This window comes from Pseudomonas putida S13.1.2 (assembly GCF_000498395.2).
GTDB lineage: Bacteria > Pseudomonadota > Gammaproteobacteria > Pseudomonadales > Pseudomonadaceae > Aquipseudomonas > Aquipseudomonas putida_Q.
Genome location: NZ_CP010979.1, coordinates 4,458,076 through 4,514,685 on the forward strand (window position 1 = coordinate 4,458,076; position 56,610 = coordinate 4,514,685).

Annotated in this window: 57 protein-coding genes, 7 tRNA genes and 3 rRNA genes (2 of these 67 cut by a window edge); 3 read left to right on the plus strand and 64 right to left on the minus strand. The window is 58.6% G+C overall.

Annotated features, from left to right (window positions below):
* A protein-coding gene (locus tag N805_RS19720; protein ID WP_026034498.1) for an asparaginase crosses the window boundary here: on the plus strand, window positions 1–241 show its 3' portion. The gene continues 749 nt to the left of window position 1, outside the view; only the last 241 of its 990 coding nucleotides appear in the window; its start codon lies beyond the left edge, outside the window; its stop codon occupies window positions 239–241.
* Between the two features lie 106 nt (window positions 242–347).
* Here N805_RS19720 and N805_RS19725 read toward each other — a convergent pair.
* The 7 genes from N805_RS19725 to fdnG all read right to left on the minus strand — a co-directional run bounded on the left by N805_RS19725 (window position 348) and on the right by fdnG (window position 9,551).
* A tRNA-Sec gene (locus N805_RS19725) sits at window positions 348–443 on the minus strand.
* Between the two features lie 6 nt (window positions 444–449).
* Window positions 450–2,372 (minus strand): selenocysteine-specific translation elongation factor, encoded by a 1,923-nt coding sequence (gene selB / locus N805_RS19730; RefSeq protein WP_026034497.1) that lies wholly within the window; start codon window positions 2,370–2,372, stop codon window positions 450–452.
* A complete protein-coding gene (selA, locus tag N805_RS19735) occupies window positions 2,369–3,796 on the minus strand; it encodes an L-seryl-tRNA(Sec) selenium transferase (protein ID WP_019471901.1) in 1,428 nt (475 codons plus the stop codon). The genes selB and selA overlap by 4 nt, the downstream gene beginning before the upstream one ends.
* A gap of 152 nt (window positions 3,797–3,948) precedes the next feature.
* A complete protein-coding gene (gene fdhE, locus N805_RS19740) occupies window positions 3,949–4,875 on the minus strand; it encodes a formate dehydrogenase accessory protein FdhE (protein ID WP_019471900.1) in 927 nt (308 codons plus the stop codon).
* A 4-nt stretch (window positions 4,876–4,879) separates the two neighbouring features.
* Window positions 4,880–5,536: a formate dehydrogenase subunit gamma gene (locus N805_RS19745; RefSeq protein ID WP_019471899.1), complete on the minus strand. Its 657-nt coding sequence runs from the start codon at window positions 5,534–5,536 to the stop codon at window positions 4,880–4,882.
* The gene (fdxH, locus tag N805_RS19750) at window positions 5,533–6,483 is read right to left on the minus strand and encodes a formate dehydrogenase subunit beta (RefSeq protein ID WP_019471898.1); all 951 of its coding nucleotides are present in this window, start codon (window positions 6,481–6,483) and stop codon (window positions 5,533–5,535) included. The genes N805_RS19745 and fdxH overlap by 4 nt, the downstream gene beginning before the upstream one ends.
* A complete protein-coding gene (fdnG, locus tag N805_RS19755) occupies window positions 6,483–9,551 on the minus strand; it encodes a formate dehydrogenase-N subunit alpha (RefSeq protein ID WP_155412706.1) in 3,069 nt (1,022 codons plus the stop codon). The genes fdxH and fdnG overlap by 1 nt, the downstream gene beginning before the upstream one ends.
* 322 nt (window positions 9,552–9,873) lie before the next feature.
* On the opposite strand from fdnG, the gene N805_RS19765 reads away from it, so the two are divergent.
* Window positions 9,874–10,362: a GlcG/HbpS family heme-binding protein gene (locus N805_RS19765; RefSeq protein ID WP_026034496.1), complete on the plus strand. Its 489-nt coding sequence runs from the start codon at window positions 9,874–9,876 to the stop codon at window positions 10,360–10,362.
* 70 nt (window positions 10,363–10,432) lie between these two features.
* Here N805_RS19765 and N805_RS19770 read toward each other — a convergent pair whose 3' ends face one another.
* Both N805_RS19770 and N805_RS19775 read right to left on the minus strand, forming a co-directional pair.
* Window positions 10,433–10,981, minus strand: a complete 549-nt coding sequence (locus tag N805_RS19770) for a single-stranded DNA-binding protein (RefSeq protein ID WP_016484656.1) — start codon at window positions 10,979–10,981, stop codon at window positions 10,433–10,435.
* Window positions 10,982–10,990: 9 nt separating this feature from the next.
* A complete protein-coding gene (locus N805_RS19775; protein WP_019471894.1) occupies window positions 10,991–12,385 on the minus strand; it encodes an MFS transporter in 1,395 nt (464 codons plus the stop codon).
* 129 nt (window positions 12,386–12,514) lie between these two features.
* On the opposite strand from N805_RS19775, the gene uvrA reads away from it, so the two are divergent.
* Entirely contained in the window at window positions 12,515–15,349 is a 2,835-nt protein-coding gene (gene uvrA, locus N805_RS19780) for an excinuclease ABC subunit UvrA (protein WP_019471893.1), read from the plus strand.
* A gap of 72 nt (window positions 15,350–15,421) precedes the next feature.
* Here uvrA and bfr read toward each other — a convergent pair whose 3' ends face one another.
* The 55 genes from bfr to N805_RS20055 form a co-directional block, all read right to left on the minus strand.
* Window positions 15,422–15,886 (minus strand): bacterioferritin, encoded by a 465-nt coding sequence (bfr, locus tag N805_RS19785; RefSeq protein WP_003257116.1) that lies wholly within the window; start codon window positions 15,884–15,886, stop codon window positions 15,422–15,424.
* A gap of 163 nt (window positions 15,887–16,049) precedes the next feature.
* Complete coding sequence (locus N805_RS19790; RefSeq protein WP_019471892.1) at window positions 16,050–17,489, minus strand: catalase; 1,440 nt, start codon at window positions 17,487–17,489, stop codon at window positions 16,050–16,052.
* Window positions 17,490–17,660: 171 nt separating this feature from the next.
* Window positions 17,661–18,047 carry a 50S ribosomal protein L17 gene (gene rplQ / locus N805_RS19795; protein ID WP_003255451.1) on the minus strand — a complete coding sequence of 129 codons (387 nt, stop codon included), beginning with the start codon at window positions 18,045–18,047 and terminating at the stop codon, window positions 17,661–17,663.
* A 42-nt stretch (window positions 18,048–18,089) separates the two neighbouring features.
* Window positions 18,090–19,091 (minus strand): DNA-directed RNA polymerase subunit alpha, encoded by a 1,002-nt coding sequence (locus N805_RS19800; RefSeq protein WP_003255452.1) that lies wholly within the window; start codon window positions 19,089–19,091, stop codon window positions 18,090–18,092.
* A gap of 22 nt (window positions 19,092–19,113) precedes the next feature.
* On the minus strand, window positions 19,114–19,734 hold the full coding sequence (rpsD, locus tag N805_RS19805; protein ID WP_012270238.1) for a 30S ribosomal protein S4: 621 nt from the start codon (window positions 19,732–19,734) through the stop codon (window positions 19,114–19,116).
* 15 nt (window positions 19,735–19,749) lie between these two features.
* Window positions 19,750–20,139, minus strand: coding sequence for a 30S ribosomal protein S11 (rpsK, locus tag N805_RS19810; protein ID WP_003255454.1), 390 nt, complete (start codon window positions 20,137–20,139; stop codon window positions 19,750–19,752).
* Window positions 20,140–20,157: 18 nt separating this feature from the next.
* Window positions 20,158–20,514, minus strand: coding sequence for a 30S ribosomal protein S13 (gene rpsM / locus N805_RS19815; protein ID WP_003255457.1), 357 nt, complete (start codon window positions 20,512–20,514; stop codon window positions 20,158–20,160).
* Window positions 20,515–20,645: 131 nt separating this feature from the next.
* A complete protein-coding gene (rpmJ, locus tag N805_RS19820) occupies window positions 20,646–20,762 on the minus strand; it encodes a 50S ribosomal protein L36 (protein WP_002555468.1) in 117 nt (38 codons plus the stop codon).
* 28 nt (window positions 20,763–20,790) lie between these two features.
* A complete protein-coding gene (secY, locus tag N805_RS19825; RefSeq protein ID WP_003255459.1) occupies window positions 20,791–22,122 on the minus strand; it encodes a preprotein translocase subunit SecY in 1,332 nt (443 codons plus the stop codon).
* Window positions 22,123–22,557, minus strand: a complete 435-nt coding sequence (gene rplO, locus N805_RS19830) for a 50S ribosomal protein L15 (protein ID WP_003255461.1) — start codon at window positions 22,555–22,557, stop codon at window positions 22,123–22,125.
* 3 nt (window positions 22,558–22,560) lie between these two features.
* The gene (gene rpmD / locus N805_RS19835) at window positions 22,561–22,737 is read right to left on the minus strand and encodes a 50S ribosomal protein L30 (RefSeq protein ID WP_016393393.1); all 177 of its coding nucleotides are present in this window, start codon (window positions 22,735–22,737) and stop codon (window positions 22,561–22,563) included.
* A gap of 2 nt (window positions 22,738–22,739) precedes the next feature.
* Window positions 22,740–23,240 (minus strand): 30S ribosomal protein S5, encoded by a 501-nt coding sequence (gene rpsE, locus N805_RS19840; RefSeq protein WP_003255465.1) that lies wholly within the window; start codon window positions 23,238–23,240, stop codon window positions 22,740–22,742.
* A 3-nt stretch (window positions 23,241–23,243) separates the two neighbouring features.
* Window positions 23,244–23,594, minus strand: a complete 351-nt coding sequence (gene rplR / locus N805_RS19845) for a 50S ribosomal protein L18 (protein ID WP_003255467.1) — start codon at window positions 23,592–23,594, stop codon at window positions 23,244–23,246.
* A 10-nt stretch (window positions 23,595–23,604) separates the two neighbouring features.
* Window positions 23,605–24,138, minus strand: a complete 534-nt coding sequence (gene rplF, locus N805_RS19850) for a 50S ribosomal protein L6 (RefSeq protein WP_003255469.1) — start codon at window positions 24,136–24,138, stop codon at window positions 23,605–23,607.
* A 12-nt stretch (window positions 24,139–24,150) separates the two neighbouring features.
* A complete protein-coding gene (gene rpsH, locus N805_RS19855; protein WP_003255471.1) occupies window positions 24,151–24,543 on the minus strand; it encodes a 30S ribosomal protein S8 in 393 nt (130 codons plus the stop codon).
* 209 nt (window positions 24,544–24,752) lie between these two features.
* Window positions 24,753–25,058 carry a 30S ribosomal protein S14 gene (gene rpsN, locus N805_RS19860; RefSeq protein WP_009681970.1) on the minus strand — a complete coding sequence of 102 codons (306 nt, stop codon included), beginning with the start codon at window positions 25,056–25,058 and terminating at the stop codon, window positions 24,753–24,755.
* Window positions 25,059–25,071: 13 nt separating this feature from the next.
* Window positions 25,072–25,611, minus strand: a complete 540-nt coding sequence (rplE, locus tag N805_RS19865; RefSeq protein WP_003255474.1) for a 50S ribosomal protein L5 — start codon at window positions 25,609–25,611, stop codon at window positions 25,072–25,074.
* A gap of 20 nt (window positions 25,612–25,631) precedes the next feature.
* The gene (rplX, locus tag N805_RS19870) at window positions 25,632–25,946 is read right to left on the minus strand and encodes a 50S ribosomal protein L24 (protein ID WP_003255476.1); all 315 of its coding nucleotides are present in this window, start codon (window positions 25,944–25,946) and stop codon (window positions 25,632–25,634) included.
* 11 nt (window positions 25,947–25,957) lie between these two features.
* Window positions 25,958–26,326 (minus strand): 50S ribosomal protein L14, encoded by a 369-nt coding sequence (gene rplN / locus N805_RS19875; protein WP_002555479.1) that lies wholly within the window; start codon window positions 26,324–26,326, stop codon window positions 25,958–25,960.
* Between the two features lie 23 nt (window positions 26,327–26,349).
* On the minus strand, window positions 26,350–26,616 hold the full coding sequence (gene rpsQ, locus N805_RS19880; protein WP_023534981.1) for a 30S ribosomal protein S17: 267 nt from the start codon (window positions 26,614–26,616) through the stop codon (window positions 26,350–26,352).
* A 2-nt stretch (window positions 26,617–26,618) separates the two neighbouring features.
* Window positions 26,619–26,810 (minus strand): 50S ribosomal protein L29, encoded by a 192-nt coding sequence (gene rpmC, locus N805_RS19885; RefSeq protein WP_002555481.1) that lies wholly within the window; start codon window positions 26,808–26,810, stop codon window positions 26,619–26,621.
* Window positions 26,810–27,223, minus strand: coding sequence for a 50S ribosomal protein L16 (rplP, locus tag N805_RS19890; protein WP_003255479.1), 414 nt, complete (start codon window positions 27,221–27,223; stop codon window positions 26,810–26,812). The genes rpmC and rplP overlap by 1 nt, the downstream gene beginning before the upstream one ends.
* Before the next feature lie 12 nt (window positions 27,224–27,235).
* Window positions 27,236–27,922 carry a 30S ribosomal protein S3 gene (gene rpsC, locus N805_RS19895; protein WP_003255481.1) on the minus strand — a complete coding sequence of 229 codons (687 nt, stop codon included), beginning with the start codon at window positions 27,920–27,922 and terminating at the stop codon, window positions 27,236–27,238.
* Window positions 27,923–27,935: 13 nt separating this feature from the next.
* Entirely contained in the window at window positions 27,936–28,268 is a 333-nt protein-coding gene (gene rplV / locus N805_RS19900; RefSeq protein WP_003103908.1) for a 50S ribosomal protein L22, read from the minus strand.
* A gap of 11 nt (window positions 28,269–28,279) precedes the next feature.
* Complete coding sequence (gene rpsS, locus N805_RS19905; protein ID WP_003255482.1) at window positions 28,280–28,555, minus strand: 30S ribosomal protein S19; 276 nt, start codon at window positions 28,553–28,555, stop codon at window positions 28,280–28,282.
* Window positions 28,556–28,571: 16 nt separating this feature from the next.
* A complete protein-coding gene (gene rplB / locus N805_RS19910; protein WP_008089816.1) occupies window positions 28,572–29,396 on the minus strand; it encodes a 50S ribosomal protein L2 in 825 nt (274 codons plus the stop codon).
* 14 nt (window positions 29,397–29,410) lie between these two features.
* Window positions 29,411–29,710, minus strand: coding sequence for a 50S ribosomal protein L23 (gene rplW / locus N805_RS19915; RefSeq protein WP_003255484.1), 300 nt, complete (start codon window positions 29,708–29,710; stop codon window positions 29,411–29,413).
* Window positions 29,707–30,309, minus strand: a complete 603-nt coding sequence (gene rplD / locus N805_RS19920) for a 50S ribosomal protein L4 (RefSeq protein ID WP_003255485.1) — start codon at window positions 30,307–30,309, stop codon at window positions 29,707–29,709. Before rplD ends, rplW begins: the two co-directional genes overlap by 4 nt.
* A gap of 12 nt (window positions 30,310–30,321) precedes the next feature.
* Window positions 30,322–30,957: a 50S ribosomal protein L3 gene (gene rplC / locus N805_RS19925; protein WP_003257089.1), complete on the minus strand. Its 636-nt coding sequence runs from the start codon at window positions 30,955–30,957 to the stop codon at window positions 30,322–30,324.
* A gap of 80 nt (window positions 30,958–31,037) precedes the next feature.
* Window positions 31,038–31,349 (minus strand): 30S ribosomal protein S10, encoded by a 312-nt coding sequence (gene rpsJ, locus N805_RS19930; RefSeq protein ID WP_003186070.1) that lies wholly within the window; start codon window positions 31,347–31,349, stop codon window positions 31,038–31,040.
* 142 nt (window positions 31,350–31,491) lie between these two features.
* A complete protein-coding gene (tuf, locus tag N805_RS19935; protein WP_028614144.1) occupies window positions 31,492–32,685 on the minus strand; it encodes an elongation factor Tu in 1,194 nt (397 codons plus the stop codon).
* A 27-nt stretch (window positions 32,686–32,712) separates the two neighbouring features.
* Entirely contained in the window at window positions 32,713–34,857 is a 2,145-nt protein-coding gene (gene fusA, locus N805_RS19940) for an elongation factor G (protein WP_019472121.1), read from the minus strand.
* Window positions 34,858–34,887: 30 nt separating this feature from the next.
* On the minus strand, window positions 34,888–35,358 hold the full coding sequence (gene rpsG, locus N805_RS19945) for a 30S ribosomal protein S7 (protein ID WP_003246741.1): 471 nt from the start codon (window positions 35,356–35,358) through the stop codon (window positions 34,888–34,890).
* A gap of 106 nt (window positions 35,359–35,464) precedes the next feature.
* Window positions 35,465–35,836 (minus strand): 30S ribosomal protein S12, encoded by a 372-nt coding sequence (gene rpsL / locus N805_RS19950; protein ID WP_003255492.1) that lies wholly within the window; start codon window positions 35,834–35,836, stop codon window positions 35,465–35,467.
* A 211-nt stretch (window positions 35,837–36,047) separates the two neighbouring features.
* Complete coding sequence (gene rpoC, locus N805_RS19955) at window positions 36,048–40,247, minus strand: DNA-directed RNA polymerase subunit beta' (protein WP_019472122.1); 4,200 nt, start codon at window positions 40,245–40,247, stop codon at window positions 36,048–36,050.
* Between the two features lie 64 nt (window positions 40,248–40,311).
* Window positions 40,312–44,385 (minus strand): DNA-directed RNA polymerase subunit beta, encoded by a 4,074-nt coding sequence (gene rpoB / locus N805_RS19960; protein WP_016484650.1) that lies wholly within the window; start codon window positions 44,383–44,385, stop codon window positions 40,312–40,314.
* Between the two features lie 220 nt (window positions 44,386–44,605).
* A complete protein-coding gene (rplL, locus tag N805_RS19965; protein ID WP_007957596.1) occupies window positions 44,606–44,971 on the minus strand; it encodes a 50S ribosomal protein L7/L12 in 366 nt (121 codons plus the stop codon).
* A 77-nt stretch (window positions 44,972–45,048) separates the two neighbouring features.
* Window positions 45,049–45,549: a 50S ribosomal protein L10 gene (gene rplJ, locus N805_RS19970; RefSeq protein WP_016484649.1), complete on the minus strand. Its 501-nt coding sequence runs from the start codon at window positions 45,547–45,549 to the stop codon at window positions 45,049–45,051.
* Between the two features lie 197 nt (window positions 45,550–45,746).
* Window positions 45,747–46,442 carry a 50S ribosomal protein L1 gene (rplA, locus tag N805_RS19975; RefSeq protein WP_016392127.1) on the minus strand — a complete coding sequence of 232 codons (696 nt, stop codon included), beginning with the start codon at window positions 46,440–46,442 and terminating at the stop codon, window positions 45,747–45,749.
* Complete coding sequence (rplK, locus tag N805_RS19980; RefSeq protein ID WP_003255500.1) at window positions 46,442–46,873, minus strand: 50S ribosomal protein L11; 432 nt, start codon at window positions 46,871–46,873, stop codon at window positions 46,442–46,444. The genes rplA and rplK overlap by 1 nt, the downstream gene beginning before the upstream one ends.
* A 119-nt stretch (window positions 46,874–46,992) precedes the next feature.
* Window positions 46,993–47,526: a transcription termination/antitermination protein NusG gene (gene nusG / locus N805_RS19985; protein WP_003255501.1), complete on the minus strand. Its 534-nt coding sequence runs from the start codon at window positions 47,524–47,526 to the stop codon at window positions 46,993–46,995.
* A 9-nt stretch (window positions 47,527–47,535) separates the two neighbouring features.
* Window positions 47,536–47,904 (minus strand): preprotein translocase subunit SecE, encoded by a 369-nt coding sequence (secE, locus tag N805_RS19990; protein WP_019472123.1) that lies wholly within the window; start codon window positions 47,902–47,904, stop codon window positions 47,536–47,538.
* Window positions 47,905–47,948: 44 nt separating this feature from the next.
* Window positions 47,949–48,024 (minus strand) — tRNA-Trp (locus N805_RS19995).
* 54 nt (window positions 48,025–48,078) lie between these two features.
* Window positions 48,079–49,272, minus strand: coding sequence for an elongation factor Tu (gene tuf / locus N805_RS20000; protein WP_028614144.1), 1,194 nt, complete (start codon window positions 49,270–49,272; stop codon window positions 48,079–48,081).
* Between the two features lie 78 nt (window positions 49,273–49,350).
* Window positions 49,351–49,426 (minus strand) — tRNA-Thr (locus N805_RS20005).
* Window positions 49,427–49,455: 29 nt separating this feature from the next.
* Window positions 49,456–49,529 (minus strand) — tRNA-Gly (locus tag N805_RS20010).
* Between the two features lie 24 nt (window positions 49,530–49,553).
* Window positions 49,554–49,637: transfer RNA gene (locus N805_RS20015), tRNA-Tyr, on the minus strand.
* Between the two features lie 152 nt (window positions 49,638–49,789).
* Complete coding sequence (locus N805_RS20020) at window positions 49,790–50,215, minus strand: hypothetical protein (RefSeq protein WP_019473698.1); 426 nt, start codon at window positions 50,213–50,215, stop codon at window positions 49,790–49,792.
* A 7-nt stretch (window positions 50,216–50,222) separates the two neighbouring features.
* Complete coding sequence (locus tag N805_RS20025; protein WP_019473699.1) at window positions 50,223–50,972, minus strand: pantothenate kinase; 750 nt, start codon at window positions 50,970–50,972, stop codon at window positions 50,223–50,225.
* Complete coding sequence (birA, locus tag N805_RS20030; RefSeq protein WP_019473700.1) at window positions 50,962–51,921, minus strand: bifunctional biotin--[acetyl-CoA-carboxylase] ligase/biotin operon repressor BirA; 960 nt, start codon at window positions 51,919–51,921, stop codon at window positions 50,962–50,964. The genes N805_RS20025 and birA overlap by 11 nt, the downstream gene beginning before the upstream one ends.
* A gap of 270 nt (window positions 51,922–52,191) precedes the next feature.
* Window positions 52,192–52,307: ribosomal RNA gene (gene rrf / locus N805_RS20035) — 5S ribosomal RNA — on the minus strand.
* A gap of 134 nt (window positions 52,308–52,441) precedes the next feature.
* Window positions 52,442–55,334, minus strand: a 23S ribosomal RNA gene (locus N805_RS20040).
* A 244-nt stretch (window positions 55,335–55,578) separates the two neighbouring features.
* Window positions 55,579–55,654: transfer RNA gene (locus N805_RS20045), tRNA-Ala, on the minus strand.
* A 23-nt stretch (window positions 55,655–55,677) separates the two neighbouring features.
* Window positions 55,678–55,754 (minus strand) — tRNA-Ile (locus N805_RS20050).
* 85 nt (window positions 55,755–55,839) lie between these two features.
* A 16S ribosomal RNA gene (locus tag N805_RS20055) occupies window positions 55,840–56,610 on the minus strand; it runs 766 nt beyond the window's last position.
* The 16S, 23S and 5S rRNA genes sit together here with 2 tRNA genes alongside, the layout of an rRNA operon.

A 56,610-nucleotide genomic window follows, 5' to 3' on the forward strand; every position in this document is an offset into this window, starting at 1 on the left:
GCTTAGCGCAGCGCGCCAGCGCGGCGTGATGCTGGCAGCGATCAGCCAGTGCCCTGAGGGTTCGGTGGTGTTCGATACCTATGCGGCGGGTAACCGCTTGCGTGGGGCCGGGCTGGTCAGTGGCGGTGGCATGACCCGTGAGGCGGCGCTGGGCAAGATGGTTGCGCTGCTAGGGGCGGGGCTGGATGTGGATACCGCAGAACAGTGGTTTGCCCTGGATCTGTGTGGGGAGCGGGCTTAGGTTTCACCCTTCAGGGCCTATTCGCGGGTGAACCCGCTCCCACAGGTACCGTGCAAGTCCCAAGGGCTGTGAAGCGCCCCGTAGAGCCCCGACAGGCGAATGAAAATGGCGGAAGGCAGCGGGAGTCGAACCTGCCCGGGAACGGCTGCCGTCCCCAACCGGGTTTGAAGCCCGGCCGCGCCACCGGGCGCGATTGCCTTCCTTGAACTCAGTGCCTGGCCTGTTGCTGGGCCAGGGCGCTGTCGGCGCGGATGTGACGCTGGTCGGCCACCCTGCGGGTCAGGCCGATGCGGTCGAAATATTCCAGAATCTGCACACTGCGCTTGCGACCGATGCCCAACATATCGCGAAACGCGGCCACCTGCACTATCGGCGTTTCGTTGGCCTGCCCCAGCAACAGCTCTGCCATGCGCTGTAGTGTCGCCTCTGGGTAGAACAAGTCACGCACCACCTGGTGCACCACCCCGAGCCGAGCCAGCTTGCGCAGCAGCAGGCGCACGTCGGCTTCGGCGCAGTTTTCCTCATTTGCCAGCGTCCTGACCCAGGGCGGATCGTACTGCCCGTCCAGCAACTTCGGCTGCAAGCGCGCCCACAACGCACTGTCGGCTTCGCTCAACTGCACCTTGTGATCGGGCAGATGCATCCACGGCCCGCTGCTGGCGATGGCGCCGTCGTGGAGCAGTTCGTCCAGCAGGCTGACGAATGCCGGCCGCTCCAGGGGCAAGGCCGCAAAGCGGCGCAGGCGGTCTCGGTCCGGGCCAAGCTGGTCAGGTTCCTGCTCATGGAACCGCGCCAGCTGCTCCAGTACCTGTTGCTTCAGCGCCAGCCACTGGACGTTGGCGAACAGCAGTTGGCCCTGCCGCGTGGCCACCACCAATACCCCCTCCGGCAATTGCCAAGTTGTGCGCGGGCGATTGAACTGCCGCTCGAGCCGCTGGGGATCAATGCCACCGGGCGCGCTGGCGAGCAGTGCTGGCAGGGCCTGCTCCAGGTCCTCGGTATCTCGTAGCACCTGCAACTGCCGCAGGCGCTCATTGCTGCGGCGCTGTCGGCTTGGCGCAAACGGGTCCAGTACCTTGCCGCCCCCCAGGGTGCGCTGGGCACGCTGGTCACGCAGCACCAGGCGATCGCCGTGCACGGCCTGCAACGGTGCATTGAGCAACAGCTGGGCGAACATGCGCTGGCCCGCCGCCAGGGACTCGCCTTCGAGCAAGGCCACGCGGGCCGTTACATCCTGGGTGCCGAGGTGCACGTGTACAGCGCTGAAATGTTCAAACGTGCGGGGCTCGCCTGGCAGCAGGTTCAGCTCGATATCCACCCGCACGCTGGGCGCATGCAGCCACTCGGGCACCAGCCAGTCACCCCGATGCACCTGCTCCAGCCCCAGGCGTTCGGCCGTGATATTCAGCGCCACCCGCTGACCTGCCTCGGCCACCAGCGCGGCCTGGTTCTGCGCATGCAGGCCACGCACCCGCACCGGTTTGCCGGCCTTGCCCAGCAACAAGGTGTCGCCGGCACTGACCCGCCCGGCCAGCGCCGTGCCCGTGACCACCACGCCGGCACCGGTAACCGCGAAAGCGCGGTCGACGGCCAGGCGAAAACCGCCACCATCGCTGCGCTTGCGCACCGCTGCTTCGGCCTCCAGCAAGGCCTGACGCAGCGCAGCCATGCCTTCCCCGCTGATGCTCGACAATGGAAACTGCTGCGCCCCGGCATACGGCCCGGATGCCAGCAGTTCGCTGACTTGCAGCTGAACCTCGGCCACGCGCGCCGGCTCGACCCGGTCGCATTTGCTGATCGCCACCAAAGCCTGAGGAATGCCCAACAGCTCGATGATCGCCAAATGCTCGCGGGTCTGCGGCATGACCCCGTCGTCGGCAGCCACCACCAGCAACACCAGGTCGATACCGTGGGCACCGGCCAGCATGTTGTGGATAAAGCGCTCGTGGCCCGGCACGTCGATGAAGCCAGTCAGCGGTGCACCTTCGGCCAACGCCGCGTAGCGATACCCCAGATCGATGGTCATGCCGCGGGCACGCTCCTCCTGGCGCTGGTCGCCGGCCTGCCCGGTCAGCGCCTGCAGCAGTGCGGTCTTGCCATGGTCGATATGGCCGGCGGTACCGACGATCACTGCACCGGCCCCAGCTGCAGGGCGGGTAACTGCGCCAGCCACTGGGCTTCGTCATCCAGTTGGCGCAGGTCCAGCCACAGGGCGTCGTCATCGATACGGCCGAGCACCGGTACCGGCAGGCCACGCAGTGCCCGCTCCAGCACATGCAGGCTGCGCCCTCGCAACTTCTTCGATACCTGCGGGCGCAGGCACAGGGCGGCACTGGGCAAGCGCGCCACCGGCTGGCTTCCACTGCCGATCATGCCCAGCGCCGGCTCCACGCTGACAGCCCACTGCTCACCGAGCAGAGCCTTGAGCCCAGGCGCCAGGCGCTCGGCCTGGGCCTGTATCTCGGCCTGGCTGCGGGTCAACAGACGCAGGCTGGGCAGGCGCTCGGCCAGGCGGTCCGGGTTACGGTACAGCGCCAACACCGCTTCGAGTGCAGCGAGGGTGATTTTGTCGACGCGCAGCGCACGCTTGAGCGGGTTTTTCTTGATCCTGGCAATCAAGTCCTTGCGACCGACGATGATCCCGGCTTGCGGCCCGCCCAGCAGTTTGTCGCCACTGAAGGTGACGATATCGGCGCCGTCGGCCAACGCCTGGCGCACCGTGGGTTCAGCGGGCAAGCCCCAGCGAGTAAGGTCTAGCAGGCTGCCACTGCCCAGATCTTCGAGCAGCGGCAGCTCATGTTGGTGGGCGATGCGCGCCAGCTCGGCCGTGGGCACGTGGGTGGTAAAGCCCTGGATGCTGTAGTTGCTGCAATGCACGCGCATCAGCAAGCCGGTGCGCGGGCCGATGGCAGCCTCGTAGTCGCGGGCGTGGGTGCGGTTGGTGGTGCCGATCTCGTGCAGCTTCACGCCGGCACGGGCCATGATGTCGGGGATGCGGAATGCGCCGCCGATCTCGATCAGCTCGCCGCGGGAGATGATGCCCTCCTTGCGCGCGCCCAGGCTGTTGAGCGCCAGCAGCACAGCAGCGGCATTGTTGTTGACCACGGTCACGGCTTCGGCACCGGTCAGCTCGCGGATCAGGCCTTCGATCAAGTCATCGCGGTCGCCACGTTTGCCGGTGGCCAGGTCGAATTCCAGGTTGAGCGGATAGCGGGCGGCGATCTGCATGGCCTCGATGGCTTCTTCCGGTAGCAAGGCGCGGCCCAGGTTGGTGTGCAGTACGGTGCCGGTGAGGTTGAACACGCGGCGGACCTGGCTGCGTTGCTGGGTGGCCAGGCGCTCGCCGGTGCGGCCCAAGAGGATTTCGGGGGCCAGTTCGGCGGGGGTGAGTTCACCGTTGCGGGCGGGAGCGCGTAGGTCGTCGAGCAACTGGCGCAGGGTGGCCAGGACCGCGTCGCGGCCGTGGCGGTCGATCAGTGCGAGGCCGGCCGGGTGGCGCAGGAGGGTGTCGATGGAAGGCAGGCGTGAGGTGTCGCTGGCGAGGCTTGAAGGCATGCGGTACTACCTTGGCTAATCCGGTGTCTGTACTGGCCTCTTCGCGGGTGAACCCGCTCCCACAGGTTCCGCGCTGCATTCAAGGCTTGCGCAGTACCTGTGGGAGCGGGTTTACCCGCGAAGCAGGCAACACGGTGTTTCAGTGTAGACACTCAGCCACCACCCGGCGCGAGCATCAGGTTTGGTGCCAGGCGATGGAAGCCCTCCTCGTCCAGGCGCATATCCAGCGCCAGGCTGGCCAGGTCGTCGGCCAGCGCCTCGGCTGCAGCGTCGTTTTCCAGATAATTCTGCTTCAGGTACGTATTGCACCCTGGGCAGCACTCCGCACGCAGCGGCGCTTTGCCTGGCGCATGGCGGTCATCCTCAAGACTGGTGTAGCGCAAGTCCTTGCTCGACTCGCAGTACACGCACTTCACCCGCACCACATGCCATTCACAGGCGCACAGCGAACAGGACAGATAGCGCAGGCCATTGTGCTTGCCGCGGTTACGCACCACCCCGGCCATTGCCGGCGAACCGCACGCCGGGCACTGGGCCAGGCTGCCGGCGGGTTTAAGCTCCGGCGTCGGCAGTGCCAGCAACCAACTGGACCAGGCCGCTTGGAGCGCGGCCCCAAGGAACGGCACCAATGCAGCAGGCACCGCGTCGTATTGACCCGCCAGCAAGGCAATGCCCCAGCCCTTGCGCTGGTCGTCATCGCTGCCGCGCAGCACCTGCAACGCTTCACCCAACGGGCCGCCTGTAGCGCCGCTGAAGTGCTCCAGCAGGGCCTGCAACCAGACAAGCCACGGCCCTTCACGCACCAGGCTGTCGGCCGCCAGCGGCGGCAAGCCATGATTTATGCACAGGCGTTGACGCTCCTCGGCCACCGGCATGCCACCGGGTGGGTTATCCACAAGCTGCTGCTGGATGCGGCATAACCGTGCGATCAGCCGCAGATAGTCGCCAAGGGCATTGCCATCGGCCAGTTGCTCAAGGCGCGCAGCGCGCAGTTCGAACAGATTGGCGGGGGGCAGGTGCAGGAACGGCGGCGCTACCGCCGACGCTTCGATCTGCCCGGGTTCAAGTATCGTGCTCAAGCGCTCATCCTTCTTTTCGTCCGTGATCGCCCGGCGTCTTGTCGCCAGTCACTTCGCGGTACCACAACGCATGGTGCTTGCGCGCCCAGGGGCGGCTGACCCAGCCATGCAGCATGGCGCCGATCGAGCCCTTGATCCAGATACCGGCGTAGATGTGCACGATGATGCTGAGGATCAGCACGAAGCCCGCCAGTGCGTGGGCAAGCGATGCCAGGCGAATCGAGCCTATATCAAAGAAGTGACTGAAATAGGCCCGCCAGATCACCACGCCGCTGATCAACAACACCAGCATGCACAGCAATAGCGTCCAGAACAGCAGTTTCTGCCCGGCGTTGTATTTACCAATGGGGGGCACGCCGTCTTCGCGGTTGACCATCACCCGATCAATGCGACGCAACCACAGGCGGTCGTTGGCGGTGATGAAATTGGCACGCCAGAAGCGGAACACCAGGCCGAGGAAAAACACGAACATCGCCACGCCCATGAACGGGTGCAGGATACGCGTCCACGGCCCGCCGCCGAACAGGTGGCTTAACCAGAACAGCGCCGGGTGAAACAGCGCCAGCCCCGAAAGCCCGGCCATGAAGAACAGGAGGGCGACGATCCAGTGGTTGGTCCGCTCGTTGGCGTTGTAGCGCAGGATGGGTTTGTTGTCGTTCATGGCCGCTGCTCCCCTTGCCCACCGGGCTGCTTCGGATCGTAGACATGCACCGCCGGGTCCACCTGGTGCACGCTGTCATCGGGCGGCGCTGGGTGCTCGTCCTCCTCTACCCGCTGCGGGCCAACCCGCACGTAGTGGAAGAACCCGGCCAGCACCGCCGCGCCCATGGCCAGCAGCGCCAGCGGCTTGGTGAAGCCCTTCCACAGCCCCACCAGCGGGCTGATCACCGGCTGGTCCGGCAGGCCGGCATACAATCTGGGCGTGTCGGCATGGTGCAGCACGTACATCACATGCGTACCGCCGACCCCGTCCGGGTCGTACAGCCCGGCGTTGTCGTAGCCGCGCGACTTGAGGTCGACGATGCGCTCGGCGGCGTGCACCTTCATTTCGTCCTTGCTGCCGAACACGATCGCCCCGGTCGGGCAGGTTTTCACGCAGGCCGGCTCCAGGCCCACGCTCACGCGGTCGGAACACAGGGTGCACTTGTACGCCTTGTGGTCCTTCTGCGAGATGCGCGGGATGTTGAACGGGCAGCCGGTGATGCAGTAGCCGCAACCGATGCAGTGGTCCTGGTTGAAGTCGACGATGCCGTTGGCGTGTTTGATGATCGCCCCCGGGCTCGGGCAGGCCTTCAGGCAACCGGGGTCGGCGCAGTGCATGCATCCATCCTTGCGGATCAGCCACTCCAGGTTGCCATCGTCGCGCTCGTGCTCGGTGAAGCGCATCAGGGTCCAGGTCTCGGCGGTGAGGTCCTGAGGGTTGTCGTAGGTGCCGTGGTTGTGGCCGACCTCGTCACGCAGTTCGTTCCACTCCGAACACGCCACCTGGCACGCCTTGCAGCCGATGCACTTGGTGGTGTCGATCAGCTTGGCGACTTCCTGCTGCTGGCGTACCGAGGGCGGTACGGTGGTGGTGGCCGAGCGGGCAATGATGTCTTGGCTGGCCATCAGAGTTTCTCCACTTTGACGAGGAACGACTTGGACTCCGGCGTCTGCGTGTTGCCGTCACCCAGGAATGGCACCAGGGTGTTGGTCAGGTAGCCATGCCGGGTGGCACCGGTGAAGCCCCAGTGCAGCGGGATGCCGATCTGGTGCACGGTCTGGTTGTTGACCTGCAGCGGGCGAATCCGCTTGGTCACCACCGCCACCGCATCGATATGCCCGCGCTTGCTCGACACCCGCACCCGGTCACCGGCCTTGATGCCTTTCTCATTGGCCAGCACCTCGCCGATCTCGACGAACTGCTCGGGCTGGGCAATGGCGTTGAGCCGGCAATGTTTGCTCCAGAAGTGGAAGTGCTCGGTCAGCCGGTACGTGGTTGCCGCATACGGGAACTCGTCGTGCGTGCCGAGGGTGTCCCACACCGAGTCGAAAATGCGCCCGGCCGGGTTGCTGACCACCTTCTTGTTCTGCGGGTGCAACGGGTTGATGCCGATCGGCGTTTCAAATGGCTCGTAGTGCTCCGGGAACGGGCCTTCGGCCATCTTGTCGATGGCGAAGAAGCGCGCCACGCCTTCGGGGTTCATGATGAACGGGTTCATCCCCGCTTCCGGTGGCGAGTCGACCTTGAAGTCCGGCACGTCGGTGCCGGTCCAGGCCTTGCCGTTCCACCATACCAGGCGCTTTTTCTCCGGGTCCCACGGCTTGCCTTGCGGGTCGCTGGAGGCACGGTTGTAGAGGATGCGGCGGTTGGCCGGCCAGGCCCAGGCCCAGTTCTGCACCTGATGCATGCCGTAGGGGTCGCTGTTGTCACGACGGGCCATCTGGTTGCCCTGCTCGGTCCAGCTGCCGGCGAAGATCCAGCAGCCGGACGCGGTGCTGCCATCGTCCTTCAACTGCCCGAAGCCCGACAGCTGCTGGCCGGCTTTGAGCGTGGCGCCGGTAGCGTCGGTAACGTCGGTGACTGCCCAGCCGTTCATCTCCTTGGCCAGTTCCTCCGGGGATGGCTCTTCGGGAATCTTGTACGGCCAGCTGATGTTCATCATCGCGTCAGGGTAGGCGCCGCCCTCGGCCTGGTAGCGTTGGCGCATGCGCAGGAACAGCTCGCTCATGATTTGCACGTCGGTGCGGGTTTCGCCCGGTCCGTCGGCGCCCTTCCAGTGCCACTGCAGCCAGCGGCTGCTGTTGACCAGCGAGCCATCTTCCTCGGCGAAGCAGGTGGTGGGCAGGCGGATCACTTCGGTCTGGATGCTGGCCGTGTCGACATCGTTGAATGGCCCGGCGTTGCGCCAGAACTCCGAGGTTTCGGTAGCCAGCGGGTCCATGATCACCAGCCACTTGAGCTTGCCCAACGCCGCTGTCACGCGGTTCTTGTCCGGCAACGCAGCGATCGGGTTGAAGCCTTGGCACACGTAGCCGTTGACCTTGCCCTGGCTCATCATCTCGAACATGCGCAGCACGTCATAGGCAGGCACGTCGAGCTTGGGCAGCCAGTCATAACCCCAGTTGTTTTCTGCCGTGGCGTTGGCGCCGTACCAGGCCTTCATCAGGCTGACGTGGAACTTGCCGTAGTTCTGCCAGTACGACAGTTGCCCCGGGCGCAGCGGCTTGGATGCGCGCTTGTCGATGTAGGTGGCGTAGTCCTGCTCGGCATCGCCAGCCAGGGTCAGGTAACCCGGCAGCGAGTTGGACAGCAGGCCGAGGTCGGTCAGGCCCTGGATGTTGGAATGCCCGCGCAGTGCGTTGACCCCGCCACCTGGCATGCCGACGTTGCCCAGCAGCAGCTGGACCATGGCCGCGCTGCGGATGATCTGCGCGCCGATGGAGTGTTGCGTCCAGCCCAGTGCGTAGAGAATCGTCATGGTCTTGCCCGGTGCCGAGCACGTGGCGATCTCTTCCCAGACCTTCATCATGGCATCCTGCGGCATGCCACAGATCATGCTGGCCAGTTCCGGGGTATAGCGGCTGTAATGCTGCTTCATCAGCTGGAACACGCAACGTGGGTGCTGCAGGGTCGGGTCGACCTTGGCAAAACCGTCCTCACCCAGCTCGTAACCCCAGCCGGACTTGTCGGCATACACGCGCTTGGCCTCGTCGTAGCCGCTGAACAGTCCGTCCTCGAAGCCATAGCTCTCTTTGACGATAAACGACACGTCGGTGTAGTTGCGCACGTATTCGTGCTGGATCTTGTCAGTACTCAGCAGGTAATTGATCAGCCCGCCCATGAAGGCGATGTCGGTACCGGTACGGATCGGCGCGTAGTAGTCCGCCACCGAAGCGGTACGGGTAAACCGTGGGTCGACCACAATCAGCCGCGCCTTGTTGTGTGCCTTGGCCTCGGTCACCCATTTGAAGCCGCACGGATGCGCTTCTGCTGCGTTGCCACCCATCACCAGGACCAGATTCGCGTTGGCGATATCGGACCAGTGGTTGGTCATGGCGCCACGGCCGTACGTCGGGGCAAGACTTGCCACCGTCGGGCCGTGTCAGACACGTGCCTGGTTATCGAACCCCAGCATGCCTGTTGCGCGGACGACCTTGTGGGTCAGGTAGCCAGCCTCGCTGGAGGCGGCGGAGGCAGCAAGAAAACCGGTGGTAAGCCAGCGGTTGACGGTTTGCCCCTGGGCGTTCTTCTCGATGAAGTTGGCGTCGCGGTCCTGCTTCATCAGGTCGGCGACGCGGTCGAGCGCCTCGTCCCAGCTCACCCGCACCCACTCCTTGCTGCCCGGCTTGCGTACCTCGGGGTACTGCAGGCGGCTTGGGCTGTGGATAAAGTCCAGCAGGCCGGCGCCTTTCGGGCAGAGTGTGCCGCGGTTGACCGGGTGGTCGGCGTCACCTTCGATATGAATGATGCTCTGTTTGACGTTCTTGCCCGCATCGCCCTGGCTGTACATGATCAGGCCACAGCCGACCGAGCAGTAAGGGCAGGTGTTACGAGCTTCTTTCGTATGCGCCAGCTTGAAGTGACGCACCTGCTCGGCGAATGCCGGCGTCGGGGCCATGCCCAACGCCGCCAGGCTCGAGCCTCCAAGGCCGACGGCGGCGACCTTGAAGAATTGCCGACGGTTGAGGTCCATCGTGCACTCCTGATCAGGTGGTGGACGCGCGGAACATCGCCGGCGCCTCTTGGTAGTCACGGTGGCGGTTTTGACGGCCGCCAACAGATAAGACTAGTCAAGAATCCGAAACGTGCGATGACCTGGGTCAGGGGCGATGCGGGTTGGTGCATGGCTTGTAGTTGCCTGGGTACCTGTAGACCCACTTCATTGCCTGACATGTAACCAAAAGCAAAAAAACCATCTGCCAGGCAGTAGCCCCACGTGAACTTCAGAAACGGACTACATCCAAGGGCGACTGCCGCTTGCTAGCTTCGCGAAAAATCCTAGGGATGGTGCTCACATGAACAAGAACTGCAGCCGCGTCGCACTCTTGATGGTCTCGCTATTACTGGCGGCCCCGTCGCTGGCTGATCCTCCGAAAACCACGCCTACGTCCCCCATCACTTCCGAAGCCGCTCGAACAATGGCCGCCAACGCCGAGCGCGCTGCCCGTGCCCACGGTTATGCCATCGTCATCAGCATCGTCGACAGCCATGGCAACCTGAAGCACTTCCACCGCATGGACGGCACCAGCAGCGGCAGCATCCAGGTCGCGCAACTCAAGGCCTCGACTTCGGCTCGCTTCCCGCTTTCCTCCAGCTCGCTGGCAGACCGTAGCGCCGCACTACCCGCCAATCCCTACGCATCCTTGCCAGGCTTCACCCTGTTGGGCGGCGGTTTGCCGATCATCGACGGCGACGGCCAGCATATCGGTGGCATCGGCATCAGCGGCGCTACGCCGGAACTGGACGCGCAATTCGCCCAGGCGGCGCTGGATGGCGATGCCTGAGTTCACGCATAAAAAAACCCAGGGCAACTGCCCTGGGTTTCTGGTTTTGCGTGACGCCTGACCGCTCGAATCAGAACGGAATATCGTCATCGAAGCTGTCGAAGTCAGCGGCCGGCTGCGGCGCAGGCTGCTGGGGCGCTGGGCGCTGAGGGGCCTGTTGCGGGCGCTGGGCCTGCTGGCGAGGCGGTGCCTGGTTGTACTGTTGTGGCTGGCCACCCTGGTTGTAGTTGCCGCCACCCTGATTGTACGGGTCGCCGCCTTGCTGCTGGCCCTGCGGACGGCCGCCAAGCAGCTGCATGGTGCCGTTGATGTCGACGATGATCTCGGTGGTATAGCGCTTGATGCCGTCTTTTTCCCACTCGCGGGTCTGCAGCTTGCCTTCGATGTAGCACTGCGAACCCTTGCGCAGGTACTCGCCAGCGATTTCGGCAACCTTGCCGAACAGCGACACACGGTGCCACTCGGTACGCTCGACCTTCTGGCCCGACTGCTTGTCGGTCCACTGCTCGCTGGTAGCCAGGCTCAAGTTGGTCACGGCGTTACCGTTGGGCAGGTAGCGGACTTCGGGATCCTGGCCACAGGTGCCGACCAGAATGACTTTGTTAACCCCACGGGCCATAACGTTCTCCTAGGCTTCGCACGCCGAAGAGGCCGGATTCACCAGGCGCTCGAGGGTCGTACGGTCCAAAATTTTCGTATCCAGTTTGATATAGATGGCGGCTTCTTCTTCCACCACAACGGCGTCGGTCACACCCGGCACGGCCATCAGGCGCTCGGTCAGGCCGGCTTCCCGGACTGCCTCTGGCGTCAGCGGCATGCGCAGGCTGGTCACATAGGGCGGCTCGTTCATGCGCAACGCGACGACCAGCCAGATGGCACACAGAACCGCGCAACCGAGGAACACCATGTTCAGCCCGCCGTGCTGGAACAACCAGCCACCGAGGATTCCTCCCAAGGCAGCGCCGAGGAACTGGCTGGTGGAATAAACCCCCATCGCCGTCCCCTTGCCACCGGCAGGCGACACCTTGCTGACCAGCGAAGGCAGCGAAGCCTCCAGCAGGTTGAATGCGGTAAAGAATACCACGGTGCCAATCACCAGTCCGCGCAAACCGTCAGCCCACTCCCAGAAGTATATCTCTGTCAGCAGCAGGACACTGACCGCACCGGCCAACACGCGTTTCATCTTGCGCTTTTTTTCGCCGTAGATGATGAACGGGACCATTGCAAAAAATGAGATGAACAGCGCGGTCAGGTATACCCACCAGTGCTCCTCCTTGGGCAGCCCCCCGCGCTCGACGAAGGCCAGTGGCAATGCGACGAAGCTGGCCATGAGGATGGCGTGCAGCACGAAGATGCCCACGTCCAGGCGCAGAAGGTCCGGGTGGCGCAGGGTCGGGCCGATGGCCTGGCGTGCCACACCGGACTCGCGGTGCTGCAAAATGCTGTGCGTGTTGGGCACTACAAAAGCGACCAACAGGATGCCGACCAGGGCGAGACCGGCTGTGGACAGGAACAATCCTGACAAACCAAAGGCACTTGTCAGCAATGGGCCGACGACCATGGCGACGGCGAACGACAGGCCGATGCTCATGCCGATCATGGCCATGGCCTTGGTCCGGTGCTGCTCGCGGGTGAGGTCGGACAGCAGCGCCATGACTGCGGCAGAAATCGCCCCGGCGCCCTGCAGGATACGCCCGGCGATCACCCCCCAGATGGAATCGGCCTGGGCCGCCAGCACACTGCCCAGGGCAAAGATCACCAGCCCCAGGTAAATCACCGGCCGACGGCCGATGCGGTCGGAAATCATGCCGAACGGGATCTGCAGTACCGCCTGGGTCAGGCCATAGGCACCAATGGCCAGGCCGATCAGCGCTGGCGTGGCGCCGGCCAGGTCCATGCCGTAGGTGGCCAGTACCGGCAAGACCATGAACATGCCCAGCATACGAAAGGCAAAGACCAGGGCAAGGCCGCCAGCGGCGCGGGTTTCGCCGCCACTCATGCGCTCGTTGTGGGTGTCGTGCATGGATTAACCTCGTGTGAACCGGCGGCGATTCTATCAGTCCGACAGCTTGACGGCATCTACGCGACGCTTTGCCGCGTAGTGGCAGGGCGCCGTATACTTCTTTGTTTATGCCCGCCGAGCGAGGCTGCAGTGGACAAGATCCTGATTCGTGGGGCACGTACCCACAACCTGAAGAACATCGACCTGACCCTGCCCCGGGACAAGCTGATCGTGATCACCGGCCTGTCCGGTTCCGGCAAGTCGTCCCTGGCGTTCGACACCCTGTACGCCGAAGGCCAGCGCCGCTACGTGGAATCGCTGTCGGCCTACGCCCGGCAGTTCCTGTCGATGATGGAAAAGCCCGACGTCGACACCATCGAAGGCCTGTCGCCGGCCATTTCCATCGAGCAGAAGTCGACCTCGCACAACCCACGCTCCACGGTTGGCACCATCACCGAAATCTACGACTACCTGCGCCTGCTGTATGCCCGCGTCGGCACGCCTCGTTGCCCGGACCACGATATCCCGCTGGAGGCGCAAACGATCAGCCAGATGGTCGACCTGGTGCTGGAGCGCCCGGAAGGCAGCAAGCTGATGCTGCTGGCACCGGTGGTGCGCGAGCGCAAGGGTGAGCACCTGGCGGTGTTCGACGAGCTGCGCGCCCAGGGCTTCGTCCGCGCCCGGGTAAACGGCAAGCTTTACGAGCTTGATGAACTGCCGAAGCTGGACAAGCAGAAGAAGCACAGCATCGATGTAGTGGTAGACCGTTTCAAGGTCCGCGCCGACCTGCAGCAGCGCCTGGCCGAATCGTTCGAGACCGCACTCAAGCTGGCCGACGGCATCGCGCTGGTAGCGCCGATGGACGACGAAGAAGGCGAAGAGATGATCTTCTCCGCCCGCTTCGCCTGCCCGGTCTGCGGCCATGCCATCAGCGAGCTGGAACCGAAGCTGTTCTCCTTCAACAACCCGGCTGGCGCCTGCCCGACCTGCGATGGCCTGGGGGTCAAGCAGTTCTTCGATACCAAGCGCCTGGTCAATGCCGAACTCACCTTGGCCGAAGGGGCGATCCGCGGCTGGGACCGGCGCAACGTCTACTACTTCCAGATGCTTGGCTCGCTGGCCGCGCATTACGGCTTCAGCCTGGAAGAACCGTTCGGCGAGCTGTCGGCCGAGCACCAGAAGGTCATCCTGCAAGGCAGTGGCAAGCAGACTGTCGACTTCAAGTACCTCAACGACCGTGGCGACATCGTCAAGCGCTCGCACCCGTTCGAAGGCATCGTGCCAAACCTTGAGCGCCGCTACCGCGAGACCGAATCGGCCACTGTGCGTGAAGAGCTGGCGAAGTTCCTCGGCACCCAGCCCTGCCCGGATTGCCGCGGTACCCGCCTGCGCCGCGAGGCGCGGCATGTATGGGTTGGCGAAAAGACCTTGCCGGCGGTGACCAACCTGCCGATCGGTGAGGCCAGCAGCTACTTTGGCGACCTGACCCTGACCGGCCGCCGTGGCGAGATTGCTTCAAAGATTCTCAAGGAAATCTGCGAGCGCCTGCAGTTCCTGGTCAACGTCGGCCTCGACTACCTCACCCTCGACCGCAGCGCCGATACCCTGTCCGGTGGCGAAGCGCAGCGTATCCGTCTGGCCAGCCAGATTGGCGCCGGCCTGGTCGGGGTGATGTACATCCTCGATGAACCGTCCATCGGCCTTCATCAGCGCGACAACGACCGCCTGCTGGCTACCCTCAACCACCTGCGCGACCTGGGCAATACGGTGATCGTGGTGGAGCATGACGAGGACGCCATTCGCCTGGCCGACTACGTGGTCGACATCGGCCCCGGGGCCGGTGTACATGGTGGCCAGATCGTCGCCGAGGGCACACCGCAGCAGGTCATGGACCACCCCGATTCGTTGACCGGCAAGTACCTGTCCGGGCGCAAGAAGATCGTCGTGCCGGCCAAGCGCACGCCCCGCAACAAGAAGCTGCAGCTCAAGCTCAAGGGCGCGCGCGGCAACAACCTGCAGAACGTCGACCTGGAAGTCCCGATCGGCCTGCTGACCTGTGTGACCGGGGTATCCGGTTCGGGCAAGTCGACCCTTATCAACAACACCCTGTTCCCGCTGGCAGCCACCGCCCTCAATGGAGCAAGCACCCTGGAAGCGGCCCCGCACAGCAGCATGGACGGCTTGCAGCATCTGGACAAGGTGGTGGATATCGACCAGAGCCCGATCGGCCGTACCCCGCGCTCGAACCCGGCGACCTACACCGGCATCTTCACGCCGATCCGCGAGCTGTTCTCCGGCGTGCCGGAATCGCGCTCACGCGGCTACGGCCCGGGGCGCTTCTCGTTCAACGTCAAGGGCGGCCGCTGCGAGGCTTGCCAGGGCGACGGTTTGATCAAGGTGGAGATGCACTTCTTGCCAGACATCTACGTCCCGTGCGACGTGTGCAAGAGCAAGCGCTACAACCGCGAAACCCTGGAGATCAAGTACAAGGGCAAGAACATCCACGAGGTGCTGGAAATGACCATCGAGGATGCCCGCGAGTTCTTCGACGCAGTACCGGCGCTGGCGCGCAAGCTGCAAACGCTGATGGATGTGGGCCTGTCGTACATCAAACTGGGCCAGTCGGCCACCACACTGTCTGGCGGTGAGGCGCAGCGGGTGAAGCTGTCGCGCGAGCTGTCCAAGCGCGATACCGGCAAGACCCTGTACATCCTCGATGAACCCACCACCGGCCTGCACTTTGCTGATATCCAGCAGCTGCTGGACGTGTTGCATCGCTTGCGCGACCACGGCAACACCGTGGTGGTGATCGAGCACAACCTGGATGTGATCAAGACCGCTGACTGGCTGGTGGACCTGGGGCCGGAGGGTGGTTCCAAGGGTGGACAGATCATTGCCTGCGGTACGCCGGAAGAGCTGTGTGAGATGAAACAGTCTTACACCGGGCATTACCTGAAGCCGCTGCTGGAGCGGGATCGGGCCTGAGTGTTGCCGCCGCAATGAAAAAGCCCCTGGTACCGTTGGTGCCAGGGGCTTTTTCTTGAGTCTGTGGATAACTTACATCTGCGACTGCAGGTAGTTCTCCAGGCCAATGGCCTTGATCAGCCCTTGCTGCTTCTCCAGCCAGTAGGTGTGATCTTCTTCAGTATCAGCCAATTGCGCACGGAGAATGTCACGGCTGATGTAGTCCTTGTGCAGCTCGCACAGCTCGATGCCTTTGCACAGGGCGCCACGCACCTTGTATTCGAGCTTGAGGTCAGCCTCGATCATTTCCGGCACGGTGCTGCCGACTTCCAGGTCGTCCGCACGCATGTCAGGGGTGCCTTCGAGCATCAGGATGCGACGCATCAGGGCATCAGCGTGCTGCGTCTCTTCTTCCATCTCGTGGTTGATGCGCTCGTAGAGCTTGGACAGGCCCCAGTCTTCGTACATGCGCGAATGAATGAAGTACTGGTCGCGTGCCGCCAGTTCGCCCTTCAGCAGCGTGACGAGGTAGTTGATTACATCTGGGTGGCCTTGCATCGCCCTGGTTCTCCATGTGAAAACGTCTATGCCACATAGTGTGAACCAGCTTTTGCCTGCGGTCACTGAAAAACGCGCAATCAGGAGCAAAAAATCGGTTAAACAGTAGTGATATTCATTGAAAAACCGCCCAAATGAGGGCGGTTCTGCTTATCACTTAGAGTCAGGCCAGATTGATACCCAAGGCCTTGGCAATCCCTTCGCCGTAGGCAGGGTCGGCCTTGAAGAAGTACTGCAACTGGCGCTGGATCACGTCCTGGCTGACACCTGCCATGGTCCCGGCGATGTTGCTGATCAGCAGCGCCTTCTGCGCCTCGCTCATCAGGCGGAACAACGCGCCGGCGTGGCTGAAGTAGTCGGTGTCCTCACGGTGATCGTAACGGTCCGCCGAACCGTTCAGGGTCAGCGCCGGTTCGGCATGGCGTGGTGACTGCTTTGGTGCCTCAGCGTAGCTGTTGGGCTCGTAGTTCGGTGCACTGCCGTAACTGCCAGTGGCCATGGCGCCGTCGCGCTGGTAGCTGTTGACCGCGCAGCGCGGCGCATTCACCGGCAACTGCTGGTGGTTGGTGCCCACACGGTAGCGGTGTGCGTCTGCGTAGGCGAATACACGGCCCTGCAGCATGCGGTCCGGCGAAAGGCCCACCCCTGGCACCATGTTGCTCGGCCCGAACGCAGCCTGCTCGACTTCGGCGAAGTAGTTGAGCGGGTTCCGATTGAGTTCCAGCACGCCCACCTCGATCAGCGGATAGTCCTTCTGCGACCAGGTCTTGGTGACATCGAAGGGGTTCTCGGCGCGGCTGGCAGCCTCGGCTTCGCTCATCACCTGGATGCATACGGTCCAACGCGGGTAGTCACCACGCTCGATAGCCTCGAACAGGTCACGCTGGGCGTAGTCCGGGTCAGTACCCGCCAGGCGTGCAGCATCGGCCGGGGCGAGGTTTTTGATGCCTTGCTGGGTCTTGAAATGCCATTTGACCCAGGTGCGCTCACCCTCAGCGTTGATCAGGCTGTAGGTGTGGCTGCCAAAACCGTGCATATGGCGGTAGCCGTCCGGAATGCCACGGTCCGAGAACAGGATGGTGACCTGGTGCAGCGCCTCGGGAGAGTGCGACCAGAAGTCCCACATCATCTGGGCGTTCTTCAGGTTGGATTGCGGATGGCGCTTCTGGGTGTGGATAAAGTCCGGGAACTTCAGCGGGTCGCGAATGAAGAACACCGGCGTGTTGTTACCCACGATGTCCCAGTTGCCTTCCTCGGTGTAGAACTTGACGGCAAAGCCACGAGGGTCGCGTTCGGTGTCTGCAGAGCCACGTTCGCCACCGACAGTGGAGAAACGCAGAAAGGTTTCGGTTTGCTTGCCGACCTGCTCGAACAGCTTGGCGCTGGTGTATTGGGTGATGTCGCGATTGACGGTAAAGGTGCCATAGGCGCCCGACCCCTTCGCGTGCACACGGCGCTCAGGGATGTTCTCGCGGTTGAAATGGGCGAGCTTCTCGATCAGGTGGAAGTCGTCGAGCAACAGCGGGCCACGCGGGCCGGCGGAACGGGAGTTCTGGTTATCGGCTACTGGCGCACCGCTGGCGGTGGTAAGAATCTTGCTCATGGGCTCTCCTTATCGGTCTTCAAGCGCCGGCTAATCGGCTTGGAGAGAGTATTGACGAGCAAGGTTACAAGGACAAATTCATTACGTGACTTGTATCAATAGAAATTAACAATATGAGCAGACACAAAAAACCGGGCACTAGGCCCGGTTCTTTGTAGCAGACAGAACGTCTTACTCAGCAGCTTCTACAGCACCGCCGACCGGACGATCAACCAGCTCGACGTACGCCATAGGCGCGTTGTCGCCAGCGCGGAAACCGCACTTCAGGATGCGCAGGTAGCCGCCCTGACGGGTGGCGTAACGCTTGCCCAGGTCGTTGAACAGTTTGCCAACAGCGGACTTCGAACGGGTACGGTCGAAGGCCAGACGACGGTTAGCAACGCTGTCTTCCTTGGCCAGGGTGATCAGCGGCTCGGCAACGCGGCGCAGTTCCTTGGCTTTCGGCAGGGTGGTTTTGATCAGCTCGTGCTCGATCAACGACACTGCCATGTTCTGGAACATAGCCTTGCGGTGAGAGCTGGTACGGCTCAGGTGACGTCCACTTTTACGATGACGCATGATTCATTCCTTACCAAACACTACGTTCGGTGATTACGACGATCAGGCGGTCGCCTTGTCGTCTTTCTTAAGACTTGCAGGCGGCCAGTTGTCGAGGCGCATGCCGAGAGACAGACCACGAGAGGCCAGGACGTCCTTGATTTCAGTCAGGGACTTCTTGCCCAGGTTAGGAGTCTTCAACAGCTCTACTTCGGTACGCTGAATCAGGTCGCCGATGTAGTAGATGTTCTCCGCCTTGAGGCAGTTGGCCGAACGTACAGTCAGTTCCAGGTCGTCAACCGGACGCAGCAGGATCGGATCGATCTCGTCTTCCTGCTCGACTACGACAGGCTCACTGTCACCTTTGAGGTCGACGAACGCGGCCAGCTGCTGTTGCAGGATGGTCGCAGCGCGGCGGATAGCCTCTTCAGGATCCAGGGTGCCGTTGGTTTCCAGATCAATGACCAGCTTGTCCAGGTTGGTACGCTGTTCAACACGGGCGTTTTCGACCACATAGGCGATACGACGCACCGGGCTGAACGAAGCGTCCAACTGCAGACGGCCAATGCTACGGCTTTCGTCTTCGTCGGTTTGACGGGAGTCGGCCGGCTCGTAACCGCGACCACGAGCTACAGTGAGCTTCATGTTCAGGGCGCCGTTCGACGCCAGGTTCGCGATTACGTGATCGGGGTTGACGATCTCGACATCGTGATCCAGCTGAATATCGGCAGCGGTAACCACCCCCGAACCCTTTTTCGACAAGGTCAGCGTAACTTCGTCACGACCGTGCAGTTTGATAGCCAGGCCTTTCAGGTTCAACAGGATTTCAATTACGTCTTCCTGTACACCTTCGATCGCGGAGTACTCGTGGAGTACGCCATCGATCTCGGCCTCGACTACTGCACAGCCAGGCATGGAGGACAACAGGATGCGGCGCAGCGCGTTGCCCAGGGTATGGCCGAAACCACGCTCGAGAGGCTCGAGCGTAATCTTGGCGCGGGTCGGACTGACTACCTGCACATCAATGTGGCGGGGAGTCAGGAACTCATTTACCGAAATCTGCATGGATGCACCTATTTTCTAGCCCTTACTTGGAGTAGAGCTCGACAATCAGGTTTTCGTTGATGTCGGCAGACAGGTCGCTGCGAGCAGGAACGTTCTTGAAAACGCCCGACTTTTTAGCAGCATCCACGTCAACCCACTCAACGCGGCCACGCTGGGCGCACAGTTCAAGGGCTTGAACAATGCGCAGCTGGGCCAGCGACTTCTCGCGGACCGCGACCACGTCACCCGGACGAACTTGGTAGGATGGAATGTTTACAGTCTTACCGTTGACGCTGATCGCTTTGTGCGAAACCAGCTGACGGGATTCGGAACGAGTCGAACCGAAGCCCATACGGTAGACGACGTTATCCAGACGGCACTCGAGCAGTTGCAGCAGGTTCTCACCGGTTGCGCCTTTTTTCGAGGCTGCAGCTTGGTAGTAACCGCGGAACTGACGCTCCAGAACACCGTAGATACGACGAACTTTTTGTTTCTCGCGCAGCTGGGTACCGTAGTCGGACTGACGGCCACGGCGCTGGCCGTGGATACCTGGGGCTGCTTCGATGTTGCACTTCGATTCCAGAGCGCGAACGCCGCTCTTCAGGAACAGATCGGTGCCTTCACGACGAGACAGTTTGCATTTTGGACCAATGTAACGTGCCATTCTTCTGTCTCCTGATTACACGCGACGCTTCTTCGGCGGACGGCACCCGTTATGCGGGATTGGCGTCACGTCGGTGATGCTGGCGATCTTGTAGCCGCAGCTGTTCAGTGCACGAACGGCGGATTCACGACCCGGACCTGGACCCTTGACGTTGACGTCGAGGTTCTTCAGGCCGTATTCCAGCGCAGCTTGACCAGCACGTTCAGCAGCAATCTGGGCTGCGAACGGGGTGGATTTGCGCGAACCACGGAAACCCGAACCACCGGAGGTCGCCCAGGACAAAGCATTGCCCTGACGGTCGGTGATGGTCACGATGGTGTTGTTGAAAGAAGCGTGGATGTGGGCGATGCCATCAACCACTGTCTTTTTGACTTTCTTACGAGGACGAGCAGCAGGTTTTGCCATGTCTATATTCCTGGGCGGTTACTTGCGGATCGGCTTACGCGGGCCCTTACGGGTGCGTGCGTTGGTCTTGGTGCGCTGACCGCGAACCGGCAGACCTTTACGATGACGCAGGCCGCGGTAGCAACCCAGGTCCATCAAGCGCTTGATCTTCATGTTGATGTCACGACGCAGGTCACCTTCGGTGGTGAACTTCGCAACTTCGCCACGCAGGGTTTCGATTTGCTCGTCGCTCAGATCCTTGATCTTAGCGGCTGGGTTTACACCAGCGTCTGCACAGATCTTCTGTGCAGTTGTGCGACCGACACCATAGATGTAGGTCAGCGAGATAACAGTATGCTTGTTATCTGGAATGTTGACGCCTGCAATACGGGCCATTCAGTGGGACTCCAATTGACAGCTACCTACGCCCCGGAAGCCAAGAAATAGGGCGCGAGATAATATCGCTGTAGAAACGAATAATCAACCCAGCAGCACACTAGCTGCTGGGTTTGAAGCGCAGATCACACTCAGCCTTGGCGCTGTTTGTGACGCGGTTCCGCGCTGCAGATCACTCGAACGACGCCTTCGCGACGGATGATCTTGCAGTTACGGCACAGCTTTTTCACCGATGCACGAACTTTCATTACCGACTCCTCGAACCTTAGGGGCGTATCAGCGCAGCAAACCGCTGCCACCGTAGCCTTTCAGGTTGGCTTTCTTCATCAGGGATTCGTACTGGTGCGAAACGAGGTGCGATTGTACTTGGGACATGAAGTCCATCACAACCACTACCACAATCAGCAACGAGGTCCCGCCAAGGTAGAACGGCACATTTGCTGCCACCACCAGGAACTGGGGCAGAAGGCAGACGGCCATCATGTAAAGAGCACCGAACATGGTCAAACGGGTCAGAACGCCATCAATGTAGCGTGCCGACTGCTCACCAGGACGGATACCCGGAATAAAGGCACCGGACTTCTTCAGGTTTTCCGCTACGTCTTTCGGGTTGAACATCAACGCTGTGTAGAAGAAGCAGAAGAAAATGATCCCTGCACTAAACAGCAAAATGTTCAACGGCTGACCAGGAGCGATCGACTGCGAGATGTCCTGCAGCCAGCCCATACCTTCGGACTGACCGAACCAGGCACCCAGCGAAGCCGGGAACAGCAAAATGCTGCTTGCGAAAATGGCCGGGATAACCCCCGCCATGTTCACTTTCAACGGCAAGTGGCTGGTCTGCGCAGCAAAAACCTTACGGCCCTGCTGACGCTTGGCGTAGTGAACGGCGATACGACGCTGACCACGCTCAATGAACACCACAAAACCGATAATCGCTACTGCCAGCAAACCGATAGCGACCAGGGCGAAAATGTTGATATCGCCTGTACGCGCAGACTCGAAAGACTGCCCGATTGCTCTCGGAAGACCGGCAACGATACCTGCGAAGATCAACATCGAGATACCGTTGCCCACACCGCGCTCGGTGATCTGCTCGCCCAGCCACATCATGAACATCGCGCCTGCCACGAACGTGGAGACGGCAACGACATGGAAGCCCAGGCCCGCAGAAAACGCCACGCCCTGGTTGGCCAGGCCAATGGACATGCCAATGGCTTGAACCAGTGCCAGGATAACGGTGCCGTAGCGGGTGTACTGGCTGATCTTGCGACGGCCAGCTTCACCTTCCTTCTTCAACTGCTCCAGTTGCGGGCTGACCGCCGTCATCAGCTGCATGATGATCGATGCCGAAATGTACGGCATGATCCCCAGTGCAAAGATGCTCATGCGCTCAAGCGCGCCACCGGAAAACATGTTGAACAAGCTAAGAATGGTCCCCTCATTCTGCCGAAACAGATCCGCCAGACGGTCCGGATTGATGCCTGGAACCGGGATATGTGCACCTATCCGATAGACGATGATCGCCATGAACAGAAAGCGCAGACGAGCCCAGAGTTCCGACATCCCGCCCTTACCGAGCGAAGAGAGAGCACCTTGCTTAGCCATTTATTCCTCGAATTTGCCGCCAGCTGCTTCGATAGCCGCACGCGCACCCTTGGTGGCTGCGATGCCCTTGATGGTGACTGCGCGAGTAACTTCGCCAGACAGCATGATTTTCACACGCTGAATGTGCTGGTTGATCACGTTGGCATCCTTCAAGGATTGCACGGAGATCACGTCGCCTTCCACTTTGGCCAGCTCGGACAGACGCACTTCGGCGCGATCCATGGCTTTCAGGGAAACGAAGCCGAATTTCGGCAGACGACGGTGCAGCGGCTGTTGACCGCCTTCGAAGCCCGGAGCGATCGAACCACCCGAACGGGAGGTCTGACCTTTGTGGCCACGGCCGCCGGTTTTACCCAGACCGCTACCGATACCACGACCCGGACGATGCTTCTCGCGACGGGAACCCGGCGCTGGACTCAGATCATTGAGTTTCATCGATTAACCCTCGACGCGCAGCATGTAGTAAGCCTTGTTGATCATCCCGCGATTCTCGGGAGTATCCTGGACTTCTACAGTGTGACCGATGCGACGCAGACCCAGGCCCTTAACACACAGTTTGTGGTTAGGCAGACGGCCCGAGACGCTCTTGATCAGCGTTACTTTTACGGTTGCCATGATCAGAAGATCTCCTCGACGCTCTTGCCGCGCTTGGCAGCAATGGATTCAGGAGATTGCATGGCTTTCAGACCCTTGAAAGTGGCGTAAACCACGTTCACTGGGTTGGTCGAACCGTAGCACTTGGCCAGAACGTTCTGAACACCAGCAACTTCCAGGACAGCACGCATTGCGCCACCGGCGATGATACCGGTACCTTCCGAGGCAGGCTGCATGTAAACCTTCGAGGCGCCGTGGGCAGCCTTGGTGGCGTACTGCAGGGTGGTGCCCTTCAGGTCAACCTGGATCATGTTGCGGCGAGCAGCTTCCATGGCTTTCTGAATCGCAGCAGGTACTTCGCGCGATTTGCCACGGCCGAAGCCGACACGACCTTTACCATCACCTACCACGGTCAACGCGGTGAAGGTGAAGATACGGCCGCCTTTTACGGTCTTGGCAACGCGGTTAACTTGAACCAGCTTCTCGATGTAGCCTTCGTCGCGCTTTTGATCGTTATTTGCCATAACTTAGAACTCCAGCCCGCCTTCACGAGCAGCATCAGCCAGCGCTTTGACGCGGCCATGGTACTTGAAGCCGGAACGGTCAAAGGCAACTTGAGATACACCGGCGGCTTTCGCACGCTCAGCTACCAGCTTGCCAACCTTAGTGGCCGCGTCGATGTTGCCAGTGGCGCCATCACGCAGGTCTTTGTCCAAGGTCGAGGCGCTTGCCAGAACCTTGCTGCCGTCGGCCGAAATGACCTGGGCGTAGATGTGCTGCGAGGAGCGGAACACGCACAGGCGCACGACTTCGAGTTCGTGCATCTTGAGACGTGCTTTGCGAGCGCGACGCAGTCGAATAACTTTTTTGTCGGTCATTTACTAGGCCCTACTTCTTCTTGGCTTCTTTACGACGGACTACTTCGTCCGCGTAACGCACACCTTTGCCTTTGTAAGGCTCTGGCGGACGGAAGTCGCGGATTTCAGCGGCCACCTGACCTACCAGCTGCTTGTCGATACCCTTGATCAGGATGTCGGTCTGGCTAGGCGTTTCAGCGGTGATACCGGCTGGCAGTTCGTAGTCCACTGGGTGCGAGAAGCCCAGGGCCAGGTTCAGGACGGTGCCTTTAGCCTGTGCCTTGTAACCAACACCGACCAGCTGGAGCTTACGCTCGAAGCCTTGGCTTACGCCCTGGACCATGTTGTTAACCAGAGCGCGGGTGGTACCGGCCATGGCACGAGCTTGCTGGTCACCATTGCGAGCGACGAAACGCAGCTCACCAGACTCTTCGGTAACTTCAACAGACGAGTGAACGTTCAGTTCGAGAGTGCCCTTGGCACCCTTCACCGAAAGCTGCTGACCTGCGAATTTGACTTCGACACCGGACGGCAGCTTAACGGGGTTCTTAGCGACGCGAGACATGTCTATCCCCCCTTAGAACACTGTGCACAGAACTTCGCCGCCGACACCGGCAGCGCGCGCAGCGCGATCAGTCATCACACCTTTGTTGGTGGAGACAATAGACACGCCCAGACCGCCACGTACTTTCGGCAGATCGGTGACGGCCTTGTACTGGCGCAGGCCTGGACGGCTGGAGCGCTTCAGTTCCTCGATGACCGGACGGCCTTCGAAGTACTTCAGTTCGATCGACAGGGAAGGCTTGGCTTCACCAGTTACCTGGTAGCCAGCGATGTAACCTTCGTCCTTCAGAACTTTGGCAACCGCGACCTTCAGGGTAGAAGAAGGCATGCTTACGACGGACTTTTCAGCCATCTGGGCATTACGGATGCGAGTTAGCATGTCCGCTAACGGGTCCTGCATACTCATGGGCTAGATGCTCCTGATACAAGAATTATTAGCCTTGCGGCTATGACAACCACCTGAGCGGATTGGGCAAAAAACCCAGGCTCGGGTGAGCCGGTCATTCTAGACACAAGGCAGAAACGAAACAAGCCCCATATAGGGGCTTGTTTCTTGGCGAGGTCACCGGCGGTCGGAAGATTGCCCCCCTTCCACCGGGATCACACCGACAGCGATTACCAGGAGGCCTTGACCAGACCTGGTACGTCGCCGCGCATTGCAGCTTGACGCAGCATGTTACGGCCCAGGCCGAACTTACGGTATACACCGTGAGGACGACCGGTCAGGCGGCAACGGTTGCGCAGGCGCGAGGCGCTAGCGTCGCGTGGCTGCTTCTGCAGAGCGACAACGGCAGCGAAACGCTCTTCTGGAGAGGCGTTAACGTTGACGATGGTCGCTTTCAGCTCAGCACGCTTCTTAGCGAACTTGGCTACCGTCAGCTGACGCTTCAGCTCACGGTTTTTCATGCTCTTCTTGGCCATTTTCCTACTCCAATCAGTTGCGGAACGGGAACTTGAAAGCACGCAGCAGAGCGCGGCCTTCGTCGTCCGAACGAGCAGTGGTGGTCAGGGTGATGTCCAAACCGCGCAGAGCATCGATCTTGTCGTAATCGATTTCCGGGAAGATGATCTGCTCTTTCACGCCCATGCTGTAGTTGCCACGGCCATCGAAGGACTTGGCATTCAGGCCGCGGAAGTCGCGAACCCGAGGCAGGGAGATCGCCAGCAGGCGGTCCAGGAATTCGTACATCTTGTCGCTACGCAGGGTCACCTTGACACCGATCGGCCATCCTTCGCGGACTTTGAAGCCAGCGATGGATTTACGAGCGAAAGTCACGACCGGCTTTTGACCGGTGATCTTTTCCAGGTCAGCTACTGCGTGCTCGATGACTTTCTTGTCGCCGATCGCTTCGCCCAGACCCATGTTCAGGGTGATTTTGGTAACGCGCGGAACTTCCATCACGTTCGACAGCTTAAGTTCTTCCTTAAGCTTAGGAGCGATTTCGTTCCGGTAAATCTCTTTCAGTCGTGCCATGGTCTTCTACCTAGCAGTGTTCAAGCATCAACCGCTTTTTGGGTCGACTTGAAGACACGAATTTTCTTACCGTCTTCTACTTTGAAACCAACGCGGTCAGCCTTGTTGGTTTCACCGTTGAAGATGGCAACGTTGGAAGCGTGCAGAGGCGCTTCTTTCTCGACGATACCGCCCTGAACGCCCGCCATCGGGTTAGGCTTGGTATGACGCTTGACCAGGTTCACGCCACCGATGACCAGACGGTCATCAGCCAGAACCTTCAGCACCTTACCGCGCTTACCTTTGTCTTTGCCGGCGATCACGATGATCTCGTCGTCACGACGAATCTTTTGCATGTCGGATCTCCTTACAGCACTTCAGGGGCGAGCGAGACGATCTTCATGAACTTCTCAGTACGAAGTTCACGGGTCACTGGCCCGAAGATGCGAGTGCCGATCGGCTCTTGCTTGTTGTTCAGCAGAACAGCAGCGTTGCCGTCGAAACGAATGATGGAACCGTCAGCGCGACGAACACCGTGACGGGTGCGCACGACAACAGCGGTCATCACTTGGCCTTTTTTGACCTTACCGCGCGGAATTGCTTCCTTGACAGTAACCTTGATGATGTCACCGATGCCGGCGTAACGACGGTGCGAGCCGCCGAGCACCTTGATGCACATGACGCGACGAGCGCCGCTGTTATCGGCCACATCGAGCATGGATTGAGTCTGAATCATAAAATTTCTCCGACCCCTAGCCCTTAGACTTCAACAGCGCGTTCGAGGACTTCAACCAGTGCCCAGGACTTGGTCTTGGCCAGCGGACGGGTTTCGGTAATCGAAACCTTGTCGCCGATCTTGCACTGGTTGGTTTCGTCGTGCGCGTGCAGCTTAGTCGAACGCTTAACGTATTTACCGTAGATCGGGTGCTTTACGCGACGCTCGATCAGAACGGTGATGGTCTTGTCCATTTTGTCGCTGACGACACGGCCAGTCAGCGTACGGACGGTTTTTTCAGCTTCAGCCATGATCACTTACCTGCCTGCTGGTTGAGCACAGTTTTCACGCGAGCGATGTCACGCTTAACTTGCGAGAGCAGGTGCGACTGCCCCAACTGGCCAGTTGCTTTCTGCATGCGCAGATTGAACTGGTCGCGCAGCAAGCCGAGCAGTTGCTCGTTCAGCTGCTGTGCCGATTTTTCACGAAGTTCATTCGCTTTCATCACATCACCGTCCGCTTAACAAAGGAGGTGGCGAGAGGCAGCTTTGCAGCAGCCAGGGCGAAAGCTTCGCGCGCCAGCTCTTCAGAAACACCCTCGATCTCGTACAGGACTTTGCCTGGCTGGATCTGGGCAACCCAGTACTCCACGGAGCCCTTACCTTTACCCATACGAACCTCGAGAGGTTTCTTGGAGATCGGCTTGTCCGGGAACACACGGATCCAGATCTTGCCGCCACGCTTAACGTGACGGGTCAGCGCACGACGTGCGGACTCGATCTGGCGAGCGGTGAGGCGACCGCGAGCAACAGCTTTCAGGGCGAATTCGCCGAAGCTGACTTTGCTACCGCGCAGCGCCAGACCACGGTTGTGGCCGGTCATCTGCTTGCGGAATTTTGTACGCTTTGGTTGCAACATTTGGCGTACCCCTTACTTAGCAGCTTTTTTACGAGGCGCTGGTGCTTGTGGTTTCAGTTCTTCTTGGCGACCACCAATAACTTCGCCTTTGAAGATCCAAACCTTCACACCGATCACACCGTAAGTGGTGTGAGCTTCGTAGGTGTTGTAGTCGATATCGGCACGCAGGGTGTGCAGAGGCACACGACCTTCGCGATACCACTCGGTACGAGCAATCTCGGCACCGCCGAGACGACCGCTCACCTGGATCTTGATGCCCTTGGCACCAATACGCATGGCGTTCTGTACGGCGCGCTTCATGGCGCGACGGAACATTACGCGGCGTTCCAGCTGCTGAGCTACGCTCTGCGCAACCAGCATAGCGTCGAGTTCCGGCTTGCGGATCTCTTCGATGTTGATGTGCACAGGCACACCCATCTGCTTGGTCAGGTCCTGACGCAGCTTCTCAACATCTTCACCTTTCTTGCCGATAACGATACCGGGACGAGCAGTGTGGATGGTGATGCGTGCAGTTTGAGCCGGACGATGAATATCGATACGGCTTACGGACGCGCTTTTTAGTTTGTCTTGGAGGTACTCACGCGTTTTCAGATCCTTCAAGAGGTAATCTGCGTAAGTAGCACCGTCTGCGTACCAGACGGAGGTGTGCTCCTTGACGATTCCCAGGCGAATGCCAGTGGGATGTACTTTCTGACCCATCTGATCGACTCCGTTACTTGTCCGCAACCTTGACAGTGATATGGCAAGACCGCTTGACGATGCGATCAGCACGGCCTTTGGCACGTGGCATGATACGCTTCAGCGAACGCCCTTCGTTGACGAAGACGGTGGAGACCTTCAGGTCATCAACGTCTGCGCCTTCGTTGTGTTCGGCGTTGGCTACGGCCGACTCGAGGACTTTCTTCATGATTTCAGCGGCTTTTTTGCTGCTGAAGGCCAACAGGTTGAGCGCTTCGCCCACCTTCTTCCCGCGGATCTGGTCGGCGACCAAGCGGGCTTTCTGGGCGGAGATGCGAGCGCCCGACAACTTAGCGGCTACTTCCATTTCCTTACCCCTTAACGCTTGGCTTTCTTGTCAGCCACGTGCCCGCGATAGGTGCGGGTACCGGCGAACTCGCCCAGTTTGTGGCCGACCATGTCTTCGTTCACGAGAACTGGAACATGCTGGCGACCGTTGTGAACCGCGATGGTCAGACCGACCATTTGTGGCAGGATCATCGAGCGACGCGACCAGGTTTTAACTGGCTTGCGATCGTTCTTCTCCACCGCCACTTCGACCTTCTTCAACAGGTGAAGATCGATAAAAGGACCTTTTTTCAGAGAACGTGGCACTGTCGTATCCCTCTAGTTACTTGCGACGACGGACGATCATGTTGTCGGTACGCTTATTACCACGGGTTTTAGCACCCTTGGTTGGGAAGCCCCATGGCGATACCGGATGACGACCACCGGAGGTACGACCTTCACCACCACCATGTGGGTGGTCAACCGGGTTCATGGCAACGCCACGAACGGTTGGGCGAACGCCGCGCCAGCGTTTGGCACCCGCTTTACCCAGCGAACGCAGGCTGTGCTCGGAGTTCGAGACTTCGCCCAGGGTCGCACGGCACTCAGCCAGTACTTTACGCATTTCACCGGAACGCAGACGCAGAGTCACGTATACGCCGTCACGAGCGATCAGCTGAGCCGAAGCACCAGCGGAACGAGCGATCTGAGCACCTTTACCCGGCTTCAGTTCAACACCGTGAATGGTGCTACCTACTGGGATGTTGCGCAGTTGCAGGGAGTTACCGGCCTTGATTGGGGCCAGTGCACCTGCGATCAGCTGGTCGCCAGCGCTCACGCCTTTAGGGGCAATGATGTAGCGACGCTCGCCGTCTGCGTAGCACAGCAGGGCGATGTGAGCAGTACGGTTTGGATCGTATTCGATACGCTCGACAGTGGCTGGAATGCCATCTTTGTCGTTGCGACGGAAGTCGACCAGACGGTAATGCTGCTTATGACCACCACCAACGTGACGAGTGGTAATGCGGCCATTGTTGTTACGACCACCAGACTTCGATTTCTTCTCGAGCAGCGGTGCGTGAGGAGCGCCTTTGTGCAGCTCCTTGTTGACCACCTTGACCACGAAACGGCGGCCAGGGGAAGTCGGTTTGCATTTAACGATTGCCATGATGCACCCCTTCCTTACTCAGCACTGCTGCTGAAATCGAGATCTTGGCCTGGCTGAAGGGAGACAATCGCCTTCTTCCAGTCATTACGCTTGCCCAGACCACGTGCGGTACGCTTGGTTTTACCCAGAACGTTAACAGTCGACACGTTTTCAACTTTTACGTTGAACAGGCCTTCGACAGCTTTCTTGATTTCCAGCTTGGTTGCATCGGTAGCAACCTTGAATACGAACTGGCCTTTTTTCTCAGCCAGAACGGTAGCCTTCTCGGAAACGTGCGGGCCAAGGAGGACTTTAAATACGCGTTCCTGGTTCATCCCAGCAGCTCCTCGAATTTCTTCACGGCCGAGACAGTGATCAACACTTTCTCGTATGCGATCAGACTGACCGGGTCGGAACCTTGTACGTCACGTACATCGACGTGCGGCAGGTTGCGAGCAGCCAGGTACAGGTTCTGATCAACAGCGTCGGAAACGATCAGTACGTCGCTCAGACCCATGCCGTTCAGCTTGTTCAGCAGATCTTTGGTTTTCGGTGCTTCAACAGCGAAGTCCTGAACCACGACCAGACGGTCGCTACGCACCAGCTCAGCGAGGATGGAGCGCAGAGCTGCGCGGTACATCTTCTTGTTGAGCTTCTGCGAGTGATCTTGAGGGCGAGCTGCGAAGGTTACACCACCGCCACGCCAGATCGGACCACGAGTGGTACCAGCACGAGCACGGCCAGTACCCTTCTGACGCCATGGGCGCTTACCGCCACCAGCCACGTCGGAACGGGTCTTTTGCTGCTTGGTGCCCTGACGGCCGCCGGCCATGTAGGCCACGACTGCTTGGTGTACCAGCGTCTCGTTGAATTCGCCACCGAAAGTCAGTTCGGAAACTTCGATCGCCTGAGCGTCATTTACATTGAGTTGCATGTCAGTTTCCCCTTAACCGCGAGCCTTGACAGCTGGACGTACAACCACGTCGCCGCCAGTAGCGCCAGGAACGGCACCCTTGACGAGCAGCAGGTTGCGTTCAGCGTCTACGCGAACTACTTCCAGGGACTGAACAGTCACGCGCTCGGCGCCCATGTGACCGGACATTTTCTTGCCCTTGAACACACGACCAGGAGTCTGGCACTGGCCGATGGAACCAGGCACACGGTGCGACACGGAGTTACCGTGGGTGTTGTCCTGACCACGGAAGTTCCAGCGCTTGATGGTACCGGCGAAGCCTTTACCTTTGGACTGACCAGTAACGTCTACCAGCTGGCCTGCAGTGAAGAGTTCAGCTTTGATCAGATCGCCAGCCTGGAAATCGCCTTCTTCAAGACGGAACTCCCAAACACCGCGACCAGCGGCAACGTTAGCCTTGGCGAAGTGGCCTGCCTGAGCGGCAGTCACACGCGAAGCACGACGCTCGCCGACAGTGACTTGCACTGCACGGTAGCCATCGGTTTCCTCAGTTTTGAACTGGGTGACGCGATTCGGTTCGATCTCAATGACCGTGACCGGAATGGAGACACCTTCTTCGGTGAAAATGCGGGTCATACCGCATTTGCGACCGATTACACCAATAGTCATGTTGTAAACCTCATGAGTGTACGGGGCTTTCACCCGCTATGGCCGCCCATTTCAGAGCGTTACACGACTAGACCGAAGTCTTAGCCGAGGCTGATCTGAACTTCCACACCTGCCGCCAGATCAAGCTTCATCAGCGCGTCAACGGTTTTATCCGTTGGCTGGACGATGTCCAGAACACGCTTATGAGTGCGAATCTCGTACTGGTCACGCGCGTCTTTGTTGACGTGCGGGGAGACCAGAACGGTGAAACGCTCTTTGCGGGTAGGCAGTGGAATCGGACCACGCACTTGTGCACCAGTACGTTTCGCGGTTTCCACGATTTCCTGGGTGGATTGGTCGATCAGGCGATGGTCGAAAGCCTTCAACCTGATACGGATTTGCTGATTTTGCATTGGATTTCAGACTCCAGGCTGTTCCCAACGGACGCACTACGCCCGCTAAAAGGAGGCGTGATTCTATAGACGCCCCAATTTAGTGTCAACCCAATAAAAAAAGCCCCCGCTGAGCGGAGGCCTTTTTCAATCGGTCGAGTGATTACTCGATGATTTTGGCTACGACGCCGGCGCCGACGGTACGACCGCCTTCACGGATAGCGAAGCGCAGACCGTCTTCCATTGCGATGGTCTTGATCAGGGTAACAGTCATCTGAATGTTGTCACCTGGCATTACCATTTCAACGCCTTCCGGCAGTTCGCAGTTACCGGTCACGTCAGTGGTACGGAAGTAGAACTGAGGACGGTAGCCTTTGAAGAACGGAGTGTGACGGCCGCCTTCTTCCTTCGACAGGACGTAGACTTCTGCGGTGAACTTGGTGTGCGGCTTGACCGAACCTGGCTTGACCAGAACCTGGCCACGCTCAACGTCGTCACGCTTGGTACCACGCAGCAGAACGCCGCAGTTCTCGCCAGCACGACCTTCGTCCAGCAGCTTGCGGAACATCTCAACACCGGTGCAGGTGGTGGTGGTGGTGTCACGCAGACCAACGATTTCCAGCGGATCCTGAACGCGGACGATACCACGCTCGATACGACCGGTAACAACGGTACCACGACCCGAGATCGAGAATACGTCTTCGATTGGCATCAGGAACGGCTTGTCGATAGCGCGCTCTGGCTCTGGGATGTAGCTGTCCAGAGTTTCAACCAGCTTCTTGACGGCAGTGGTGCCCATCTCGTTGTCGTCTTTGCCTTCCAGCGCCATACGAGCCGAACCGATGATGATCGGGGTGTCGTCGCCTGGGAAGTCATAGGTGGACAGCAGGTCGCGAACTTCCATCTCGACCAGTTCCAGCAGCTCAGCGTCGTCTACCAGGTCAGCCTTGTTCAGGAAGACCACGATGTACGGAACGCCAACCTGACGGGACAGCAGGATGTGCTCACGGGTTTGTGGCATCGGACCATCGGCGGCCGAGCAAACCAGGATCGCGCCGTCCATCTGGGCAGCACCGGTGATCATGTTCTTCACGTAGTCAGCGTGACCTGGGCAGTCGACGTGAGCGTAGTGACGAATGTTCGAGTTGTACTCGACGTGAGCGGTGTTGATGGTGATACCGCGCGCTTTTTCTTCCGGAGCCGAGTCGATCTTGTCGAACTCAACGACTGCCGAACCGAAAACTTCGGAGCAGACGCGAGTCAGAGCTGCGGTCAGAGTGGTCTTACCGTGGTCAACGTGGCCGATAGTGCCGACGTTAACGTGGGGAAGGGAACGATCAAATTTTTCTTTAGCCACGACAGTGAACCTCTTGCCTAAAGGGGATTAGCCTTGTTTTTTAACGAGTGCTTCGACGATGTTCGACGGAGCTTCGGCGTATTTGGAGAATTCCATGGAGTAGCTTGCGCGACCCTGAGACATGGAACGAACGTCGGTTGCGTAACCGAACATCTCTCCGAGCGGTACTTCAGCGCGGACGACACGGCCAGAGACCGACTCATCCATACCCTGGACCAGACCACGACGACGGTTCAGGTCACCCATCACGTCACCCAGGTAGTCTTCCGGGGTTACAACTTCAACCTTCATGATCGGCTCGAGAACCACGCCACCGCCCTTCTGGGCCAGTTGCTTGGTCGCCATCGAAGCGGCGATTTTGAACGCCATTTCGTTGGAGTCGACGTCGTGATACGAACCATCGAATACCGCAGCCTTCAGGCCGATCAGAGGATAGCCGGCAACAACGCCGTTCTTCATCTGCTCTTCGATACCCTTCTGGATCGGGGCGATGAATTCCTTAGGAATCACACCACCAACGACTTCGTTGGAGAACACCAGACCTTCGGTGATGTTGCCTTTTTCGTCCTGATCTGGCTCCGAGAAACGGATCCAGCAGTGACCGAACTGACCACGACCGCCCGACTGACGAACGAACTTGCCTTCGATCTCGACGTTGGACTTGGTGATCTTCTCGCGGTACGAAACCTGCGGCTTGCCGATGTTGGCCTCGACGTTGAACTCGCGCTTCATGCGGTCAACGAGGATGTCCAGGTGCAGCTCACCCATGCCCGAGATGATGGTCTGGCCAGTCTCTTCGTCGGTCTTGACGCGGAACGACGGGTCTTCCTGGGCCAGCTTGCCCAGTGCGATGCCCATCTTCTCCTGGTCAGCCTTGGTTTTCGGCTCTACGGAGAGCGAAATGACCGGCTCGGGGAAGTCCATACGCTCAAGGATGATTGGCTTGTCGGCGTTGCACAGGGTTTCGCCCGTGGTCACGTCCTTCATGCCGATCAGTGCAGCGATGTCGCCAGCGCGCACTTCCTTGATTTCTTCACGCTGGTTGGCGTGCATCTGCACCATACGACCAACGCGCTCTTTCTTGCCCTTGACCGAGTTGATGACGGAGTCACCGGAGGTCAGAACGCCCGAGTAGACGCGAACGAAGGTCAGAGTGCCTACGAACGGGTCAGTCGCGATCTTGAACGCCAGAGCCGAGAACGGCTCGTCGTCGTCAGCGTGACGCACGTCTTTACGAACAGCCGGATCTTCTTTGTCCAGCTCTTTGTCGTCCGGGTTGATACCCTGGATTGCAGGGATCTCGGTCGGAGCAGGCAGGTAGTCGATGACGGCGTCGAGAACCAGGGGAACGCCCTTGTTCTTGAACGACGAACCGCAGACAGCCGGTACGATTTCGCTGGCCAGGGTGCGCGCGCGCAGACCGGCTTTGATCTCTTCGACGGTCAGCTCTTCGCCTTCCAGGTACTTGTTCATCAGCTCTTCGCTGGACTCGGCAGCCGCTTCAACCATGTTGGAGCGCCACTCTTCAGCCAGCTCCAGCATATCGGCAGGAATTTCTTCCTCGCGATAAGTGGTGCCTTTGTCGTCGTCGTTCCAGTAGATAGCCTTCATCTTGATCAGGTCGACCTGACCCTGGAAGTTATCTTCCGAACCGATGGCCAGCTGAACAGGAACCGGGGTGTGACCCAGACGGTTCTTGATCTGACCTACGACGCGCAGGAAGTTTGCACCGGCACGGTCCATCTTGTTCACGTAGACAACACGTGGAACGCCGTACTTGTTGGCCTGACGCCATACGGTTTCGGACTGAGGCTCAACGCCGGAGGTACCGCAGAACACAACGACCGCGCCGTCGAGTACACGCAGCGAACGCTCTACTTCAATGGTGAAGTCAACGTGGCCGGGGGTATCGATAACGTTTACACGGTAGTTGTCATACTGACCAACAGAACCTTTCCAGAAGGTGGTAACGGCAGCGGAGGTAATGGTGATACCCCGCTCCTGCTCCTGCACCATCCAGTCGGTGGTCGCGGCGCCATCATGCACCTCGCCCATCTTGTGGCTCAGACCTGTGTAGAACAGGATCCGCTCGGTAGTGGTGGTCTTGCCCGCGTCAACGTGGGCACAGATACCAATGTTACGGTAGCGGTTAATTGCTGTAGTACGAGCCATAAAGCCCTCGCAAAATGATTGATGCTTGAATTAGAAGCGGTAGTGCGAGAACGCTTTGTTGGCTTCAGCCATACGGTGAACGTCTTCACGCTTCTTGACTGCAGCACCTTTGCCTTCAGCAGCATCCAGCAGCTCGCCAGCCAGGCGCAGAGCCATCGACTTCTCGCCGCGCTTGCGGGCGTAGTCTACGAGCCAGCGCATTGCCAGAGCGTTACGACGGGATGGACGAACTTCAACCGGGACCTGGTAAGTGGCACCGCCGACACGACGGGACTTTACTTCGACCAGCGGAGCGATGGCGTCGAGAGCTTTCTCGAAGATTTCCAGGGGGTCGCTGTTCTTGCGTGCTTTGACGGTATCCAGGGCACCGTAAACGATGCGCTCGGCTACAGCCTTCTTGCCGCTTTCCATCACGTGGTTCATGAACTTGGCGAGGATTTGGGATCCGTATTTAGGATCGTCCAGAATCTCACGTTTTGCTGCTACACGACGTCTTGGCATGATAAGCCCTCAAACGGTCTTCAGGTTAGCCCGGGACGTGGGTCTTCGACCCCTGCCCGACCTTACTCTTATCGACTCAAAAAAATGGATATGTGCAAACGGCCGATTACTTCGGACGCTTGGTACCGTACTTCGAACGACCCTGGTTACGGCCTTTGACGCCCGAAGTATCCAGAGAGCCGCGAACGGTGTGGTAACGAACACCTGGCAAGTCTTTTACACGGCCGCCACGGATCAGGACGACGCTGTGCTCTTGCAGGTTGTGGCCTTCACCGCCGATGTACGAGGAAACCTCGAAACCGTTGGTCAGACGCACACGGCATACTTTACGCAGTGCCGAGTTAGGTTTTTTCGGCGTGGTGGTGTACACACGGGTGCACACGCCACGACGTTGCGGGCAGTTCTGCAGCGCAGGAACGTCGGACTTCTCGACCGAACGCTTACGCGGCTGACGTACCAGCTGGTTGATAGTTGCCATCTACTAGCTCCACTGATTGTCTTGCGACTCTATTGTCTTGCAAGAAAGCCAAAAATTGGCGAGACGGAGCCTCACCAAATTTAAGGGTACAAAAGTCTACGGAGGATCTTGCACCCAGTCAAGACAAGGCCCCGGCCCTCCTCGCCCGATCATCGGCAACATTTCATGTCACCGATGGTCGATCGAAGCGTGCCGGGGCCCTGCCCTTTACTTAGTTACCGCTGGAATTCAGCGCTTCGGTCAGTGCGGCTTCCACCTCACTGGCGCTTACACGCAGCGGTTTGTCGGCTTCACGGCGACGCTTGCGCTCGCTGTGGTAGGCCAGACCGGTACCGGCCGGGATCAGACGACCCACGACCACGTTCTCTTTCAGGCCGCGCAGGTAATCGCGCTTGCCGGTTACCGCCGCTTCGGTCAGTACGCGGGTGGTTTCCTGGAAGGAAGCCGCGGAGATGAACGATTCGGTCGACAGCGACGCCTTGGTGATACCCAGCAGCACGCGAGTGAACTTCGAGATGAACTTGTCTTCGCCGGCGAGACGCTCGTTCTCGACCAGTACGTGAGTCAGTTCCATCTGGTCGCCCTTGATGAAGCTGGAATCGCCCGACTCGGAGATCTCGACCTTGCGCAGCATCTGACGCAGGATGGTCTCGATGTGCTTGTCGTTGATCTTCACGCCTTGCAGACGGTAAACGTCCTGGATCTCGTTGACGATGTACTTCGCCAGCGCGCTCACACCCAGCAAGCGCAGGATGTCGTGCGGATCGCTCGGGCCGTCGGAGATAACTTCGCCGCGGTTTACCTGTTCGCCTTCGAAGACGTTCAGGTGGCGCCACTTCGGAATCAGCTCTTCGTACGGATCGCTGCCGTCGGTCGGGGTGATGACCAGGCGACGCTTGCCCTTGGTCTCTTTACCGAACGCGATGGTGCCGCTGACTTCAGCCAGAATCGAGGCTTCTTTCGGACGACGCGCTTCGAACAAGTCAGCTACGCGCGGCAGACCACCGGTGATGTCACGGGTCTTCGACGTTTCTTGCGGGATACGCGCGATAACGTCACCAACACCGATCTGCGCACCGTCAGCAACACCGACCAAGGCGTTGGCTGGCAGGAAGTACTGCGCCGGTACATCGGTACCTGGCAGGTACAGGTCCTTGCCATTGGCGTCGACCATCTTGATTGCCGGACGGATTTCCTTGCCTGCGGCAGGGCGATCCTTGACGTCCAGTACTTCAATGTTGGTCAGGCCGGTCAGTTCGTCGGTCTGGCGCTTGATGGTGATGTTTTCTTCCATGCCCACGAAGGTCACGGTACCTTTCAGCTCGGTAACGATCGGGTGGGTGTGCGGGTCCCACTTGGCGACGATGGCGCCAGCTTCGACCTTCTCACCTTCCTTGACCGAAATCACCGCACCGTAAGGCAGCTTGTAACGCTCACGCTCACGGCCGAATTCGTCAGCAATGGCCAGCTCGCCAGAACGCGACACGGCAACCAGGTTGCCATCGGCACGCACGACCTGCTTCAGGTTGTGCAGACGTACCATACCGCCGTTCTTCACCTGGACGCTGTCGGCAGCCGAAGTACGGCTTGCAGCACCACCGATGTGGAACGTACGCATGGTCAGCTGGGTACCCGGCTCACCGATCGACTGTGCAGCGATAACGCCGACAGCTTCACCGATGTTCACCTGGTGACCACGCGCCAGGTCACGACCGTAGCACTTGGCGCAGATACCGTAGCGGGTTTCGCAGTTGATCGGCGAACGCACGATAACTTCGTCGATGCTGTTCAGCTCGATGAACTCGACCCACTGCTCGTCTACCAGGGTACCGGCCGGAACGATGACGTCCTCGGTGCCTGGCTTGAACACGTCACGGGCAATGACACGGCCCAGTACACGCTCACCCAGCGGTTCTACAACGTCACCGCCTTCAATGTGCGGAGTCATCAGCAAGCCATGGTCGGTACCGCAATCGATCTCGGTTACAACCAGGTCTTGCGCAACGTCTACCAGACGACGGGTCAGGTAACCGGAGTTCGCAGTCTTCAACGCGGTATCCGCCAGACCTTTACGAGCACCGTGAGTCGAGATGAAGTACTGGAGTACGCTCAGACCTTCACGGAAGTTCGCAGTGATCGGCGTCTCGATGATCGAGCCGTCCGGCTTGGCCATCAGGCCACGCATACCGGCCAGCTGACGGATCTGTGCTGCGGAACCCCGCGCACCGGAGTCAGCCATCATGTACATCGAGTTGAAGGACTCTTGCTCGACTTCTTTGCCTTCGCGGTCGATGACCTTCTCTTTCGAGAGGTTGGCCATCATCGCCTTGGACACTTCGTCGTTCGCCTTCGACCACAAGTCGATGACCTTGTTGTACTTCTCGCCCTGGGTTACCAGGCCGGAGGCGTACTGGCTTTCGATTTCCTTCACTTCATCGGTAGCGCTGTTGATGATGCGCGCTTTCTCATCAGGGATGACAAAGTCGTTCACACCAATGGACACGCCAGAGATGGTGGAGTAAGCGAAACCGGTGTACATCAGCTGGTCAGCGAAGATGACGGTCTCTTTCAGACCAACCACGCGGTAGCACTGGTTGATCAGCTTGGAGATCGCTTTCTTCTTCATCGGCTGGTTGACCACGTCGTACGGCAGGCCTGCCGGTACAACCTGGAACAGCAGCGCGCGGCCGACAGTGGTGTCGACAATACGGGTGTTCTTGGTAACGCTGCCATCGCGATCTTTCACGGTTTCGTTGATACGAACCTTGATTTTCGCGTGCAGGGCAGCCTCGCCGGCGCGGAATACGCGGTCGACTTCCTGCAGGTCGGCAAATACGCGACCTTCGCCCTTGGCGTTGATGGCTTCACGGGTCATGTAGTACAGACCCAGTACAACGTCCTGCGACGGAACGATGATTGGCTCACCGTTGGCTGGCGACAGGATGTTGTTGGTCGACATCATCAGCGCCCGCGCTTCAAGCTGTGCTTCCAGCGTCAGCGGCACGTGAACGGCCATCTGGTCACCGTCGAAGTCGGCGTTGTACGCGGCACAAACCAGCGGGTGCAGCTGGATAGCCTTACCTTCGATCAGAACCGGTTCAAAGGCCTGGATACCCAGACGGTGCAGGGTCGGTGCACGGTTGAGCAGTACGGGGTGTTCGCGAATCACTTCGGCGAGCACGTCCCACACCTCTGGCAGCTCGCGCTCGACCATCTTCTTGGCAGCCTTGATGGTGGTCGCCAGACCACGCATTTCCAGCTTGCCGAAAATGAACGGCTTGAACAGCTCGAGGGCCATCTTCTTCGGCAGACCGCACTGGTGCAGACGCAGGGTCGGGCCTACGGTAATTACCGAACGGCCGGAGTAGTCCACACGCTTACCGAGCAAGTTCTGACGGAAGCGACCTTGCTTACCTTTGATCATGTCGGCCAGGGACTTCAGCGGACGCTTGTTCGAGCCAGTGATGGCGCGACCGCGACGGCCGTTGTCCAGCAGGGCGTCGACCGCTTCCTGCAGCATGCGCTTTTCGTTGCGCACGATGATGTCCGGCGCCGACAGATCCAGCAGGCGCTTCAGACGGTTGTTACGGTTGATCACCCGACGATACAGGTCGTTCAGGTCGGAGGTCGCGAAGCGGCCGCCATCCAGCGGTACCAGCGGACGCAGGTCCGGCGGCAGTACTGGCAGGACGGTCAGGACCATCCACTCAGGCAGGTTGCCCGAGCCCTGGAAAGCTTCCATCAGCTTCAGGCGCTTGGACAGCTTCTTGATCTTGGTTTCCGAGTTGGTCTGCGGAATCTCTTCGCGCAGGCGACCGATCTCGTGCTCCAGGTCGATAGCGTGCAGCAGCTCGCGGACAGCCTCGGCACCCATGCGGGCATCGAAATCGTCACCGAACTCTTCCAGCGCTTCGAAGTACTGCTCGTCGTTCAGCAGCTGGCCCTTTTCCAGGGTGGTCATACCCGGGTCGATAACGACGTAGCTCTCGAAGTAGAGCACGCGTTCGATATCACGCAGGGTCATGTCCATCAGCAGGCCGATACGGGACGGCAGCGACTTCAGGAACCAGATGTGGGCGACCGGCGAGGCCAGTTCGATGTGCGCCATGCGCTCACGACGAACCTTGGCCAGGGCAACTTCAACGCCGCACTTCTCGCAGATCACGCCGCGGTGCTTGAGGCGCTTGTACTTGCCGCACAGGCACTCGTAGTCCTTGACTGGGCCAAAGATCTTGGCGCAGAACAGGCCGTCACGCTCAGGTTTGAACGTACGGTAGTTGATGGTTTCCGGCTTCTTAACTTCACCGAACGACCACGAACGGATCATTTCAGGCGACGCCAGACCGATACGGATGGCGTCGAACTCTTCGACTTGACCCTGGTTTTTCAGCAAATTCAGTAGGTCTTTCAAGGCCTTTCCTCCTGGCGGAGCAGGGAGCGGGCATTACCTGCCCCACTCCCCTTCGCGTCACGTGTTATTCGGTTTCCAGATCGATATCGATACCGAGCGAACGGATCTCTTTGATCAACACGTTGAAGGACTCGGGCATGCCCGGCTCCATACGGTGATCGCCATCCACGATGTTCTTGTACATCTTGGTACGGCCGTTCACGTCGTCCGACTTCACTGTGAGCATTTCTTGCAGGGTGTATGCCGCGCCGTATGCTTCCAGCGCCCACACTTCCATCTCCCCGAAACGCTGACCACCGAACTGCGCCTTACCACCCAGCGGCTGCTGGGTAACCAGGCTGTAGGAACCAGTGGAACGCGCGTGCATCTTGTCGTCCACCAAGTGGTTCAGCTTGAGCATGTACATGTAACCAACGGTCACTGGACGCTCGAACTTGTTGCCGGTACGGCCATCGAACAGCACCATCTGGCCGCTCTCTGGCAGATCGGCCAGCTTCAGCATGGCCTTGATCTCGCTTTCCTTGGCACCATCGAAGACCGGGGTAGCCATCGGCACGCCCTTCTTCAGGTTGTGGGCCAGGGCCAGGATCTCTTCGTCGGTGAACTCGGCGAGGTTTTCCTGACGACCGCCGATCTCGTTATAGACCTCGGTCAGGAACACGCGCAGCTCAGCAGCCTTGCGTTGCTCTTCGATCATGCGGTCGATCTTCTCGCCCAGGCCCTTGGCCGCGAGGCCCAGGTGGGTTTCAAGGATCTGACCAACGTTCATACGCGAAGGTACGCCCAGCGGGTTCAGTACGACGTCGACCGGAGTACCGTTGGCATCGTGAGGCATGTCTTCAACCGGCATGATGACCGAGACAACACCCTTGTTACCGTGACGACCAGCCATCTTGTCACCCGGCTGGATGCGACGGCGGATTGCCAGGTAGACCTTGACGATCTTCAGCACGCCCGGAGCCAGGTCATCGCCCTGCTGCAGCTTGCGCTTCTTGTCTTCGAACTTGTCGTCCAGCAGACGGCGACGGTCGACGATGTACTGCTGAGCCTTTTCCAGCTGCTCATTCAGTGCATCTTCAGCCATGCGCAGTTTGAACCACTGGCCGTGCTCCAGACCGTCCAGCACTTCGTCGGTGACCACGGTGCCTTTCTTCAGGCCCGCGCCACCGTCGACCACCTGGCCGTTCAGGGCAGAACGCAGACGCTCGAAGGTTGCGCCTTCGACGATGCGGAACTCTTCGTTGAGGTCCTTGCGGATCTCGTCCAGCTGCATCTTCTCGATGGCCAGGGCGCGGCTGTCGCGCTCGACGCCATCACGGGTGAAGACCTGTACGTCAATGACGGTACCCTTGGTGCCGGTTGGCACGCGCAGGGACGTGTCCTTAACGTCGCTCGCCTTCTCGCCGAAGATTGCGCGCAGCAGTTTTTCTTCCGGCGTCAGCTGGGTTTCGCCTTTTGGCGTGACCTTGCCAACCAGGATGTCACCAGCGCCGACTTCAGCACCCACGTAGACAATACCGGCTTCGTCCAGTTTGTTCAGTGCAGCTTCACCCACGTTCGGGATGTCCGCAGTGATTTCCTCTGGGCCAAGCTTGGTGTCACGCGCCACACAGGTCAGTTCCTGAATGTGGATGGTGGTGAAGCGATCTTCCTGAACCACACGCTCGGACAGGCAGATGGAGTCTTCGAAGTTGAAGCCGTTCCACGCCATGAACGCGATGCGCATGTTCTGACCCAGTGCCAGTTCACCCATGTCGGTGGACGGGCCGTCGGCCATGATGTCGCTACGCTGAACCTTGTCACCCTTGCTCACCAGCGGACGCTGGTTGATGCAGGTGTTCTGGTTCGAGCGGGTGTACTTGGTCAGGTTGTAGATATCTACACCTGCTTCGCCGGTTTCCACTTCGTCGTCGTTGACGCGAACAACGATACGGCTGGCGTCGACCGAGTCGATCACGCCACCACGGCGAGCAACCACGCAGACACCGGAGTCACGGGCAACGTTGCGCTCCATGCCGGTACCTACCAGCGGCTTGTCGGCACGCAGGGTCGGTACAGCCTGACGCTGCATGTTCGAACCCATCAACGCACGGTTGGCGTCGTCGTGCTCGAGGAACGGGATCAGCGACGCGGCAACGGAAACTACCTGCTTCGGCGAAACGTCCATCAGGGTGACGTCTTCCGGCGCCTTGACGGTGAATTCGTTCAGGTGACGAACAGCTACCAGCTCATCGATCAGTTGCTTCTTGTCGTTCATCGCGGCCGAAGCCTGGGCGATGACGTGATCCGCTTCTTCGATTGCCGACAGGAACACGATGTCGTCGCTGACAACGCCTTCCTTCACCACACGGTACGGGCTTTCCAGGAAGCCGTACTGGTTGGTGCGGGCATAGGCCGCCAGGGAGTTGATCAGACCGATGTTCGGACCTTCAGGGGTCTCGATCGGGCACACACGGCCGTAGTGGGTCGGGTGTACGTCACGGACTTCGAAGCCAGCACGCTCACGGGTCAGACCGCCCGGGCCGAGTGCAGAGACGCGGCGCTTGTGGGTGATCTCGGAGAGCGGGTTGTTCTGGTCCATGAACTGGGACAGCTGGCTGGAACCGAAGAACTCTTTCACCGCCGCCGCAACCGGCTTGGCGTTGATCAGGTCCTGCGGCATCAAGCCTTCGCTTTCCGCCATCGACAGGCGTTCCTTGACCGCGCGCTCTACACGCACCAGGCCAACGCGGAACTGGTTCTCGGCCATCTCGCCGACGCAACGTACGCGACGGTTACCCAGGTGGTCGATGTCGTCGACGATGCCTTTGCCGTTACGGATATCGACCAGAGTCTTGAGGACCTCGACGATGTCTTCCTTGCTCAGCACGCCCGAACCTTCGATCTCGGTACGACCGATACGACGGTTGAACTTCATGCGACCGACTGCAGACAGGTCGTAACGCTCGGCGCTGAAGAACAGGTTGTTGAACAGGGTCTCGGCAGCATCCTTGGTCGGCGGCTCGCCTGGACGCATCATGCGGTAGATCTCGACCAGGGCTTCCAGCTGGTTGCTGGTGGTGTCGATCTTCAGGGTATCGGAGATGAACGGACCGCAATCGATGTCGTTGGTGTACAGGGTCTCGATACGGACGACCTGTGCCTTGGCGACTTTGATCAGCAGATCGGTGGTCAGCTCGGTATTGCACTCAGCCAGGATCTCGCCAGTAGCCGGGTGCACGATGGCCTTGGCAGTGGTGCGACCCAGGACGTATTCCATTGGAACGTCCAGCTGCTTGACGCCGGCCTTCTCGAGCTGGTTGATGTGGCGCGCAGTGATACGGCGGCCCTGCTCGACGATGACTTTGCCGGTTTCGTCATGGATGTCCATGACTGCAACTTCACCACGCAGACGCTGCGGGACCAGTTCCAGGCTGAGTTTTTCGCCGGAAATGTGGAACACGTTGGTGGTGTAGAAGGTGTTAAGCACTTCTTCAGTGCTGTAACCCAGGGCGCGCAGCAGCACCGACGCCGGCAGTTTGCGGCGACGGTCGATACGCACGAACACGCAGTCCTTCGGATCGAACTCGAAGTCCAACCAGGAACCGCGGTAAGGGATGATGCGAGCGGAGTACAGCAGCTTGCCGGAGCTGTGAGTCTTGCCACGGTCGTGGTCGAAGAACACACCAGGCGAACGGTGCAGCTGGGAAACGATCACACGCTCGGTACCGTTGATAACGAAGGTACCGTTCTCAGTCATCAGGGGGATTTCACCCATGTAGACTTCTTGCTCTTTGATGTCCTTGATCGCTTTGTTCGACGATTCCTTGTCGAAGATGATCAGGCGCACCTTGACCCGCAGTGGGACCGCGAAGGTCACGCCACGCAGGACACATTCCTTCACATCGAAGGCAGGCTCGCCCAGGCGATAGCCTACATACTCCAGGGCAGCATTGCCGGAGTAGCTGATGATCGGGAATACCGATTTGAAGGCCGCGTGCAGGCCGACGTCGCGGAACTGATCCTTGGATGCTCCCGCTTGCAGGAATTCGCGATACGAATCCAGCTGGATGGCCAGGAGGTAAGGCACATCCATGACGTCCGGCAACTTGCTAAAGTCCTTGCGGATACGTTTTTTCTCAGTGTATGAGTAAGCCATCAGCGTTCCCCAGCTTGGTCACCTGCTTGTTTGGCTTCTCCCGGCGGGAGCAGCCAGAAAATCGTGCAAACCCCTTGGTTTGCGCCACCCACGTGGGTGTCTTGCAGCTTGTTATCGGGGCCGGCTTGACCGACCACCAATAACGGAAAAAGGCCGGTGGCATAAGCCACCAGCCATCAGCCTTGTGCTCAACGCTCAGGCTGGCATCGCAAAGTCGAAATTACTTCAGCTCGACTTTAGCGCCTGCTTCTTCCAGCTTCTTCTTAGCGTCTTCAGCGGCTTCTTTCGAAACGCCTTCAGCTACAACCTGAGGAGCGCCATCGACTTTCTCTTTGGCTTCTTTCAGGCCCAGACCGGTCAGCTCGCGAACGGCTTTAATCACGTTCACTTTCTTCTCGCCGGCTTCAACCAGAACAACGTTGAACTCGGTCTGCTCTTCAACAACAGCGGCAGCAGCAGCTGGGCCAGCAGCGGCAACAGCAGCGGTAACGCCGAAGGTTTCTTCCATTGCTTTGATCAGCTCAACAACTTCCAGAACGGTTTTCTGGCCGATTGCTTCGATGATTTGCTCGTTAGTCAGGGACATGACTTAAATCCTGTATTGGGGTGAAGGCCTACGCAGCCATCAAATTAAACAAATGATTTTGAAAGAGTTCGCGTGCCTTAGGCAGCGGTAGCTTCTTTCTGGTCGCGAATGGCTGCCAGAGTACGAGCCAGCTTGCTGGTGGCGCCTTGAATAACGCTCATCAGTCGTGCAATAGCTTCGTCGCGGGTCGGCAGGGTAGCCAACACGTCGATCTGGTTCGCTGCAATGAAATTGCCGTCAAACGCAGCTGCCTTGATCTCGAACTTGTCCTGACCCTTGGCGAACTCTTTGAACAGACGAGCAGCAGCGCCCGGGTGTTCGTTGGAGAAAGCAATCAGGGTCGGGCCTTTGAACGCGTCGTTGAGGACCGAAAATTCGGTGCCTTCAACAGCGCGCTTGAGCAGGGTGTTACGTACGACACGTACGTAAACGCCAGCTTCGCGGGCCTCTTTACGGAGTCCGGTCATTGCGCTTACAGTCACACCACGGGCATCAGCCACAACAGCGGACAGAGCGACTTTGGCAGCCTCGTTGACTTCAGCGACGATGGCCTTCTTGTCTTCGAGTTTAATTGCCACGGGTTTACTCCTGGTTTTTACCGTTTCATCTGGCCGAGGCCGGATGTCGTTTTGGTGTCTGATTCGGTAACGAATCGGGAGCACCATCTGCGTGGGCTGGTGTTTTAAGGCTTGCGCCACCTACGGTCTTGGATAGCCCCCGCCAGGCAGGGACCCCAATTTTTGCTGGCGGCGCGACAAGTCGCACCGCCATGTTCTTACACGTTCAGCGAGCTCTGATCGATGACCAGACCTGGGCCCATGGTGGTGCTCAGGGTAACGCGCTTGACGTAGATACCTTTCGAGGAAGCTGGCTTGATACGCTTCAGATCAGCGATCAGGGCTTCAACGTTTTCCTTCAGCTTGCCAGCTTCAAAGCCGACCTTGCCAACGGAGGTGTGGATGATACCGTTTTTGTCGGTACGGTAGCGAACCTGACCAGCCTTGGCGTTTTTCACGGCAGTGGCTACGTCTGGGCTAACGGTACCAACTTTCGGGTTAGGCATCAGGCCGCGAGGACCCAGAACCTGACCCAGCTGACCTACAACGCGCATGGCATCAGGCGATGCGATGACAACGTCATAGTTCAGGTCGCCGGCTTTCATTTCGGCAGCCAGATCGTCCATACCTACGCGGTCAGCGCCGGCAGCCAGAGCGGCTTCAGCAGCTGGACCCTGGGTGAAGACAGCAACGCGAACGGTCTTGCCAGTGCCGTGTGGCAGCACAGTAGCGCTACGAACGACCTGGTCGGATTTACGCGGGTCAACACCGAGGTTAACGGCGATGTCGTAGGACTCGACGAACTTGGCAGCAGGCAGCGAGGCCAGCAGAGTTGCCGCTTCTTCGAAGTTGTAGGCCTTGCCTGCTTCGATTTTTTCGGCGATTGCCTTTTGGCGTTTGGTCAGCTTAGCCATTACACACCCTCCACGTTCAGGCCCATGCTGCGGGCAGAGCCAGCGATGGTGCGTACAGCAGCGTCCAGGTCAGCGGCGGTCAGATCAGCCTGTTTTGCCTTGGCGATATCTTCCAGCTGAGCACGGGTAACGGTACCGACTTTAACGGTGTTCGGACGAGCCGAACCACTGGTCAGGCCAGCAGCTTTCTTCAGCAGAACCGAGGCAGGGGTGCTCTTGGTCTCGAAGGTGAAGCTACGGTCGCTGTAAACAGTGATGATCACAGGAGTCGGCAGGCCGGCTTCTTGACCCTGAGTACGGGCGTTGAAGGCCTTGCAGAATTCCATGATGTTCACACCGTGTTGGCCCAGTGCTGGACCAACGGGTGGGCTTGGGTTGGCCTGGCCGGCCTTAACTTGCAGCTTGATGTAAGCCTGAATCTTCTTAGCCATGAGCTACTCCAAAATCGGGTACGAACGCCTGATGGCTCCCCGGATGACTTGCGTTTTATCCCAGTGACGACAAAACCCCGCAACACACAGGGCTGCGGGGTTTGGGATGCTTCGTCCGCCTAGACCTTTTCGACCTGGCTGAACTCGAGCTCCACCGGAGTAGAGCGACCGAAAATGAGCACCGCCACCTGGAGGCGACTCTTTTCGTAGTTAACTTCTTCGACACTACCATTGAAGTCAGCGAACGGACCGTCAATGACGCGAACCACTTCGCCTGGCTCGAACAGCGTCTTCGGCTTCGGCTTGTCGCTACCGTCGGCTACGCGACGCAGGATAGCCTCAGCTTCTTTATCGGTGATCGGTGCAGGCTTATCTGCGGTACCGCCAATAAAGCCCATCACACGAGGGGTGTCCTTGACCAAGTGCCAAGTCCCTTCGTTCATCTCCATCTGGACCAGTACATAGCCAGGGAAGAATTTACGCTCACTCTTGCGCTTCTGGCCGTTGCGCATTTCGACGACTTCTTCGGTCGGAACCAAGATCTCGCCAAAACCGTCTTCCATGCCAGCCAGCTTGACGCGCTCGATCAGGGAGCGCATCACATGCTTCTCGTAACCCGAGTAAGCATGCACAACATACCAACGCTTAGCCACGGGACACCTTTAGCCAACGATCAGGGAGACCGCCCAGCCGAGCAGGGAATCAAGACCCCACAGCAGCAGTGCCATAACCAGCACGACAGCCACGACAATCAGCGTGGTCTGGGTGGTTTCCTGGCGGGTCGGCCACACGACTTTACGGATTTCGGTACGAGCTTCCTTCGCCAGCGCAAAGAACGACTTGCCCTTCGCAGTCTGCAGAGCTACAAAGCCCGCGACAGCAGCCAGGACGAGAAGTGCGAGAACGCGATACAGGATCGGAGAGGCTGAGTAATATTGATTACCCACAACAGCTATAACCACCAAAGCAACTACAGCCAGCCACTTGAACAGATCAAAACGCGATTCTTGGGCTTCAGTTTTGGGAGTCATCAAGGAGGATCCTGTGAGAAGAAAGCCATCACACCGAAGTGAAATGGCAGGTCAGGAGGGAATCGAACCCCCAACCTACGGTTTTGGAGACCGTCGCTCTGCCAATTGAGCTACTGACCTGTAACGCTGTATCAGGCCGGCCATTATACCGGCCTGATCAAGTAAATCAACTACTTATTCAATAATTTTTGCCACGACGCCGGCGCCGACGGTACGACCGCCTTCACGGATAGCGAAGCGCAGACCGTCTTCCATTGCGATGGTCTTGATCAGGGTAACAGTCATCTGAATGTTGTCACCTGGCATTACCATTTCAACGCCTTCCGGCAGTTCGCAGTTACCGGTCACGTCAGTGGTACGGAAGTAGAACTGAGGACGGTAGCCTTTGAAGAACGGAGTGTGACGACCGCCTTCTTCCTTCGACAGGACGTAGACTTCTGCGGTGAACTTGGTGTGCGGCTTAACCGAACCTGGCTTGACCAGAACCTGGCCACGCTCAACGTCGTCACGCTTGGTACCACGCAGCAGAACGCCGCAGTTCTCGCCAGCACGACCTTCGTCCAGCAGCTTGCGGAACATCTCAACACCGGTGCAGGTGGTGGTGGTGGTGTCACGCAGACCAACGATTTCCAGCGGATCCTGAACGCGAACGATACCACGCTCGATACGGCCGGTAACAACGGTACCACGACCCGAGATCGAGAATACGTCTTCGATTGGCATCAGGAACGGCTTGTCGATAGCGCGCTCTGGCTCTGGGATGTAGCTGTCCAGAGTTTCAACCAGCTTCTTGACGGCAGTGGTGCCCATCTCGTTGTCGTCTTTGCCTTCCAGCGCCATACGAGCCGAACCGATGATGATCGGGGTGTCGTCGCCTGGGAAGTCATAGGTGGACAGCAGGTCGCGAACTTCCATCTCGACCAGTTCCAGCAGCTCAGCGTCGTCTACCAGGTCAGCCTTGTTCAGGAAGACCACGATGTACGGAACGCCAACCTGACGGGACAGCAGGATGTGCTCACGGGTTTGTGGCATCGGACCATCGGCGGCCGAGCAAACCAGGATCGCGCCGTCCATCTGGGCAGCACCGGTGATCATGTTCTTCACGTAGTCAGCGTGACCTGGGCAGTCGACGTGAGCGTAGTGACGAATGTTCGAGTTGTACTCGACGTGAGCGGTGTTGATGGTGATACCGCGCGCTTTTTCTTCCGGAGCCGAGTCGATCTTGTCGAACTCAACGACTGCCGAACCGAAAACTTCGGAGCAGACGCGAGTCAGTGCTGCGGTCAGAGTGGTCTTACCGTGGTCAACGTGGCCGATAGTGCCGACGTTAACGTGGGGAAGGGAACGATCAAACTTTTCCTTAGCCATCGATACAATCCTCCGCAGAAGAAATAGTCTTGCGCTGATAAAACAAAGGCAGATATTTTCATATCTGCCTTGTTTATATGGAGCTCTTGAGCGGATTTGAACCGCTGACCTCACCCTTACCAAGGGTGTGCTCTACCAACTGAGCTACAAGAGCGAAACACTTTGCGCAAAATCCAGCAAACTTGGAGCGGGTAGCGGGAATCGAACCCGCATCATCAGCTTGGAAGGCTGAGGTTCTACCACTAAACTATACCCGCGGAGCTTGCGGCTCTCGCTAAAACTGGTGGAGGGAGAAGGATTCGAACCTTCGAAGCTCTCGCAACGGATTTACAGTCCGTCCCCTTTGACCGCTCGGGAATCCCTCCAGATGTGGCCGGCATTCTATTTGTCTGCCGTCCTAGTGTCAAGCGTTTTTTCAAATTTTTTCAATCAAATCTGAAACTTAGCTGCTTTGACACCGCTTCCAGCTCTACCACCTGAGTGGTGTTCCCTGTGAAGCGGGCGCCATTCTATCAAGCTATTCACCAGTTGCAATACCCTGGCAGAAAATAATTTTATGTTTTAAGTCTTTGAAATCATTGGAAAGAGCCGAAAGCACCGTTTGGTCCAGTAAACGCTCGCTTTCCGGGGCAACCTTGAGCCAGCGCCCTTCTGCTCCAGGCAGCTGGCCTGCCAGTGGCAAGGTGGCAATATCGAGGCTCAGCAAGCGCTGACGCAGTGCATCCAGCTGCGCCTGCCCTGCCACCCCACCCACTACCAGGCATTCGTCGCGGCGCCTGGGTGGCGCCGACACACCCGTTTCACGCAACAGACGGATTTCTTGCTGACTCCCCTTGTACAGTGACAGGGGGGCGACTTCCTTGACCTTCAGCGGTGCTTCCTGCTGATGCCACACGTAATAGAAGACGTTGAGCACCAGTAGCAACAGAAACAACCAACGCATAGGCACCTCAATCCAGTGGACAGGCCATAGCCAGGCCAACGAAAACCAGGTCAGGGACGACACGCGCCTGTGGCACCGCCTCCCTCACCAGCGGCGCATCACCCCCGGTAAGGAATACCGTGAATTCGTCACCCCACAGCGCACGCGCCTGCTCAAGCTGGGTACGCGCGAAACCCTGAAGCATCAACACGCACCCCCGCTCGACTGCTTCGACGGTAGAGCGGCCCGGCGACAGACTGGTCAATGCGCGCTCGGCAGAGGCATCGTCATAGCGAATACGCCGGGTGTGGGTACGCAACTGACTGCGCATCAATGGCATGCCCGGACAGATGTAGCCACCCAGATGTTCGCCGTCTGCGGCAACAAAGTCCGCTTTGGCAGCGGTACCCAGGTCAATCACCAGGCACGCGCCCTTGGCCAGGTGAAATGCACCCAGCGCCGCCAGCCAACGGTCCATGCCCAGACGCTGATAGTCGTCATAACCGTTGCGCACACCGGCCATGCGCTGCGCTGGATGCGCAACATGCGCCTGCACGGAAAATGCCTGGGCTATCAACGCACACAGCGCATCGGTTTCTTCCTCGCTGCGCACACTGACGATGCGGCAACCCGTCAGACGCACCGAGGCCATCGCGGTCACTTCGGCCAGCAGTGCTTGATCGGAATCGACGATCCCGCCACCTTCAATCATCGCATCAGCGGTATGGATTACACGCCACTTGATGAAGCTGTTACCGCAGTCGAGCTCAAGAATCATCACGCAACCTCAAACTGAGCTCACCACCACTGAAGCTCTTTTCAACTCCGTCCACCTCAAGGCGCAAGCCGCCCTGCCCGTCGACGCCAAGAACCACGCCATCAATACGTGTGCTACCGGCAACCAGTGAAACATTGCGCCCCTGCCAAAGGTGCGCCTGCTCCCATTCCTCCTGGAATGCGGCAAACCCGTAGCGACGATGGCGTGCCAATTCGTGCTGCAATTGCTGATTGAGCGACGCTACCAGGTGGTTACGGTCTACAGCCGCACCCACCTCACGCTGCATCGACGTCCACTCCTGATCAACCTCGGCGTTGACCTGCATGTTCACATTGATACCAATACCCAGTACCACATGACAGACATCGGCCGGGTCACCCACCAACTCCAGGAGAATGCCAGTGATCTTCTGCCCACGAACCAGTACATCATTGGGCCATTTAAGCCCTACATCCTTTACGCCGAACGCCTGCAGCGTGCGCATTACTGCAATCCCCACCACCAGGCTCAAGCCTTCGAGCTGGCGCATGCCGCCATCCACCCGCAAGACAAGGCTGTAATAGAGGTTTTCAGCAAATGGGCTGACCCATTGCCGGCCACGTCGGCCGCGGCCTGCGCTTTGCCGCTCGGCCAAGACGAGAAATGGCGCTACCTGCCCTTGATTGGCAAGCCTCAAGCCTTCGGCGTTGGTCGAGTCGATGATTTCGTGGATAAAAACCGGCCACTGCTCGCCTTCAGCAAACCCGGCGATTGCCTGTGCCTCGAGCAAAGCCAGTGGTGCCGCCAGCTGATAACCGCGCCCACGAACCTTGTGAATGGTGAGGTTCAGCTCGCTCTCCAGGTGCTGCAGCTGCTTCCAAACGGCGCTGCGACTCACCCCAAGGGCTGCCCCCAGAGCTTCTCCGGAATGGAACCGGCCATCCTTGAGGAGATTCAACAACTTCAGCATGCCAGTCTCAACTTGGAATAAGGCAGGCATGATAGCCATGGGCTGTTGGCTTGCATAGGAAAAGGGCCTGGATACCTGGCGTTGCACCCTACTCTGTAGGAGCAGCCTTGTGCTGCGAAGAGGCCATTGCAGCCGAAGACAATCTTTAGCCTTACCGGCCTCTTCGCAGCACAAGGCTGCTCCTACAGGGATTCAAGCTGGGCCGCAATTTTTCGCTCACAAAGGCAAAACCCCTACCTGCATGCGCAGATAGGGGTTTTGCGAAATGAATCTTGACGATGACCTACTCTCACATGGGGAAACCCCACACTACCATCGGCGATGCATCGTTTCACTGCTGAGTTCGGGATGGGATCAGGTGGTTCCAATGCTCTATGGTCGTCAAGAAATTCTGTAGCCAGAATGTCCAGATGGACAGCCCAGCGAATTCGGATATGCGATATTTGTGGTTCGTTGCGAACTTTCGGTTCGTATCATCTTCACCACCGCAATCTGCGTCAGCAAATTGCTTGGGTGTTATATGGTCAAGCCTCACGGGCAATTAGTATTGGTTAGCTCAACGCCTCACAGCGCTTACACACCCAACCTATCAACGTCGTAGTCTTCGACGGCCCTTTAGGGGATTCAAGATCCCAGTGAGATCTCATCTTGAGGCAAGTTTCCCGCTTAGATGCTTTCAGCGGTTATCTCTTCCGAACATAGCTACCCGGCAATGCCACTGGCGTGACAACCGGAACACCAGAGGTTCGTCCACTCCGGTCCTCTCGTACTAGGAGCAGCCCCTCTCAAATCTCAAACGTCCACGGCAGATAGGGACCGAACTGTCTCACGACGTTCTAAACCCAGCTCGCGTACCACTTTAAATGGCGAACAGCCATACCCTTGGGACCGGCTTCAGCCCCAGGATGTGATGAGCCGACATCGAGGTGCCAAACACCGCCGTCGATATGAACTCTTGGGCGGTATCAGCCTGTTATCCCCGGAGTACCTTTTATCCGTTGAGCGATGGCCCTTCCATACAGAACCACCGGATCACTAAGACCTACTTTCGTACCTGCTCGACGTGTGTGTCTCGCAGTCAAGCGCGCTTTTGCCTTTATACTCTACGACCGATTTCCGACCGGTCTGAGCGCACCTTCGTACTCCTCCGTTACTCTTTGGGAGGAGACCGCCCCAGTCAAACTACCCACCATACACTGTCCTCGATCCGGATAACGGACCTGAGTTAGAACCTCAAAGTTGCCAGGGTGGTATTTCAAGGATGGCTCCATGAGAACTGGCGTCCCCACTTCAAAGCCTCCCACCTATCCTACACAAGCAAATTCAAAGTCCAGTGCAAAGCTATAGTAAAGGTTCACGGGGTCTTTCCGTCTAGCCGCGGATACACTGCATCTTCACAGCGATTTCAATTTCACTGAGTCTCGGGTGGAGACAGCGCCGCCATCGTTACGCCATTCGTGCAGGTCGGAACTTACCCGACAAGGAATTTCGCTACCTTAGGACCGTTATAGTTACGGCCGCCGTTTACCGGGGCTTCGATCAAGAGCTTCGCTTGCGCTAACCCCATCAATTAACCTTCCGGCACCGGGCAGGCGTCACACCCTATACGTCCACTTTCGTGTTTGCAGAGTGCTGTGTTTTTAATAAACAGTCGCAGCGGCCTGGTATCTTCGACCGGCATGGGCTTACGGAGCAAGTCCTTGACCCTCGCCGGCGCACCTTCTCCCGAAGTTACGGTGCCATTTTGCCTAGTTCCTTCACCCGAGTTCTCTCAAGCGCCTTGGTATTCTCTACCTAACCACCTGTGTCGGTTTGGGGTACGGTTCCCAGTTATCTGAAGCTTAGGAGCTTTTCTTGGAAGCATGGTATCAACCACTTCGTCGCCTAATGGCAACTCGTCATCAGCTCTCGGCCTTGAAATCCCGGATTTGCCTAAGATTCCAGCCTACCACCTTAAACCTGGACAACCAACGCCAGGCTGGCCTAACCTTCTCCGTCCCTCCATCGCAATAACTGGAAGTACAGGAATATTAACCTGTTTTCCATCGACTACGCTTTTCAGCCTCGCCTTAGGGACCGACTAACCCTGCGTCGATTAACGTTGCGCAGGAAACCTTGGTCTTTCGGCGTGCGAGTTTTTCACTCGCATTGTCGTTACTCATGTCAGCATTCGCACTTCTGATACCTCCAGCAAGCTTCTCAACTCACCTTCACAGGCTTACAGAACGCTCCTCTACCGCATCACCAAAAGGTGATACCCGTAGCTTCGGTGCATGGTTTGAGCCCCGTTACATCTTCCGCGCAGGCCGACTCGACTAGTGAGCTATTACGCTTTCTTTAAAGGGTGGCTGCTTCTAAGCCAACCTCCTAGCTGTCTAAGCCTTCCCACATCGTTTCCCACTTAACCATGACTTTGGGACCTTAGCTGACGGTCTGGGTTGTTTCCCTTTTCACGACGGACGTTAGCACCCGCCGTGTGTCTCCCATGCTCGGCACTTGTAGGTATTCGGAGTTTGCATCGGTTTGGTAAGTCGGGATGACCCCCTAGCCGAAACAGTGCTCTACCCCCTACAGTGATACATGAGGCGCTACCTAAATAGCTTTCGAGGAGAACCAGCTATCTCCGAGCTTGATTAGCCTTTCACTCCGATCCACAGGTCATCCGCTAACTTTTCAACGGTAGTCGGTTCGGTCCTCCAGTCAGTGTTACCTAACCTTCAACCTGCCCATGGATAGATCGCCCGGTTTCGGGTCTATACCCAGCGACTAAACGCCCTATTAAGACTCGCTTTCGCTACGCCTCCCCTATTCGGTTAAGCTCGCCACTGAATATAAGTCGCTGACCCATTATACAAAAGGTACGCAGTCACCTAACAAAGTAGGCTCCCACTGCTTGTACGCATACGGTTTCAGGATCTATTTCACTCCCCTCTCCGGGGTTCTTTTCGCCTTTCCCTCACGGTACTAGTTCACTATCGGTCAGTCAGTAGTATTTAGCCTTGGAGGATGGTCCCCCCATATTCAGACAAAGTTTCTCGTGCTCCGTCCTACTCGATTTCATTGATAAGAGATTTTCGTGTACGGGGCTATCACCCACTATGGCCGCACTTTCCAGAGCGTTCCACTAATCTCAAACCAACTTAAGGGCTGGTCCCCGTTCGCTCGCCACTACTAAGGGAATCTCGGTTGATTTCTTTTCCTCAGGGTACTTAGATGTTTCAGTTCCCCTGGTTCGCCTCTTGCACCTATGTATTCAGTACAAGATAACCAGCTTATGCTGGCTGGGTTCCCCCATTCAGAGATCTCTGGATCACAGTCTGTTTGCCGACTCCCCAAAGCTTTTCGCAGGCTACCACGTCTTTCATCGCCTCTGACTGCCAAGGCATCCACCGTATGCGCTTCTTCACTTGACCATATAACCCCAAGCAATCTGGTTATACTGTGAAGACGACATTCGCCGAAAATTCGCACGTTGCTCTTTCGAGCAGAACTCACAAATTTTACCTTAGCCTGATCCACCAGCAGTGAAACTGGTGTTCAGTCTATTTCTATCACATATCCGAATTTTTAAAGAACGATCTGACAAAAGTCAGAAATCAACATTCATCAACGAATGTTCATTTCTAAGTTCTGACAAGTGACTGCGTACGGCGAAAGTGGTGGAGCCAAGCGGGATCGAACCGCTGACCTCCTGCGTGCAAGGCAGGCGCTCTCCCAGCTGAGCTATGGCCCCGTATTCTAGGCTGCACCATGTAATGGTAGGTCTGGGCAGATTTGAACTGCCGACCTCACCCTTATCAGGGGTGCGCTCTAACCAACTGAGCTACAGACCTATAACAGGGTCGCGTTACAGCATCGTCTTTTACAATGAATCAAGCAATTCGTGTGGGAGCTCATCAGCAGGCTGATGTCGTCGATTAAGGAGGTGATCCAGCCGCAGGTTCCCCTACGGCTACCTTGTTACGACTTCACCCCAGTCATGAATCACACCGTGGTAACCGTCCTCCCGAAGGTTAGACTAGCTACTTCTGGTGCAACCCACTCCCATGGTGTGACGGGCGGTGTGTACAAGGCCCGGGAACGTATTCACCGCGACATTCTGATTCGCGATTACTAGCGATTCCGACTTCACGCAGTCGAGTTGCAGACTGCGATCCGGACTACGATCGGTTTTGTGAGATTAGCTCCACCTCGCGGCTTGGCAACCCTCTGTACCGACCATTGTAGCACGTGTGTAGCCCAGGCCGTAAGGGCCATGATGACTTGACGTCATCCCCACCTTCCTCCGGTTTGTCACCGGCAGTCTCCTTAGAGTGCCCACCATTACGTGCTGGTAACTAAGGACAAGGGTTGCGCTCGTTACGGGACTTAACCCAACATCTCACGACACGAGCTGACGACAGCCATGCAGCACCTGTGTCAGAGTTCCCGAAGGCACCAATCCATCTCTGGAAAGTTCTCTGCATGTCAAGGCCTGGTAAGGTTCTTCGCGTTGCTTCGAATTAAACCACATGCTCCACCGCTTGTGCGGGCCCCCGTCAATTCATTTGAGTTTTAACCTTGCGGCCGTACTCCCCAGGCGGTCAACTTAATGCGTTAGCTGCGCCACTAAAATCTCAAGGATTCCAACGGCTAGTTGACATCGTTTACGGCGTGGACTACCAGGGTATCTAATCCTGTTTGCTCCCC

Bases quoted from the DNA above. Each gene is read 5' to 3' on its own strand.
- selA (WP_019471901.1), bottom strand. From the start codon at position 3,796: ATGCCTTCAAGCCTCGCCAGCGACACCTCACGCCTGCCTTCCATCGAC.
- N805_RS19745 (WP_019471899.1), bottom strand. From the start codon at position 5,536: ATGAACGACAACAAACCCATCCTGCGCTACAACGCCAACGAGCGGACC.
- fdxH (WP_019471898.1), bottom strand. From the start codon at position 6,483: ATGGCCAGCCAAGACATCATTGCCCGCTCGGCCACCACCACCGTACCG.
- N805_RS19765 (WP_026034496.1), top strand. From the start codon at position 9,874: ATGAACAAGAACTGCAGCCGCGTCGCACTCTTGATGGTCTCGCTATTA.
- N805_RS19770 (WP_016484656.1), bottom strand. From the start codon at position 10,981: ATGGCCCGTGGGGTTAACAAAGTCATTCTGGTCGGCACCTGTGGCCAG.
- N805_RS19775 (WP_019471894.1), bottom strand. From the start codon at position 12,385: ATGCACGACACCCACAACGAGCGCATGAGTGGCGGCGAAACCCGCGCC.
- bfr (WP_003257116.1), bottom strand. From the start codon at position 15,886: ATGCAAGGCCACCCAGATGTAATCAACTACCTCGTCACGCTGCTGAAG.
- N805_RS19790 (WP_019471892.1), bottom strand. From the start codon at position 17,489: ATGAGCAAGATTCTTACCACCGCCAGCGGTGCGCCAGTAGCCGATAAC.
- rplQ (WP_003255451.1), bottom strand. From the start codon at position 18,047: ATGCGTCATCGTAAAAGTGGACGTCACCTGAGCCGTACCAGCTCTCAC.
- N805_RS19800 (WP_003255452.1), bottom strand. From the start codon at position 19,091: ATGCAGATTTCGGTAAATGAGTTCCTGACTCCCCGCCACATTGATGTG.
- rpsD (WP_012270238.1), bottom strand. From the start codon at position 19,734: ATGGCACGTTACATTGGTCCAAAATGCAAACTGTCTCGTCGTGAAGGC.
- rpsK (WP_003255454.1), bottom strand. From the start codon at position 20,139: ATGGCAAAACCTGCTGCTCGTCCTCGTAAGAAAGTCAAAAAGACAGTG.
- rpsM (WP_003255457.1), bottom strand. From the start codon at position 20,514: ATGGCCCGTATTGCAGGCGTCAACATTCCAGATAACAAGCATACTGTT.
- rpmJ (WP_002555468.1), bottom strand. From the start codon at position 20,762: ATGAAAGTTCGTGCATCGGTGAAAAAGCTGTGCCGTAACTGCAAGATC.
- secY (WP_003255459.1), bottom strand. From the start codon at position 22,122: ATGGCTAAGCAAGGTGCTCTCTCTTCGCTCGGTAAGGGCGGGATGTCG.
- rplO (WP_003255461.1), bottom strand. From the start codon at position 22,557: ATGAAACTCAATGATCTGAGTCCAGCGCCGGGTTCCCGTCGCGAGAAG.
- rpmD (WP_016393393.1), bottom strand. From the start codon at position 22,737: ATGGCAACCGTAAAAGTAACGCTGATCAAGAGCGTCTCGGGCCGTCTG.
- rpsE (WP_003255465.1), bottom strand. From the start codon at position 23,240: ATGGCAAATAACGATCAAAAGCGCGACGAAGGCTACATCGAGAAGCTG.
- rplR (WP_003255467.1), bottom strand. From the start codon at position 23,594: ATGACCGACAAAAAAGTTATTCGACTGCGTCGCGCTCGCAAAGCACGT.
- rplF (WP_003255469.1), bottom strand. From the start codon at position 24,138: ATGTCTCGCGTCGCTAAGAACCCCGTTAAGCTGCCGTCCGGTGTCGAA.
- rpsH (WP_003255471.1), bottom strand. From the start codon at position 24,543: ATGAGTATGCAGGACCCGTTAGCGGACATGCTAACTCGCATCCGTAAT.
- rpsN (WP_009681970.1), bottom strand. From the start codon at position 25,058: ATGGCCAAGAAGAGCATGAAAAACCGTGAGCTGAAGCGTCAGCTGACG.
- rplE (WP_003255474.1), bottom strand. From the start codon at position 25,611: ATGGCACGACTGAAAGAGATTTACCGGAACGAAATCGCTCCTAAGCTT.
- rplX (WP_003255476.1), bottom strand. From the start codon at position 25,946: ATGCAAAAGATTCGTCGTGACGACGAGATCATCGTGATCGCCGGCAAA.
- rplN (WP_002555479.1), bottom strand. From the start codon at position 26,326: ATGATTCAGACTCAATCCATGCTCGATGTGGCCGATAACAGCGGCGCT.
- rpsQ (WP_023534981.1), bottom strand. From the start codon at position 26,616: ATGGCTGAAGCTGAAAAAACCGTCCGTACGCTGACTGGCCGTGTCGTC.
- rpmC (WP_002555481.1), bottom strand. From the start codon at position 26,810: ATGAAAGCGAATGAACTTCGTGAAAAATCGGCACAGCAGCTGAACGAG.
- rplP (WP_003255479.1), bottom strand. From the start codon at position 27,223: ATGTTGCAACCAAAGCGTACAAAATTCCGCAAGCAGATGACCGGCCAC.
- rpsC (WP_003255481.1), bottom strand. From the start codon at position 27,922: ATGGGTCAGAAAGTACATCCCACTGGCATTCGCCTGGGAATCGTCAAG.
- rplV (WP_003103908.1), bottom strand. From the start codon at position 28,268: ATGGAAGTAGCCGCTAAGTTGTCGGGCGCTCGCATCTCCGCCCAGAAA.
- rplB (WP_008089816.1), bottom strand. From the start codon at position 29,396: ATGGCAATCGTTAAATGCAAACCGACTTCCCCTGGCCGCCGTTTCGTG.
- rplW (WP_003255484.1), bottom strand. From the start codon at position 29,710: ATGAACCAGGAACGCGTATTTAAAGTCCTCCTTGGCCCGCACGTTTCC.
- rplD (WP_003255485.1), bottom strand. From the start codon at position 30,309: ATGCAACTCAATGTAAATGACGCTCAGGCGATCGAAGTTTCCGAACTG.
- rplC (WP_003257089.1), bottom strand. From the start codon at position 30,957: ATGACTATTGGTGTAATCGGTCGCAAATGCGGTATGACCCGCATTTTC.
- rpsJ (WP_003186070.1), bottom strand. From the start codon at position 31,349: ATGCAAAATCAGCAAATCCGTATCAGGTTGAAGGCTTTCGACCATCGC.
- fusA (WP_019472121.1), bottom strand. From the start codon at position 34,857: ATGGCTCGTACTACAGCAATTAACCGCTACCGTAACATTGGTATCTGT.
- rpsG (WP_003246741.1), bottom strand. From the start codon at position 35,358: ATGCCAAGACGTCGTGTAGCAGCAAAACGTGAGATTCTGGACGATCCT.
- rpsL (WP_003255492.1), bottom strand. From the start codon at position 35,836: ATGGCAACTATCAACCAGCTGGTACGTCAGCCGCGTAAGCGTTCGGTC.
- rpoB (WP_016484650.1), bottom strand. From the start codon at position 44,385: ATGGCTTACTCATACACTGAGAAAAAACGTATCCGCAAGGACTTTAGC.
- rplL (WP_007957596.1), bottom strand. From the start codon at position 44,971: ATGTCCCTGACTAACGAGCAAATCATCGAAGCAATCGGCCAGAAAACC.
- rplA (WP_016392127.1), bottom strand. From the start codon at position 46,442: ATGGCTAAGCTGACCAAACGCCAAAAGGCAATCGCCGAAAAAATCGAA.
- rplK (WP_003255500.1), bottom strand. From the start codon at position 46,873: ATGGCTAAGAAGATTCAGGCTTACATCAAGCTGCAAGTTAAGGCCGGC.
- secE (WP_019472123.1), bottom strand. From the start codon at position 47,904: ATGACTCCCAAAACTGAAGCCCAAGAATCGCGTTTTGATCTGTTCAAG.
- tuf (WP_028614144.1), bottom strand. From the start codon at position 49,272: ATGGCTAAGGAAAAGTTTGATCGTTCCCTTCCCCACGTTAACGTCGGC.
- N805_RS20020 (WP_019473698.1), bottom strand. From the start codon at position 50,215: ATGCGTTGGTTGTTTCTGTTGCTACTGGTGCTCAACGTCTTCTATTAC.
- N805_RS20025 (WP_019473699.1), bottom strand. From the start codon at position 50,972: ATGATTCTTGAGCTCGACTGCGGTAACAGCTTCATCAAGTGGCGTGTA.
- birA (WP_019473700.1), bottom strand. From the start codon at position 51,921: ATGCTGAAGTTGTTGAATCTCCTCAAGGATGGCCGGTTCCATTCCGGA.